The sequence below is a fragment of the Neopusillimonas maritima genome (assembly GCF_003576595.1).
Taxonomy (GTDB): domain Bacteria; phylum Pseudomonadota; class Gammaproteobacteria; order Burkholderiales; family Burkholderiaceae_B; genus Neopusillimonas; species Neopusillimonas maritima.
The window spans coordinates 126,337-184,007 of sequence record NZ_NQOU01000001.1; the positions used below are offsets into that span (position 1 = coordinate 126,337).

Consider the following 57,671-nt stretch of genomic DNA (forward strand, 5'->3'; position numbering starts at 1 on the left):
CACCTACACGAAAGACACAAACAACGACGCAGCCACTTCCGACAACCTGTTCGCCGCATTGGCAGACGGCGATACCGTTACCTACACAGGAACAGATACAGGGTTGGGCCTGAGTGCGTCAGGCGGCACGTATACTTACGATTCGGCGTCAGACTCTTTTAGTTTTAATGTCGATCATGCACTCGATCCCGATGTGGCAACTTATATTACACCGGCAACCGGCGAAACCACTGAAGCCACTGTCACTATCGGCGGCTCCAGCCAAGACATCCTTATCGACAGCAATGGCAACATTACTGCAGCAGACGATGGCGCCCAACTCTATCTTGATGCCACCGGTAATCTAACCAAAAACAACGCGGGCACAGATCCAGCAGCCACTGCCAGTGGTCTTGCTGCGGCCATGGCAAATGATAACGGCGACAAAATTGAAATTGGCGATGCCGCTTACGTAAGTGACGGCGTTGATTTTATGGTCAGCAACGTCTCCATAAGCCGTGAAGGCTTAAAGAATCTCGCTGACGCGGCTAACGGTGCGACTGCATACTCGGTCACTTTGAGTGGCACTGAATATGGCGTTCAAGTTGGCGGTACGGTAACAGACGACATGGGCGCTGTTCCTCAATACATTGATGCCAACGGCGCTCTAACTACCAACGCTATCACCACCACCACTTACTTCGCACAAGAAAGTGGTGTGGTCACAGACGATGCAGGTGCTCAGGTTTACGTTGACGGAGACGGTGAGTTCACCCTGGACTCCACAACAACCGGTGCCCGCACCGACAACCCACTCGACGTGCTCGACGCTGCGCTGGCTCAAGTTGATGCGCTTCGTTCCGACCTGGGTGCCATCCAGAACCGTTTCGAATCGGCCATTACCAACTTGCAAACCACGTCCAACAACCTGTCAGCCGCTCAGTCGCGTATTCAAGACGCCGACTACTCGGTTGAGGTGGCCAACATGACTCGTGCCCAGATCCTGCAACAAGCAGGTACCTCGGTACTGGCTCAGGCCAACCAGATTCCCCAGGGTGTACTCTCGCTCCTGCGTTAATCTTTCAACGTTGTCTCCCAACGTTCAAGCGGGGCTTCGGCCCCGCTTTTTTTATTACACTGGGGGTTTGTAGCCCTACCCAAAAGGCGCGCCCATGCAAGATAATGATTACCGTCGGCTTATTGCCCAATTGCAGGAAGTCATTAATGACACGGTTAAAACCATTGACGAGTTCGAAGCCAGAGGAATGAATGGCGAACTGCAAGCGGAATACGAACAACTGCATGCCATTTTGCAAAAAGCCACCGCCGATCAGCGTCGGTATCAGCATGCGTTGCTGGAATCGGTGCGCAATCAGAACAGTGAAGGCGAACAAGGCCGCACCGATCCGGAAATTTAAGGTAGATTACGCCAGCCCTTTTTCGGTTTCGGAAATATGACTGACATTATTTTCCCCTTTATTGGCGGCATTGGCCTTTTCCTGATCGGCATGATGCTGCTGTCGGAAGGCCTTATCGCCTTTGCCGGCCCGGCACTACGCCGTGGCCTTGTCCGGTTTACCGGTACGCCGCTGAAGGCGTTTACGTCGGGCGCATTGGCTACGGCACTGGTGCAGTCGTCAAGCGCGACCACGGTCACTCTAATTGGTTTCGTCAGTGCCGGCTTAGTTACCTTCGCGCAAGCCATCGGTTTCGTTATCGGCGCCAGTTTGGGCAACACCGCAACGGGGTGGATTGTGGCCGTGCTGGGGCTGAAGATTAACTTTGGCTTTTACACCTTGCCGTTAATTGGCCTGGGCGCCCTGTTAAAACTGTTAGCCCATGGACGCTGGCGTGATATGGGCGTGGCCATGGCCGGCTTCGGCATGATTTTTCTGGGCTTAAGCACCTTACAGGCCGGCATGCGGGATCTTTCCGCCATGGTGGACCTAGCCGCATTGCCCATGGGCGGTTTGGGCGCCCATACGCTGATTATGCTTATCGGCCTGATCATGACCATTATTCTGCAATCGTCCTCTGCCGCCATTGCCACCACACTAACCGCGCTTTACACACAAACCATTAATTTCGACCAGGCCGCGGCCTTGGTGGTGGGCGCTGCCATTGGCACCACAGTAACCGGCGCGCTGGTGGCGATTGGGGCCACGATTGCCGCCAAGCGCACGGCTTATGCCAATATTCTGTTTAATCTGGCCACCGGCATTATTGCTATTTTGTTGTTGCCGGGCTTTCTGGCCGTCACGCACTTCTTAAGCCAGAAAATAGAAGTGTCACCCGGCACCATTAGCCTGGTGTTGTTTCATACCTTATTTATAAGCTTGGGCGCCGCCCTGTTCCTGCCGTTTGCGAACCAATTCGCACGGCTTGTTGAGCGCTTCGTTCCCGCGCCTGCGGACGATATCGCCGGCAACCTGGATGACAGCTTATTGCAGGTTCCCGAAGTAGCGTTGGAGGCCTCTCAGCGCGCGTTGGAACGTATTGCCACTATTTTGTTCAACAGTTACCACCAGGCGTTGGACGAAACCCCGCATACTGTTCCAGGGAAATTGTTGCAAAAGACGCAAGAGGCACTGGACCACGCCTACGCTTTCATTAGCCGCATTCCGCTGGAAAGCGACGATACGTTGTTGGCACAACAACGTATTGCACAACTACACGCCACCGACCATTTAATTCGCTTGCGTCAGCGCTTGCTGGAACTGAATCAACTGGCGCTCGACCTGAACACCCCGCAATATGCCACCGCCCTTGCGCACCATCAGCGCCTGTTGGCGTTGGCCGGCCCTTTGCACCTGTTAGCCGCACCTGAAGACCGCAACACAAACAGCCCCGACCCCGACACAATCATGGCCGACATGAATAACGAGGCCGACGCGCTGCAGGCCCAGGCCAAACAAATGCGTCAAACGTTACTGCAAGGGTCCAGCCATCACCACACCGCCGTGGCGGAGGTATTGAAAACCACCGATACGGTACGCTGGCTGGATCGCACCGGCCACCATATTGCACGCATTTGCCATTACCTGCATCAGGCGCGCCGATTCATTCAATCTAAATCTTCCAAGTCTCCTGCCGTTAACCCATAAAGCAGTTTCAACTTTTTGGTGGCGGCATGAACCCCTCAACCCTTATTGGTATTTTGGCCAGCGTTGTCTTGCTTGGCGTTGTCTTGTTTTTCTCGGCGGAAAACCCAAGCCAGTTTATCGACTTGCCTGGCCTGGGCATTGTGTTAATTGGTACGCTAGCTGCCACCTTTATCAGTTACCCGCTGAAAGAAGTTATGCGCATTTTCGGGCTTATCGGCACCGTTATGCGCAACGAGCGCATGTACGCCCAAAAAGATATTGAAGAACTGGTCTCCATATCCAAAATCTGGATGTCGGGCGATATTCAGAAAGTGGAAAAAGCGCTGGAAAAAGTGTCGAACCCCTTCCTGAAGACTGGGGTGCAACTCATTATCGACATGACGCCGGAGCAAGATATTATCGACCTGTTGCAATGGCGTATTTCCAAGTTACGCGCCAAAGAACATGCCGAGGCGCAATTATTCCGAACCATGGCCGGTTATGCACCTGCCTTCGGCATGATTGGTACGTTGATTGGGCTGGTGAACCTGATGTTCATGCTGGGCGACGGCGACATGACAGCCATTGGTCAACAAATGTCCCTGGCCCTCATGACCACGTTTTACGGCATTTTGCTGGCTAACCTGGTTTTCAAGCCCATAGCCGTTAAACTGGAACGTCGCACGGAAGAGCGCGTGGCGTTAATGAATATGGTCATGCAAGGGCTTTCCATGATGAGCCAGAAGCGCCGCCCGGCTTTCATGCGCGAAACACTGAAAACCTTTATGGCCGACTACGAAGATGAACTGAACGACGGTAACAACGGTGAGGCAGTCTCGGAGTTGCGGCCATGACACCACGCCCCACCGGCCGTCGCACGCTACTTGAGGAAATTGAACAACGCAAACGCGAACACGCTCAACAACAAACGAATGGGCACGAAGCCCATGTCAATGGGCCGCGGCGGGGTATTCACAACAAGAAATGGTATTTTGAACCGCAATCACGCGAACACTCCGACGGCTGGTTACTGACCTACCTGGACACCATTACGCTATTGTTGGTGCTGTTATTGGTCATGTTAACCATGGCCGGAAAAAAAGACGATAACCAACAAGGCCAGGGCGTGCTGCCCGCACAAACGGGTTTACTGAACCAACAAGCAAGCGCCCTGCCTAATGGTATGACTTTACCCATCCCCTTACCCCCTGTGCGTGAAAACACGGCACAAACCCAAGACCTTACGCAAGGGTTGAATCTGGACAATCTGGGCGAGAACGTTGAGGTTGTGATGAACGACAAATCCGTCAGCTTCCGGATCAACAGCGAAATTCTGTTCAGATCAGGCGAGGCACAACTGAGCCTGGGTGGTCTGGAAGTATTGCAGCGCCTGGCTCACACACTGAAAGACAGCCCACACACCGTTACCATCGAAGGGCACACCGACGCCATCCCCATTCGCAGCGCACGCTTCCCATCGAACTGGGAGCTCTCAAGTGCCCGTGCCGGTAGTGTAGTGCGTTACCTTGAAGCCAACGGTATTGCCAGCCGGCGGCTGCGCGCAGTCGGTTATGCCGACACCCGCCCGCTGGCTCAAAACAACACAACGGCGAATCGGGCCCTGAACCGGCGTGTGGAATTAATGCTGGAAATGCCTGCTACACAAAACGGCCAGGCACATTAATGTTCAAACGCTGAATTAAATCTTTGCAATATTGGCGTGCATCACCAATTATTTTGTCGTGATCCACAAACTGCGCCTGACCCTGCTCATAGGCGATACGGCCGTCTACCATGGTTAAGCTGACGTCTCGGCCCGACGCGCAATAAACCAGGCTGGCCACAGGGTCGACACAGGGCGTCATGTGAGCTCCCTGCAACGAAACTACAGCAATGTCGGCCAACTTGCCGGGAATAAGGCAACCGGCATCGATACCCGCCATTTCCGCCCCACCCCGCGTCGCCAGTTCAAATGCTTCGGCAGCACGAGTCGACTCAGGGTTAAGCGTATGCAAGCGCTGAACATAAACCATTTGACGCATAATCTGGAACATGTCCATTAAATGGCCAGCCGCGCCATCGGCACCCATGCCAATAGACGCCCCCGCGCTGCGCAAATCGCGCAAACGCATCGCGCCCGAAGCCAGATACTCGTTCGACATCGGGTTGTGCGCAATGCCGCAAGCTGCCGAGCCGGTAATCTCCACCTCTTGGTCATCTAGCCAAATTGCATGGGCGAACGTGGCATCGCGCCCCAACAAGCCCTGTTGCTGCATCCAGACAAACGGTCGAAGTCCGTAAGCCTTTTGATAGATTTCAGGATCGCTTTGGGCTTCGGAACAATGGGTTTGCCACGGCACACCGAACTCACGCGCCATTTCCACCAGGCCATGCACCAAATCCTGATCGTTGTAAATAACATTCACCGGCGAAGGCCATATCGCCACGCGATCACTGCGCCACTCATTCAGGCAGGCACGCATGTTGTCCAATTCCTGGGACACAGTATTGCGAAACAGCATCGGGTTCAGGTGGTTGTCGCGAGCAACGTTGGTGAACGGGCCGAATACGCCGCGCGCAATAGCGCCGCGCAACCCCATATCGTGTAATACGCCGGCCACCTGCAAGCTGGTTTGCACATCGTTAGGCGCGTAATGGTTGTCGATAATGGTGGTGGTTCCCGAAGACAACGACTCCAGCGCCGCGACGCGAACAGCGGCCAGCGCTTCGCCCGGCGTAATACCACCGGCTAAAGGCAACATGAATTTTTCCAGCCACTCCCACAAAGCCATGCCGTCACCCAGCCCGCGCCCTGCCACCTGAAACAGGTGATTGTGCGTGTCGATCAGGCCTGGAATGACCACATGACCTTCACACGACACCACGCGCTGGGCTTTCCAGCCGACCATATCACGCACCCGGCCGACTGCGGCAATACGGTTCCCTTGAACCGCAACTGCGCCATTCTCAATAATGCGACGGTCATCATCCATGGTGACCACCACACCGCCGGTTAACAAAACATCACACGTTTGCACCACTGCTTACCCCCGTACCGACTCAAGATGCGGCTGCTCTTCAAGCAACTCCGGATTGTCGGTGACGCTTATGCCTTCTTTATTGCTGCCATTAAAATACAAATTCAGAATAACGGCTGAAATGACCGACAACAACACTCCGCTGTTCAGCAAAGGAGTCAGGTATTCCGGCGCAGCACCAAAAAATTTAGGCGACACCATGGGAATAAGACCTACACCCAGGCTAATGGCCAGAATAAACATATTGTGACGATTATTTTTGAAGTCGACTGCCTGCAAAATGCGAATGCCCGAAGCCGCCACCATACCGAACATAATTAAAGCTGCGCCGCCCAATACATAATGGGGAATGGCGGCCACAATGTGCGCCATTTTAGGGAACAAAGCCAGCGCCACCAAAATAGCCGCAGCCACCACACACACGAAACGACTGCGTACGCCGGTAATCCCCACCAGGCCGATATTCTGCGCATACGATGTATAGGGGAAAGTGTTGAAAATCCCACCAATTACTGCTCCCATGGCGTCAGTACGCAAACCACGGGCGAAATCCTCTTTCTCAAGCTTGCGATTGGTAATAATGGCCAGCGAATAGAACAGCCCAATAGACTCTATCATCGTAATGATGACCACTAGCGTCATGGTTAGAATCGAGCTCCATTCAAACACCGGAAAGCCAAACTGAAACGGGCGAACCATTTGCACCCAGGGCATATCATTCAGGCCTTGAAAACTGACATTGCCCATTGCCATGGCCAGCAACATGCCTGCAGCCAAACCGACCAGAATGGCGATACTACCCATAAATCCTTTGAAAAAACGCGCCACCAAAAGCGTAATCAACAACACAAAGCCGGCGGTGCCGATGTACTTGAACGAACCGAAATCCTCAACACCGTAGCCGCCGCCCGCCCACACAATCGCCACGCCGAACAAGCTCACGCCCAGTGACGTTAAGGTCGTCCCGGTGACAATAGGAGGAAACAGCCATAACAACCGTATTACCAAGGGCACAATCAACACCCCGATTATTCCCGCCCCAATAATGGCGCCATATAAGCCGGGAAGCCCCATTTCGGGGTTCAAACCGATGGCAATCATGGGTGCAATACCCGCATAGGAAATACCCATCATGACCGGAAGGCGAATACCCAGCCAGCGCCCGATACCGAACGCCTGTAAAAACGACACAATGCCGCAGCAAAGCAAGTCAGCCGTAATCAACAATGCAATGTGCTCTTGCGGCAAGCCCAGCGCACCGCCGACAATAAGCGGTACCGTAATAGCACCGGCGTACATCACTAGCACATGCTGCAGGCCCAATGTAAACATCCGGCCTGCGGGCAAGACCTCGTTGACCTCGTCCCTTGAGTTGTTATTTGTACTCATTTGTCTCTCTCCAGAATGCCGGGGTTGACCCGTTCTCGTTAATGTCTTTACTTATTTATGTCATTGCTGAACCAAGGCAATTTACTCATCAAAAAATGTTGCCAACAAACCTGCCAGCGTCGCCGGGGCTTCCAGCGGTGCAATATGCCCGCAGTCGGTCAAACGTTCAAACCGCGCATTGGGGATACGCTTAGCCATTTCCTGCATCACCTCAGCACGCACAAACGTACGATCACCATTAAGCAGCAGCACCGGCATCGATAACTTGGGTAACGCGTCCCAGTGGTTGTCGCGGCGAAACGGCCATTGCTTATAGAAAAAAGGGTCATGTTGCCGGCACCAGCCGCCCCGCGTGGCGTGCCGAACCGATTGGCGGGCCCAGAGTTCAAGCAAAGCATCGGGCGCGGCCGGGTTCGCCCCACGCTCCCATTTGCGCACTTGCTCCACCTTTTCAAAGTGTTGTGGGCGGTCGGGAACAGCGAACTCATCGACGCCAAAGCTGGGCTCCACTTCCACAATGGAAAAACGTCTTACGCGTTGCGGATGCACACCGGCATAAGCCATCCCCACCAGTGCCCCCCACGACAAACCGGCCATGTCCACCTGCTCAGCACCCAACTCACTGATCACAGCTTGCAAATCGGCCACATGGTCTTCCGTGGTGTAAGCATGATCAATAGACCAATCACTCTCGCCATGGCCACGCATGTCCAGCGCAATCACCGGGCGCGATGCGGCTAAGGTCTGCGCCACGTCATGCCATAACCAGGCTGACCCTGTCACCCCATGCAGCAGCAACAAAGGCGGTTGCTTGCCGTGCTCGCTAAAAACCAGGGCATGAATAGCGCCTTGCGCCCCCTTGAAATACCGATGGCGCACGGGTGCGCTTTCAATGACCCCCTGCCTCATACCGTCTCCTTTTTCATGCTTAGTTCTCCCAACCACCGACGGTATTCCATGGTGACCACATCGGCATCGCGCATGGGGCGTTCGCGCTCGCTTGGGTCGCGCGGGCGCAGACTAATCCACACCGGCTCTTGCGACTCAATAATGGGTTTGTCTTGCGCCAGCACCTCGGCCTCGAAGTCCATGAAGAAAGCGTCGTAAACAGGTTCTGTGCCAAAGTCGCGCGCCTGCCACCAGAAACTGCGGGTCGTGCGCTCATCCACCGGGCTGGCCGACATGAACAACACATAACGTTTACCGTTGGGAAAAGTCCGTTTCAAATGTACGGTGTGTGGCATGGTCACGTGGTACTCGTTCACGGGCTCTATCCACTCTTCCGTTAAGCCGAGCAGTTTTTTCTTCAAACCTACACCGGGTTCTTTTACCCCGCTGCGATCAAACCGCAACACGTGACCTTCACGCCACACATCCACCGCATCAACCCTCGGGTTCTTGCGGCTGCCAATGGTGCCGTCGTGCACATACGCGAAGTGGCTGAAATCCACAAAATTTTCCAGCCGACGCGGTGAGCTGGTTTTCCAGTCATACGTGGGGCCTTGCAACACACGGTAGCTAGGGTCGTTCAGTTCCGGAAACTCGGGTGCCGCAAACTCAGGTTCTTCCAGGCACACCCAAACCATGCCGGCTTGCTCGGCCACCGCATAGGTTTGCACCGACGCCCGAATGCTATCCACCAACTCTTCGCGTGCCGGTGTGCGTACACACTGGCCATTCAAATTGAAACGCCAGCCATGGTACGGGCATTCAATGGTGTTATCCACAATTTGCCCCAAGGCCAGGTTTGTGCCCTTGTGCGGGCATCGTGAGTCCATGGCACATACGTCCCCATCCAAACGCGCCACCACCAGCTTGTGCCCTAAAAGCGTAACTTCGACCGGCTTTTCGAGAACATCACTGCTGTAGGCCACTGGATGCCAGAACCGGCGCAATGACGCATACAACGGGTTTTCGTTTGTCGTATCGGTTGTCATGTTCGCCCTCCTACAGAAAATGCGCACCGCCGTTCACCAACAGGCTTTGACCCGTAATGAAATCGGAACCTTCGCTTAACAGAAACAAGGCGGCACCCACCATATCTTGCGGGGTTTGTGTGCGTTTCAGGCAGCGCCCGGCCACGGTACGGATATCCGCTTCTTCGCCTTGTTTTGCGGTGATATCGTCATCAGGAATCAGGTCGGGGCACAATGTATTCACCTGGATGTTGTGTTGGCCCATTTCGCGCGCCAGCGAACGTGACAACCCGACAATGGCCGCTTTCGACGAGACGTAATGCAGGAAGTTCGGAACGCCTTTGTAAGGCGTGTTAGATGAAATATTCACAATCTTTCCGCTGCCCTGGGCTTTCATTTGCGGAAACACGGCTTTACAGCATTGCCACAAGCCACGCACGTTGATTGCGTAGCAGCGATCCCACTCTTCGGCGGGAATATCCATGAAGGAACCGAAGGTACAGCCTTTGAAAAAGCCGGCATTATTAATAATGCCGTCGATGCGGCCAAAGGTATCCACCGCAGCCTTGGCCATCGCTTCGGTTGATGCGTTATCAGCAACATCAACCTGCACCGCAATCGCGCGCCCGCCCTTTTCTTCGTATTGTTTTGCCTGTTGCGAAAGGTCATTCAAATCGGCCATCACCAAATTGGCGCCTTCAGCCACCAAAGCATCGCAATACGCCATGCCAATGTTGCCGCCCGCGCCGGTCACAATAATGGTTTTGCCGGAAAAAACTTGAGCCATGAAACTCGCTCCTGATTATCGTTATGAGTTGGAATGCGTTGTCTGACAGATAACAGGAACAGATTTAACCACCGCTCGTTTCATCATACAATTCAATTTATTTTATTTTTTATTAAGAAAAACTTATGAATATAACGCTGCGTCAGCTACGTGCTTTTGTGGCGGTTGCCGAACATCAGCAATTCACGCGGGCAGCCCAACAGATTCACATTACACAAGCCGCGCTCAGCATGCTTGTGCGTGACCTGGAACAAGAAGTGGGCTTACGACTGTTCGACCGCCACACGCGCATGGTGAAACTTACCGACGCGGGCAGAGAACTGTTAGGCATGGCCAAGCGCATTTTGTCGGAGGTGGAAACCACGATTGAACACTCGCGCGATTTCACCACCTACCAACGCGGGCGCGTAACCGTCGCCAGCGGCACCGTATTGGCCGCCGTTTTATTAAGCCCTTTCATGCGGCTTTTTCACGATCAGTATCCAGGCATAAAACTACAACTGCGCGATATGGCCGAACAAGATCTGCAACGCCGTTTGCTGGAGGATGATATTGACATGGGCGTGGGAACACGACGCGAAGCGCACGATGAAATCGACAGCACGCCGCTATTTTCCGATACATACATTGCGGTGCTGCCACCCAAACACCCTTTGGGCGCACGTGACAGCATCAGTTGGAAGCAACTGTGCAATGAACCGTTTATTGCGTTGTCACGCTCCAGCCCCTTGCGGCGTGAAATCGACCAGCACCTGACGCGGCTTGGTCTTTCCCTAAAAGAGATGCACGAAGTTTCGTTCCACACAACGGTGCTGGCCATGGTACGTAACGGCTTGGGAGTTTCGGTATTACCGGCGAACTCGCAAGAAGTGCCGGAGGCGCAAGGATTGCAGTTCCGAAAACTCTCGGCTCACAGGCTAAAAAGAGAAACTGCCCTTTTTCAACTGCGCCACCGATCCCTCTCGCCGGCGGCGCAATTGTTCAAGGAAGCCCTGCTGAACTACGTGAAGACGGCAAAGATGCATGCCCATACCACACGGTAACGCTACCGCGCACGTACACGTTGGGGTCAAGCGGCCCTTCGCCGGGTACGGTATAGACAAGATAAACCGGCCGGTTTGCCGGCACACCGTAAAAGCGCGACGTGCTCGCCGACGCGCCGTTCACTTCCATGCACTGTTTGGCCTGAAGATCGACACACACACGGGTTTGAACGGGAACACGCGTTTGGCCTGAAAGCTGCACTTGAACGCGTAGCATTGCCGCGTTGTTCGGCAATGGCTGCGGCGGCGTGTAAGCCACCACCACAGGAACACCGCGCGTGTGAATGGGTGGGCTGGCCTGTTCAACGGTATACGCCGGTTGCGCGAGCGCCGGCCGGCCGGTTAACAAGACCGCCAATACGCCTAACGCCCACGCCCGGGCCAGTTTCAAACCTTATACCTCGTACATGGGCTTGTTATCGTTCAAACGCAGCCAACCCTTGGCCACGCGGTAAATCATCCAGATCACGTTGGCGAACATAATGGCGTAGCCAATGAGAATGAACGTTGTAATGAAACCCACAACAAACCAGAGCAGCGCAAACCAGAACGTACGCATTTGCCAGCGAAAATGCGACGCCAACCAAGTGCCCTGCGCTTCAGAAAGCTTGATGTAATTAATGACGATGCCCACGATGCTGGTTAAGCCCACAAAAAACGCAATGGCCTGCAAGGCATAAACAACCGTTACGATGGTGCGAAGCGAACGGATTTTTTCAGGATCGGAACCATTGGTGTTTTGCGAAACGGGGTTGGTGTAATCGACAGTCATGAATCATTCCTTGTGGTTTTTAACTTCGTACTTCCGGCTAAGGTTGACGGCGCCCTATGACAGGCCTATGCTAAGTCCAGACTGGTCGTTAAAAATGAACACTAACGCCCGGCCAAGGCATATTGTAAACAGCAATAGCGGCCTTTTTTCAGTATCGGCATCACGCCGGCCCTGTACAAGGAGTCGTACATGAAAAAGAACCCTTCATCCGCGCTGCCGCCCGGCAGTACCGCGCAGCATGAAGCGCTACAGGCAAAAGAAGAAATCTTCCTTGCCCAGGAACGCCAGAACCCGGAATCCCCTTACTACCAAGGCAACGCCGACCCTGCCAAACAGCGTCGGCGTTTTTTATTGGGCAGCGTTGCCGTCCTGGGTGCGGGAGCGTTGGCGCGGCCCGCCTTCGCCGAAGCGCCACCGGGCGCGATTGAACGCGAGGTATTCCCCGACCCCACAAAACACCAGGGCGTCGGGGTGGGCGTCGACGACGGCGGTTACGGGCGTCGATCCCAATTCGAAACGGAAGTACGCTGGCGCTACCCCACCAAAACCACAGAATCTTCCTGGAGCATGACGCCGCTGGCCAGTGGCATGGGGATCATCACTCCCTCGGGCCTGCACTATGAGCGGCATCACGGCGGCATCACCACAATCGACCCGGCCAAACATGTTTTGTATGTGCACGGCATGGTAAAAGAGCCGAAAAAATATCACATGGAGGCGATCAGGCGGTTCCCCATGATGTCGCGCATCTGTTTCCTTGAGTGCTCGGGCAATGGTTTAACTGAATGGATCAAACCCACACTGAAATCCGTTCAAGGTACCCATGGGCTCACGTCAACCTCGGAATGGACGGGCGTGCCGCTGTCGACCATTCTGGATGAGTCGGTGTTGAAGTCCGGGGCCAAATGGTTGCTGGCTGAAGGCGGCGACGCCGCCGTCATGACGCGCAGCATTCCCATTGAAAAAGCCATGGCCGATTGCTTTTTGGCCTACGGCCAAAACGGCGAGGCCATTCGCCCTGAGCAAGGCTACCCGCTGCGGCTCGTGGTGCCGGGATACGAAGGCAATATGTGCATTAAGTGGTTGCGTCGGCTGGAAGTATCCGACACACCCTTTATGACGCGCGAAGAAACCTCGAAGTACACCGACCTTATGCCCGACGGCACTGCTTTGCAGTTTTCATTCACGATGGAGGCCAAGTCGGTTATTACTTACCCCTCAGGTGAAATGCTGTTGCAAAAGCCCGGGTTTTACGAAATTACCGGGCTGGCCTGGTCAGGTCGCGGGCTGGTTAAAAAAGTTGAAGTTTCCGTTGACGGCGGCAAGAACTGGCGTGAAGCCAAATTGCACGGCCCCATTCTACCCATGTGTCACACGCGCTTTACCATCCCGTGGGAATGGGACGGCAAGAAAGCCATATTGCAAAGTCGTTGCATTGATGAAACCGGCTATGTTCAACCCACCATTGGCGAACTGATTGAAAAACGCGGCACTAACGGGCCGTTGGCGTCGGTGTATCACTTGAACGGCATCCAAAGCTGGAAAGTTGCTTCTACGGGGGAGGTTACAAATGTCCACCATTACTAAATATGCGAGCGCCGGGCGCGCGACTGCCGCCGTATTCGCTCTAGGTCTCGGTTTAGGCATGAACGCCTGGGCCGATAACCACGGCCCCGACAAAACTTATAACTTTGGTGAGCCGGCCACTGCCGAAGATTTAAAGCCGTTCTTTTCACCTTTGCCCGACGGACGGGGCCTGCCCAAAGGCTCCGGTACCGTCATGCAGGGCGAAAAGGTCTACCAACAACAATGCCTGGCTTGCCACGGCGTTAACCTTGAAGGCGGTATCGGCGACCGCTTGGCAGGCGGCCGGGGAACCCTGGTTAACAACAACCCGGAAAAAGCGCCGGTTAAAACTGTGGAAAGCTATTGGCCTTACGCCACCACGCTGTTCGATTACGTCAAACGGGCCATGCCCTTCGACCGACCCGGCAGCATGACAGACGACGAAGTCTATGCCGTATCGGCCTATATACTTTGGAAAGGCAATATTATTGAGAAAGACGCAACCTTGAACCAGGATAATCTTGCGAAAATTGAAATGCCCAACCGAAACGGCTTTAAGCCGGCCAATCGCTAACATAAAAAGCCTTTTGGCAAGCCGGCATCGCGCCCTCCTGGTACTGGGCGCGATGCTGTTTTACTGTATTTTTCTACCCGCCAATCATGCCGCTTTAGCACAAAGCAAAACCGCCGTAGACTTGGCAAATGGCCAGTCGATCACGATTGTGACTTTGCCGAACTGGCTGAATGACAGCGGCAAACCGGTTAACCAGGCTCTGGACGCACTGGAAACCCTAACCAACGCAAGCCACCAAGGTCTGGACCCCACCGATTACCACACCGCCGCTTTGTGGGGGCAATTTATCCGTTTGGCCGATGGCGAAAAGTTAACGCCCCTTGAACAGCAGGCATTTAACGAGCAACTGACGTCAAGTCTGGAAAAGTACCTGAACGATTTACGCAACGGCCGGGTGGACCCTCACGAAGTGCACCAAAAATTTAAGCCGCGGCCCCAACCCGTTTTCAACGCCCGGGCCTACATAGCCGAGGCTTTCCAACAAAACCGCGTGCGCGAAGCCTTGCGCGAGGCCCAACCCCAAGTGCCCATGTACGATGCCCTGGTCAATGCCATGGCGCAATACCGTTTATTAGCGCAACACCCGGCCTGGTCGACCCCCTTACCCATGCCCCAGGGCAAAAAGCTCGAGCCCGGTCAACCCTACACGGCCCTCGAAACGTTAACAAGCCGCCTGATTGCCTTGGGAGACCTGCCCATTGAAACTCAAGCACCCCATGAATACGACAAAACACTCGAAACCGGAGTGCGCGCATTTCAGTTGCGACACGGTCTGGAAACCGACGGCATTATCGGCCCGGCCACATTACGCCAATTGAACGTTTCCCCTGAACAGCGCTATGAGCAGATGACGCTGACCCTGGAGCGTTTGCGCTGGACACCCCTGCAATCACACCGACGCATGGTTGTGGTGAACGTACCGGAATTTGTCTTGCGTGCCTACGAAACCGACCAGCAAGGCAATATCGACCTGAAGCTGCGTATGAAAGTCATTGTGGGAAGGGCCCTGGATACCTCTACACCCGTGTTCGACGAAGACATGCGCTTTATCGAATTCAGCCCCTATTGGAATGTACCGCCTTCCATCGCACGAGGCGAAACCATTCCACGCCTTAAACGCGACCCCGCCTACTTCAACCGCCAGGGCTTTGAGTTTGTCAAAAGCGATGGTTCAGTGTCCTCACAACTATCCGAAACCAACCTGCAGGCTGTTCTGAGCGGCCAGGCGCGTATTCGCCAGCGCCCCGGCCCGCTAAATGCCTTAGGCGACATCAAGTTTATTTTTCCGAACAACACCAACATTTTTCTTCACCACACCCCGGCGCCCCAATTGTTTGAACGCTCGCGGCGCGACTTCAGCCACGGTTGTATTCGCGTGGAAGGGCCGGTGGCGCTGGCCCAATTTGTTCTGGAAAACGACCCGGCTTGGACGCGCGAGCGAATTGAGCAAGCCATGCAGGCAGGCAAATCACAAACCATTCGCCTGAATGAACCCATTCCAGTGGTACTGGCATACGGCACAGTCATCATACGGGAAGGTAAAGTCTATTTTTACGACGACCTCTACGGCCATGATGCCAGTTTAAGTAAAGCGTTGAAAAAAAAGCGATAATAGCCTGGAAATTGTCTTTCGGAGGCTTCCTTATGCCACCCCATCATCATCTGAAGTCGCACGCTCGCACGGTGTCGCGCCGCGCCTTTTTGCGCCGCGCCGGCGTACTATCACTGCTTGGCGTCGCACCCGCGATTTCAACCCCCGCCATCGCCGGAATTCGCGTTTTCCAACGCGACATTGCGCTTGACCACACCCACACACTTGAGAAAGTGCAACTGGTTTATGCGTTAAACGATGATTATCTTCCCCCCGCCCTGCAACGCCTGAACGTATTCTTGCGAGACCATTACTCAGGTGCCGTGGGCACCATGGACCCCGCTCTTTACGACCAGCTCAACCAAATCCGCACGCTCTTAAGCGTAAAAGATTCGTTCGAAGTGATCTCGGGCTACCGCGACCCCCAAACCAACGAGCGCCTGCGTAAAACCCGAGGCGGCGGGGTGGCCAAGCGCAGCCTGCACATGGAGGGCAAAGCAATCGACGTGCGGCTGCCCGGTGTGCCGCTGGTCGAACTACGCGACGCCGCCATTTCGCTGAAAGCGGGTGGTGTAGGCTATTACCCCAAAGACCAGTTCATTCACGTTGACAGCGGCAGGGTGCGCACCTGGTAAAACGCACCCTGAAAAATCGATTTTCGAAAAACAGGAAACCGGCGGCAAATGCCGGTTTTTTTTCGTCATTACGCACGAAATAGCCATAAAAGTATCGTATTATTGTGAGGCCAAAACCCAATAAATTATCACCCCACCCGAGGCTCGATGACCTTACTGCTGATCCTGGCTTTACCTTTTCTGGGAAGTATTATTGCGGCGTTTCTACCCAGTAACGCGCGTAACATCGAAGCATGGCTGGCCGGTTTCATCGCGCTGGGCTGCGCGGGTTTGTTGGCGGGGTTTTATCCACAAGTGGCGGCCGGCGAAGTTATTGAGCTCAAACTAGCCTGGATTCCTTCCGCGCTGGAAATCGACTTTGTTTTACGTTTAGACGGCTATGCATGGCTCTTTGCCATGCTGGTTTCCATCATGGGCGCACTGATTGTGCTGTACGCACGCTATTACATGTCGCCCAAAGATCCAGTGCCCAGGTTCTTTTCATTTTTCTTGCTGTTCATGGGCTCCATGCTGGGTGTGGTTTTATCCGGCAATCTCATTCAGTTGGTGGTGTTCTGGGAACTCACCAGTTTGTCGTCTTTCATGCTCATTGCCTATTGGAACCACCGGCTTGACGCCCGCCGGGGCGCCCGAATGGCCCTAACCATTACCGGTATGGGCGGGCTGTGCCTGCTGGCAGGCATGCTGATGCTGGGTCACGTAGCCGGCAGTTACGACCTCGATAAAGTGTTGGCGGCGGGTGAGCAAATCCGCGCCCACCCCTGGTATACGGCCATTATTATTTTGGTGGCGGTGGGCGCCCTGACCAAAAGTGCCCAATTTCCGTTTCATATCTGGCTGCCGAATGCCATGGCCGCCCCCACCCCAGTATCCGCTTATCTACATTCGGCCACTATGGTGAAAGCAGGTGTCTTCCTGCTCGCGCGTTTCTGGCCGGTCTTGGCCGGCACCGATGAATGGTTCTGGATTATTGGCGGCGCTGGGCTTATTACGCTGGTCATGGGTTCTTACGCCGCGATTTTCCAGAATGACATGAAAGGGGTGCTGGCCTACTCCACCATTGGGCATCTGGGCCTGATTACCCTGCTGCTGGGCATGAATAGTACCTTGGGCCTAATTGCTGCTGTCTTCCACATGATGAATCACGCCACATTCAAAGCGTCGCTGTTCATGGCTGCGGGCATTGTCGACCACGAAACAGGCACCCGGGACATGTCGAGGCTATCGGGTTTACGACACGCCATGCCGGTGACCACCACCCTGGCGATTGTTGCGGCGGCATCCATGGCCGGCGTCCCCCTGCTGAACGGCTTTCTGTCGAAAGAAATGTTTTTTGCAGAAACCGTATTCGTGGCGCAAGGTTCCATTATTGAACAAATTCTGCCGCTTTGCGCCGTGGTGGCCGGCGCCTTTGCGGTGACGTATTCCCTTCGCTTCATCTACACTGTTTTTTTCGGGCCCGTTGCCACCGACCTGCCCAAGGCCCCGCACGAACCCCCTTTCTGGATGCTGGTTCCCAGCGCCTTATTGGTTCTAACCTGCCTGGTCGTGGGGATCTTCCCCCGCTACACATTGGGCCCACTCCTCCTGTCGGCCTCTAATTCCATCCTGGGTGCCGACACACCACCCTACAGCCTCAAGGTTTGGCACGGATTCAATCTGCCCCTGGTCATGAGCCTGGTCGCCCTGGCCGGTGGTATCGCCCTATGGCTCATCATGCGGCGCCTCGACAAAATGCATACCGGTCGCTCGCCGCTTCTTTACCGCCTGAACGGGCGCCAAACGTTCGAAGCCTTGCTTGAGTTTATCGATCGTGGCGCCTCACATCTGCTAGACTGGGTTGCTTCAGTTCGTCTGCAAACACAACTGATGCTGGTGGTTGCAGTAACCGTCGTGGTTGCCGCCTTGCCCTTATTGGAAAATGGCTGGTGGCAGCCCGAACTGGCAACACCGGTTAACCTGTTTTTCCTGGTGTTGTGGATCGCCGGCGGAGCCTGTGCGGTAGGCGCTGCCGTTCAAGCCAAATACCACCGTCCCGCTGCATTGGCCATGGCCGGTGGCGCCGGGCTCACCACGGCGATGACGTTCGCGTGGTTCTCAGCCCCCGATCTGGCCCTGACCCAATTAGTTGTGGAGGTGGTGACTGTTGTGCTTATTTTGCTGGGGCTGCGCTGGCTGCCGCCCCGTGTACGTGCAGAAGAAACGTACGTACTGGATCGCGTTAAAGCACTCACCCGACGTTCCCGCGACATCATTCTGGCCGTAGCCGGCGGCGCAGGCATTGCCGTGATCTCCTATGCCATCATGACACGCCCCTTCGACAACGAAATTTCTCGCTTTTTTGTTGCCAATTCGGTTCCTGAAGGGCATGGATCGAATGTGGTGAATGTCATTTTGGTCGATTTCCGCAGCTTCGACACCTTAGGGGAAATTTGCGTACTGGGTATTGTGGCGCTGATTGTCTATGCGTTGCTGCGTCGCTTCCGTCCGCCACCGGAAACCATTAAAGACGGCCCGTTACGTCGGCAAAAAGGAACAGGCCCCAATATTCCCGCAGAAGTGGAAAAGCCGGAACCGAAAGACGTATTAACGCCCAGTGGCCCGCTTAAAATACCAGCCGTTCTGGCCCGCCTTCTGCTACCCATGGCGGCGTTGGTTTCATTGTTTTTCCTTTTGCGAGGCCATAACCTGCCCGGCGGCGGCTTTATTGCCGGCCTTATTTTTGCCACCGCCATCATTTTGCAATATGTTGTGGGCGGTGTGCTGTGGGTCGAGGCCAGGCAAAACCTGAAACCCCAGTACTGGATGGGAATCGGTCTTTTAGTTTCAGCCGGCGCCGCGCTATCGGCCTGGTGGAGCATGCGCCCCTTTCTTTCCGCCTTCAAGCTTGAAGTGGCCATCCCGGGGGTCGGCATCATGCCTATTTCAACCGTGCTGATTTTCGATATTGGCGTTTATATGCTGGTCATCGGTTCAACCGTGCTGATTTTAGTGGCGCTTGCTCACCAGTCGCTGCGCTTCCGGCGTAAACCTGCCCCGGCACGCCCGACCCCCAGCCCAGAGGAGGCCGGCTAATGGAAATTGTTCTGGCATTGGCCATCGGTGTATTAACCGGCTCCGGTATCTGGCTTATTTTGCGCCCTCGCACTTTTCAGGTCATCATGGGGCTCACGTTACTGTCCTACGCCGTCAATTTATTCATCTTTTCTATGGGGCGGCTTACGATCGGCGCGCCACCGGTTATCGATGAAGCAAAAGGGCTGGATCCGGCACTTTACGCCGACCCGGTTCCCCAGGCACTGGTGCTCACTGCCATTGTCATTAGTTTCGCCACCACGGCATTGTTCCTGGTCGTTCTGCTGGCATCGCGCGGCTTGGCCGGAAATGACCATGTCGATGGGCGGGAGGCGGATCTGTGAACGCCCTGCTGACCCACTTCCCTATTTTGCCGGTCGTTATTCCCCTGGTTGTAGGGGGATTGCTGATTGTTATTAAAGACACGCATCGCCATTTCCGACTGGCGCTGTCGTTCGCCTCGATTGCGTTGCAATTGGCGGTTGCCATTCAACTCTTGTTCATCACGTCGGGGTACCAGCCCGATCTCTGGCCTTACCAGGTTGCGGTGTACTTATTAGGCGACTGGCCGGCGCCATTCGGCATTGTTGCGGTTGCCGACCGCCTGGCCGCCGTCATGCTCACGCTCACGGCTTTCCTGGGGCTCACTGTTCTCATGTATTCCACGGCACGCTGGGATCGCGCGGGCGTGCACTTTCTGCCGCTCTTTCAATTTTTGTTAATGGGACTGAACGGTGCATTTTTAACCGGCGACCTTTTCAACCTGTTTGTATTTTTCGAAGTCATGCTGGCGGCCTCTTACGGCTTAATGTTGCATGGTTCCGGAGAAATGAGGGTGACGTCCGGCTTGCATTACATTGCGGTCAACCTGGTTGCCTCATTGCTATTACTCATCGCCATCGCCCTGATTTATGGTGTCACCGGCACCTTGAACATGGCCGATTTGGCCATTCGAGCCGGTGAGCTTCAGGCAGGCGACCGGCGTTTGTTTGAAACCGCCGCCGCCATACTTGGAGTGGCCTTTCTTATTAAAGCCGCCGCCTGGCCTTTGAATTTTTGGCTGGCACCCGCCTACGCAAACGCCTGCCCTCCTGTTGCAGCGGTATTCTGCATTATGACCAAAGTGGGCATTTACGCCCTGCTGCGCCTGGGCTCGTTATTGCAGCCCACCGGAGCCCCGGCCGCGTTTGGCGGCGAATGGATGTACCCGGTCGGTCTAGCCACCCTTATATTCGGCACCATCGGCATATTGGCTGCCTACCATGCAGAGCGCGTCGCCTCGTACTGCGTCATCATTTCAGCGGGTACCCTGCTATCGGCGTTGGGAATGCCCGGAGTCGCCATGACTGGGCCGGCGTTGTTCTATTTAATCAGCTCCGTCGTCGCAACAGCGGCATTCTTCCTGCTGCTTGAAATGGTTGAACGCACCCGTAGCGTCGGCGCCGATATTCTGGCGGTCAGTATGGAAGCATTCGACCTGGACGACCCCGACGCCAACCTGTCGGAACGTACCGACACCGTGGTGGGCGTCGCCATTCCCGCCGCCATGGCGTTTCTGGGTCTGAGCTTTATTGCCAGCGCCATTTTAATTGCCGGACTTCCGCCCTTGTCGGGTTTTGTGGCCAAATTTTCTTTGTTATCGGCAGCTTTTCAAACCTCTGAAACCATGCCCTCAATGGCGGCATGGTTCCTGGTTGGCGCTGTTCTGTTTGCCAGTCTGGCGGCCATTCTTGCTTTGGCGCGTACCGGCATTCGCCTTTTTTGGGCAAATGAAACGGTTACGCCACGTTTACGCGTCAGTGAGGCCACACCGGTGGCCGCGCTGGTATTTGCCGGCATTGCCCTGGCTATCTGGGCTGGGCCGGTACTGGACTTCATGAACGAAACAGCCATCTCACTGGACAATCCCGAGACCTATATTGATGCCGTCCTGTCGCATGACCCTGTACGTAAACTGGGGAACGGAGGCGGGTCATGAAAAAAGTGATTAACTGGTTAATGCTGCCGGCGCTGTTAACCGTGTTATGGCTACTGCTTAACCAAACATTGGCATGGTCCCAGGTTGTATTAGGTGCGGTGTTGTCGCTGCTACTTGCTTGGGCGGCCATGGCCTTGCGCCCATTGCGCTCGCATCCCAAAAAACCGCTTGTCATTATCAGTTTGTTTTTTAAAGTCGTCGTCGACATTACAAAGTCAAACATTGCCGTTTTCAAGATTATCTGGTTCAAGCCGGCCAATCACACGCCGGGATTTATCCGCATTCCACTTGAACTTAAAGACCCGCACGGCTTGGCGGCTTTGGCTTGCATCCTAACGTATACGCCGGGTACGGTCTGGTCGGGATATTCCGACGAAAGCGGCGTCATGACCCTGCATGTACTCGACCTGGAAGACACTCAAGTTTGGATTGACCTCGTTAAAAACCGTTATGAACGCCCACTGATGGAGATTTTCGAATGATGGATACCGTTCTGATCTGGGCCGGCACGTTCGCCCTGTTTTGTTTTGCCCTGGCCTTCACCTGCGCCACCATACGCCTGCTGCTGGGCCCCACGCCTCAAGATCGCGTATTGGCGGTGGACACCATGTATATCAATGGGATTTGCATCGTCCTGGTGCTAGGGGTGAATTTTGCCACCAGCGTTTACTTCGATATCGCCCTTGTTATGGCGCTGTTCGGCTTTATCAGCTCGTCGGTCATGGCTAAATTCCTGTTTAAAGGCGAGGTCATTCAGCCATGAACAGTCTGCCTCTATGGGCTTCGATCCCGGCCACACTTATGTTGATTGTCAGCGGCGTTCTAACCCTAACCGGGTCACTGGGCTTGTTGCGTTTCAAGCGGTTCTACTCGCGCATGCATGCCCCCACCCTGGGTAACACACTGGGTGTCACGTTAGTCTTGCTTTCCTCAGCACTTGTCTCCAGCGCCCTGTTGCAACGCGCGGTTATTCACGAACTTCTTATCACTTTCTTTCTGATTGTGACATCGCCGATTACCGCGATTTTGCTCATGCAAGCCGGGCTACGCCGCGACCCGCGCCAGCCTTTGTCGAATGACAGCCACGATGTCGTCGACTCTGACTGAAAACTTTTTTTACGTTTAGGGTAGTTAAGAATTAGGGTTTGTGCCAATATAAAAGCGTGTTATTCATCCTTAACGGAGGGAACAATGACAAGCACAAAACGAATTGGTATCTTAACTTTGGCCTTGGGCGGCGTTTTTGCCATGGCGAGCGCCAACGCTCAAACCCAAACACCCGAACAGCGTTACCAACAAGAACTACGTCAATGCGAGCAGCTTAGCCCAACCGTGGATATGCAGGCATGTAAACGCGAAGCCGGCGCTGCACTGCAAGCCTCCCGACGTGGCAACCTGCAAAACCACAACGGTATGAATTACGATCAAAACAGAACAGAACGGTGCGCGGCATTACCCGCCGGCCAGCGTGATGAATGCATGATGCAAATGTCGGGCCAAAACACCCGCACCATGGGGAGCGTTGAAGAAGGCGGCATTTTGCGGGAAACAACCATTACCGTTCCGGCAACCCAGTAACACTGCCTGGTATGCGGTTCGGGCTAAAGCTCGAGCTGCATTCCCATTTCCACCACCTTATTCGGTGGAATCTTGTAGAACCGTGTACTACGCGCCGCGTTACGGGCCATGAAGGCAAACAACACACGACGCCAACGCTGATGCCACGCAATTTTGCGTACCACAATAATGCTTTGACGCGATAAGAAGTAAGACATTTGCATCGGCTCAAGCTCGACTTCCGGATGTTCCTGAGCAACCTGCTCCAGCAGCTGCGGCACATTGGGCTCTTGCTTAAAACCCCAACGCGCCACGATTTGCCACGATGACCGACTGATGTGCTCCAACTGGTAGCGCTCGGTATACGAAACGTAAGGTACGTCGGCCACGTCAACCGTAACAAACAAAACGTGCTCATGCAGAACTTTGTTGTGTTTCAAATTGTGCAGCAATGCCGGCGGCACTGTGTTCACAATCATGCTCATGAAAACAGCGGTGCCGGGAACCCGATTGGGCGGATATTCCTCGAGGCCCTGCATAAACTGCTTTAGCGGCTGCTGGCCATCGGCCAACGTATGATGAATTTGATCGCGTCCGGTTTTCCAGGTCAACATTAATGTTAGCAACACGATCGCAATCGAAAACGGCAACCAACCCCCATCGACAATTTTTTGCGTATTCGACGTGAACAACAAAATGTCGATGAGCAAAAACAAAGTTAGCAGCACAAACCAACCCGCCCGACGCAAACCGGTACTACCGCGCGGAAGGACGGAAAATGCCAGCAGGGTTGTCATAAGCATGGTGGCCGTTACGGCAAAGCCATAAGCACTGGCCAAGTTCGCCGAAGATTGAAACCCCAGCACGAGGACCATGACCCCAACAAACAACGCCTGGTTCACCCGCGGAAGAAAAATTTGCCCTTCTTCTTTTGCGGATGTATGCAAAATTTCCATACGTGGCCAGAATCCAAGTTGTACCGCCTGGCGCGTAACCGAAAAAGCGCCTGAAATAACGGCCTGAGATGCAATAACGGTTGCCATCGTGGCCAAAACAACCAGAGGAATCAGCCCCCATGAGGGCGCCATAAGAAAGAAAGGGTTACGCAACGTGGAAGGGTCGGCAATTAAAAGCGCCCCTTGCCCGAAATAACACAACAACAAGCCTGGCAAAACAATGCCGAACCATGCGCGGCGGATGGCACTGCGGCCGTAATGCCCCATGTCGGCGTAAAGCGTTTCCGAACCCGTTAGCGCCAACACCACCGCACCCAGCAACAAATAAGTGCTGAAAGGTGCGTCATCCATAAGCCGAAGCGCCCATAGGGGATTCAGGGCCAAAAGAATATCCGGTGTCTGAAAAATACGCCAGGCCCCCAAAATACCGATTACGGTAAACCAGACCAGCATAATCGGACCGAAAAACTTGCCAATTGCACCGGTTCCGTGACGCTGCACCAGAAACAAGGCAATGATCAGGCCCGCGGCGATGGGCACAACCCAGTCGTCGAACGTGTGGGAAACAACACTGACCCCTTCTACCGCAGACAGCACCGAGATTGCGGGGGTAATTACGCTATCGCCATAAAACAAACAGGCCCCGATGAGCCCAAGTACCGTAATCACCCAGCGTTTGCGACCTGAACGACCCCGCCCGGCCAGCTCCATTAACGAAAGTGTGCCCCCCTCGCCTTTGTTATCGGCCCTTAACATTAAGGTGACGTACTTAAGCGACACCACAATCATTAACAGCCAAAACAAAAGAGACAGAACGCCCAGAACCTCTTCAGTACTATAGGTGCCAAAATGGGATAAAGCCGCGCGAACGGTATAAAGCGGGCTGGTGCCAATATCGCCGTAAACCACGCCAAGCGCACCCACAACCAACGCAGAACGAGCGGTTGAACCTGTATGGCCGCTTTCCGACACCGAATGATTTGACATAAAAAACCTTGTTGAACACCGGGTAAAGGATTAACCCCGGTTCAGCCCGGCACCGATGCGTGGGCCGGGAAACACAATATTAATACGGGTGCCGCTAAACTCGGGACGACTAACCAGTTTCCAACCGGCACCATGCGCCTGCGCAATTTCCTGCACAATAGCCAGGCCCAACCCCGACCCTTCGCTCTCTGCTTTGGGCGCACGATAAAACGCCTCAAAAGCGCGCAACTGCGCTTCGGGAGCAATGCCACTGCCATTGTCCTCAACCGACATAGACGGCGGCGTTTGCCCCACATGCAATACGATACGGGTTGCGCCTTTAGCGTAGCGCAAAGCGTTATCAATCAAATTGCTTAGCAATGCCTCAAGCAACAAAGGATCGGCATCCACCCACACCGGAAACTCCGGCGCGTGCAACTGTAAATCAATCTTGTGCGACCGCGCAACCGGTACCCATTCCAACGCGGTTTGACGCACCCAATCGGCCAAATCAAGCCGACGGAACGTTTCCTTGATTTGCGCCGACGAATCGGCGCGCGCCAACACCAGCAATTGTTGGCCTAAACGAATCATTCGATCGGTTACCGCTTTGATGCGTTCAGCCCGCGCACGCACATCATCGGGCAGAGGTTGCGCCAGCATGAGCTCGCATTCAAGACGCAGGCCGGTTAATGGCGTTCGTAACTGATGCGCGGCATGACCCACGAAACGACGTTGCCCTTGGGTTGCCTCGTTCAAACGCGCAAGCAAATCGTTAATATGGTTAACAACGGGCGCCGCTTCGGTTGTTACTCCTTCGATACTCAACGGAGACAGATCATCGGCAGAGCGCTGCTGTATTTCGTCGGCCAGTTTGTTTACCGAGCTGAGCCCCGACTTAACGCCCACCACCAGAACCCAAATGAACAGCAGCACCAGAATGGCCTGGCCGGCAAGCATAATCCAGAAAATATCGCGCAGCACCCAGACCGACAAATTAATTCGGCTGGTAATGATCCATGTAACAGCCAGGTCGACCGCCACCAGAAACATAACCGGTGGCAGTAAACGGAGAATTAAATGTCGCGCCAGCGACCCACGGGGAAAAAGCGTGCGCAAAGGTTTGAAATCAAGACGCACTGTCAAGATCAAGAAGATAGCCGAAACCACGAATGGTCTGGATGCCTACGCCCTTACCTTCCAGGCGCTTGCGCAGGCGGTAAATATAGACTTCGACCGCGTTCTCGCTGAAGTCGCCATCCCAGGCCGACAGCGAATTGACGATTTGCCGTTTGGTGACCACCCGACCGGCGCGCCCCATGAGCATTTCAAGCACTGAGAGCTCTCGTACCGACAAATTAAGGCGATCTCCGTTAATACGGACCTCCCGCCCCACGGTGTCGAACGACAGTTGGCCCACCTCAATGGTAGGCTGAGCCTGACCCGCCCGCCGTCTGGCAAACGCCCTTACACGGGCGGCAAGCTCAGCAAGTTCGAAGGGTTTGGTAACGTAATCGTCGGCGCCGGCATCCAGGCCGGCAACACGGTCGTCCAGCCCATCGCGCGCGGTAAGAATCAAAACGGACTCTTGGTGGCCGTTGGCACGAATCTGGTTAAGCAAATCCAACCCGCTGACATCAGGCAGGTTCAGATCCAGAATAAGTAAATCGTAATCTTGCGCTTTTAGCGCCTTAAGCGCCGGTGCACCGGCCTCAAGCCAATCGACGGCGTAACCCTGCGCGGTTAAAAACTCGCGCAGCGCATGGCCCAACGTGGTGTCGTCTTCAATTACCAGAACTCGCATGCGCAGATTCTAGCGCTTTTTCTCCAGGACGGGTAATGAATCCCACTTTCTGCATGCCCGCCTGCTTCGCACCGGCCATAATTTGAGCCAACACATCGTAACGTGTGTCACGATCGGCGCGAATGTGAAGATTTGGCTGCGGCTCGAGAACAGCCTGTTCCGCAAGCAACTGGGGTAAGGCGTCGAGCGTTACCGCCTGCTCGTTCCAGAAAATTTGACCCTGCGCATCGACGGCCAAATCGATGATATCGGGCTTCTGTGTAACGGGTTCAGACGAAGCCTGCGGCACATTGATTTGGATCGAATGCGTCAGCAACGGGGCCGTCACCATGAAAATAACCAACAGTACCAACATGACGTCAATCAGCGGCACCATGTTGATTTCCGATTGCGTCTGGCCACCGCCGTTGTTATTAAAGCTGCCGAATGCCATATTGAATCCTGCCCTGAAATTTACACATTAAGCCTGGGCGGCGCGAGTGGCCGGCCGTTTCGAGCTTACTTGCTGACCGGTCGTAAGGAAGGTGAACAGGTCGTGCGCAAAAGCATCGAGCCGTGCCAGATAAACCCGGTTGGTACGCACAAAAGCGTTATACGCCAATACAGCGGGAATGGCTACGGCCAAACCCAACCCGGTCATCACCAACGCCTCGCCCACAGGCCCGGCAATACGGCTGATTGAAACGCCGTCCGACAAGCCAATGCCGATCAGTGCATGATAAACACCCCACACCGTACCGAACAACCCCACAAACGGCGCGGTTGAGCCAATGGAAGCCAGCACGGTAAGACCGTTCTCAAGCTTGGCGGTTTCTTCATCGATGACCTTACGAATGGTGCGAGTGACAAACGCATTGGTAGAGCCTTTTTCCTCCAGCCGTACCGCACCGTATTTTTCATGGTGGTTGCGTGCATGAATGGCATGACTGGCCAAATGAGAAAAGGGTTCGTTGGCACCATGCGTGGCAATTTCATTCTCTACTTGTTCCAGCGAACTGGCCGCCCAAAACTGCTGCAGGAATCGTTCCGAGCGACGGCCGATACGCCAGTTCGTAATTGACTTCACAAAAATCAAATACCAGCTGGTCAGCGACATCAGCACCAGAATCACGAATAAGGCTTTGCCCACCATGTCGCTTTGCGCGATGAATTCGAGCATCCCGGGCTGTTCCTGCGTGATACCGGCCATTTCAGTTAATACCGGTGCCGCCGAATTCGTGGCTTCCTGCACCAATGTGGTCGTTGATTCGATACTTTCGCTTGCCGCCTGAGCAACGATTGTGATCAATGATTGCAATACTTCAGACATAGGTCTTCCTATAAGACAAATTCAAAAGGGATATCCGCCAGCGCCGGGTAAGCCACACCATTTTCTGTGTACGGACGGAAACGGGCCTTGCGTGCCGCGTCTAGGGCCGCATTATCCAAACGGGGATGACCCGACGAACGCTGTACCGACACTTTCTGAACATCTCCTTGCGGAGAAATCAGCACGCGAACCACGACGCGCCCGGTTTCACCACGCCGGATAGAGAGACGGGGATACTCGGGTACGGGGCGACGCCCCTGGTAATCAACCTGCCCCACCACGCGTGGGCGGTCGGGATCGACCGGCGCCTGCGGTGCTTTGGGCGGTGCTTTCTCGCTTGCCTGCCCACCCGCCTGAGCGGTTTTCTCGGCCTTGGTTACATCGGGCTTGGGCTGTGGCTTAGGTTTCGGCTTGGGCTTGGGTTTTGGCTCGGGTTTAGGCTTGGGCTGTGGCTCGGGTTTAGGTTCCGGTTCCGGCACAGGCTTCGGTTCAGGCTTTGGCTCAGGCTCAGGCTCCGGCAACAGCATCTCGGGTTCAGGCATTTCCGTTGGCGTCCATTCGGGTTCAGGAATGGGCTCGGGTTCCGGTTCGGGCATGATTTCCGGCTCGGGCATCTCGGTGGGTGTCCACTCAGGTTCCGGGATAGGTTCGATCTCGGGTTCAGGCTCCTCGACTGGTTCAACGGTTTCTTCGGCCGGTGCCGTATCGACCACCTCATCGGAAATTTCAACATACTGAATAGTCGTGGCTTCCGGCAAGGAAAGCTCGGATTGCTGCTCGGACGAGAACCAAATGGTGGCAGCCAATACTGCATGAACGCCGAGCATGCCCGCAAGGGCAAAAAGCTTGACGCCATAAGATGGCTGGCCGGGGCCGGAGGAATGAAACGACATGAACGAAACGACTTAAGTGAAAGTGGCAAGACCATGCTTGCCGCCCGTAGATAACGGAAAACGCAACAATAACAGAAATGCGAATTATTCGCAATATTAAAACATGTTTTCTATCATTCAGGCTTTTTTAACACTTGCACCAGCGTTCGCAATTGGGCATGCAACGACCAGAAAGAATCTTCGCCTAGTTCAGCAAGGATGTGTGACTCCACCTGCGCTACGGCCTTGTCGCAATCGTCCAGCAAAACCTGCCCTTTGCGCGTTAATACAATGGGAATAACCCTGCCCTGCGCCGCTTCCAATCGCCGTGAAATCAGGCCTTTACGCTCCATTAAATTCACCATTTCATTAGCCGATTGCGGTGAAATCAAAGAGCGTTCGGCCAATTTGGCGTTCGACATATGAGCATGGGTACGAAATACAGAAAGAAACGTATATTGGGCCACTGTTAGCCCGAACGGGGCCAGGCGCACACGCAGTTGTTTATTAAGCTTTCTGTCGAGCCTGCCAATAAGGTAAGCAAACCCGGTGGGATGATCAGGCAAGGCTTGACGTGAATCAATTTGCTTTTTTACTGAGCTCATAATGTAGTTGCCTGTCGTTTGAACTGGAGGTAGTATAAGCCTATGTCAGGTAATCTGATATACACGGAAAATAATCATTGGGTAAAAGTGTTGCCGTAAGTGTGCAATACGTTAGCCCGGCCAGCAACACATTCTGCTTGTTGTTGTGCATTACATCCTGGAGACACGCATGAAACGTTTATTCAAAACGACTATTCTCGCAGCCGCATTGGGCCTCACCGTTTCAACGGCTTCCGCTGAAGAGCTTGATATCGGTGTGGTATTGTCGTTAACCGGCCCCGCATCCGGTCTGGGCATTCCAACCAATACAGGCTTTAAATTATGGCCCGATACAGTCGGCGGCCTGAAGTACAACCTTATTGTGCTCGACGACGCCAGTAACCCTGCGCAGGCCCAGAAAAACGCACAAAAGCTGGTTACTGAAGACAAGGTCGACGTCATCCTGGGCTCCAGCACCACCACCCCGGCCATTGCCATGGGCGAAACCGCCGCTAGCAGCAAAACCGTTCAGCTCGCGATTTCCCCGGCCGAGTTTCCCGACGGTAAAGGCACCTGGACATTCCGTTTGCCACAATCGACCGGCGTGATGGCCGGCGGTATTATTAATCACATGAAGGCCAACGATATTAAAAGCTTTGCCTTCATCGGCTATAACGACGCTTATGGCGACAGCTGGTTTCGCGACCTTAAAGAGCAGGCCGAAGCAGCCGGCATCAAAATTACCACTGAAGAGCGCTACGCCCGTGCCGACACCAGCGTAACCGCGCAAGCACTCAAAGCCATTGCCAGCAAACCCGACGCTATCGTCATTGTGGCTTCCGGCTCAGGCTCGGCCATGCCCCACACTACTGTGGTCGATCGTGGCTTCAAGGGCACGATTTACCAAACCCACAGCGCAGCTTCACGCGACCTGATCCGTCTGGGCGGAAAAGCCGTTGAGGGCTCATTCGTTATCTCGGGTTTGGCGGTATTGCCTGAAGGCCTGCCGGAAGACCACCCCTCCAAGAAATTGGCAACTGACTTTGTCAATGCCTACGAGAAAGAATACGGAGCGGGTACCCGCAATCAGTTCGCCGCCCATGCCTTCGATGCCTGGCTAATTTTAGACAAGGTTGTTCCCGTCGCCTTGAAAAAAGGGAAGCCCGGTACGGAAGAGTTCCGCGTGGCCCTTAAAGACGCACTGGAAAATTACGGCAGCATTCCTATTACGCAGGGCGTCATCACTTACACGAAAGATGACCACTTCGGCTTCGACGACCAGGCACGCATGATGCTTACCATTGAAGACGGCGCATTCAAAGCGGCTAAATAACAGCCGTGCCCGGCAGTAGTAGCCTATAGAAGGCGCACAAAAAAACCACTTGGTTTACCAAGTGGTTTAATTTTTTCACGAAATTGAGTGGTGGGTGCTACAGGGGTCGAACCTGTGACCTACGCCTTGTAAGGGCGCCGCTCTACCAACTGAGCTAAGCACCCCTTGTTCCATTTTTATCAACAATAACAGTTGTTTTTTGTTGAACTGAAATGGGGTCACTTCACTTCGTGTAACGCGAGTCGAATTATAGACAACTATTTTTATTGTTGCAAGTTGGCTACCTTAACGACCCGCGTAACCAAAGCCGAATAACGGCCAAACAACGCCAGATTAGTTAACAGCGTCTTTCAGGGCCTTACCAGGACGGAACTTGGGCACTTTGGCTTTCTTGATTTTGATTGCTTCGCCAGTGCGCGGATTACGGCCTGTACGGGCGGCACGCTCGGAGACGGCAAATGTACCGAAACCCACAAGGGTCACGCTGCCTTTCTTTTTAAGCGTGGTTTTAACTGCACCAATGAATGCCTCTAGAGCGCGACCGGCGTCGGCTTTTGAAAGGTCTGCTTTGGTGGAAATGTGCTCGATAAGCTCAGTTTTATTCATTAAGGATTACCCCTAAAAATTATTATTGCCAAGCAAGAAAACCCCAGCTTACTTGGCACCCCATTAACAAACACAGCACTGTTTTGCGCTGCCGTGAACTGCTAAAAACTGTTTGCCTTTAAACCAGGTTGGTATTCGAAGGCCAAGGCATATTAAGCCTAGGAACCCCGGGTATGTCAAGCAAAAAAAGCTGAAAACCCGCATAACCATTATGTTCGGCGACACAGCCTGTGCCCCGTAATATAAAACTGCAAGTCAACAAATACAATACCCAGGAAACAATTCGTGCCAGAAAATTTTATCTGTTTGTTATGGATACAACGCTACAACGCCTATTAAGGTAACAACGCCTGGTCGAAATCACTAAGCAAATCCTGCGTATCCTCGATACCCACGGACACCCTGAGCATGTTGTCGCCAATGCCCATCAACGCGCGTTTTTCGGGCCCCATTTCATAGTAAATAGTATGGGCAACAGGCAACACCAAGGTTCGTGTATCGCCCAAGTGGGTCGCCAGTACAAGCACCTTCAAACGATTCAGGAAATCAAATACGTCGATTTCAGAAACCAGCTCAACTGAAAGCAACGCGCCAAAGCGCCCATTGAAATAGTCGGCGGCCCGCTGGTGTTGAGGGTGCGCCGGCAAGCCGGGATACATGACTTTCGACACCTTGTCGTGCGAATCCAGATATTGCGCCAGCGCCAACGCGTTGCCACACGCCCTATCCATACGCAACGATAAAGTTTCCGCCCCAACAGCCAGGCGATGAGCGGCGTCTGAGCCTAGCGTTGCCCCCATGTCGCGCAAGCCTTTCTTCTTGATTTGGGTGAGCCCCCACATGGTTGGCTTGCCTTTACGATAAGCATCAGCAATATTGGGATACACCGACCAGTCGAATAAACCGGTTTCGGTCACCATACCGCCCAAGGCATTACCATGCCCGCCAATATATTTAGACAACGAATTCACCACCAGCGACGCTTTGAAATCGATACCGCGGCACAACCAGGGAGACGACAACGTGTTGTCGACCACATACACCAACCCCTCTTGTTCGCACCATTGCCCCACACCTTTCAAGTCGGCGATTTGGGTGCCTGGGTTGGCAATGGTTTCCGTGAAAACCATACGTGTTTCTTTGCGGCGCGCAGCCTTCACCTGCTCAACATCCGTTGCGTCAACCAGCGTGACATCCACACCCAGTTCGGACAAAGTCCCGAACAGGCTGTTGGTGTTGCCGAAAATATACTGGCTGGAGATAAGGTGGTCGCCTTTTTTCAGCAGCGTAAAGAAAGTAGCGGTAAGCGCCGCCATGCCGGTGGAAAACGAAACCGAGCTGACGCCCCCTTCCATTTGCGTCACTTTCTGCTCCAGTGCCGCAGTGGTAGGCGTGCCTTGCCGCGCATAGGTAAACCCCGATTTGCCCTGAAAGACAGCAGCAAGTTCCCGTGCATCGGCAAACGCATATTCCGTTGATGGGTGCAACGGTTTATGAACCCCGCCATGTTCAACCCCACTGCGGCGGTCGGAATGCAGGATAGTGGTGGAAAATCCGTTGGTTTTCATTTGATTCTCAAGCTTTTTGTGCTGTGCGTTGGCGCACGGTTTCATATAAACAAACGGCGCCGGCCACGCTCACATTCAGGCTTTCAACAGAGCCCAGCATGGGAATGTGCACCAGTTCATCGCAGGTTTCACGCGTTAAGCGCCGCATCCCCTCACCTTCTGCACCCATGACCCACGCCATTGGTCGCGTTGCCTGAACAGTATGAAGCGAGCCGGAAGACTGATCGTCGGTTCCCACCAGCCAAACATTGCGCTCTTTAAGGCGGCGCATGGTGCGAGCCAGGTTTGTGACCATAAGATAAGGAACCGTTTCTGCGGCGCCACAGGCAACACGTTGAACCGTTGCATTCAACCCCACGGCGCGATCTTTCGGCGCAATCACTGCATGCACACCGGCCGCGTCAGCCGTACGCAAACAGGCACCCAGATTGTGCGGGTCGGTCACCCCGTCGAGCAGAAGCAACAAAGGGGTTTCACCCCGGTCTTCAAGCAGGTCAAGCACTTCGTCGATGTCTTGCGCCAAGACCTGTTTGTCGGCCATGGCCAGCACACCCTGATGTTTTAACCCCTTGGCAATGCCATCAAGCCGTTGGGCAGGCACTTGCAACACCTTAACCCCAGCCTGACCGGCTTGTTGCACCAACGCATGCATTCGTTTGTCGCGGCGCGAAGCATCGACATACACTTCCTTAACTGAAGACGGAGCATGGCGTAAACGGGCTACCACTGCGTGAAAGCCCGCCAAAACCTGATGGGACGACATAAATTTCCTTGAAAAACAGCGATTCGCTAACCGCTATTTTAAACGCCGTCGCCCCAAAACCCTACTTGCGCCCACGCCGCCCGGCTTTACGGCCTGAAGAACCTTGTTTTTGCGGCGATGTGCTGCGTTTTGCGGCAGCACGCCGCTGGCGCGCATTGGTACCCTTCAGAGCCGGCGGCTTGGAGGAAGCCGCCTTTTTCACGCGCTTGGGTGCGACACCGCCTGGATCCTCAACAGCCTTTTGCAGCGTCTTGAAACTGGTGTCCTTAACCAAACGAAACTCAATACGACGCGCCTCAAGGTCAACACGCGCGACCTGCACATGTACTGCATCGGTTAAGCGATAACGAATACCCGTGCGCTCACCGCGCAACTCGTGCATGGCTTCGTTGTACTGGAAATAATCGGAGCCCAACTCCGATACATGCACCATGCCTTCCACAAACAAGGTGTCCAACGTAATGAAAATGCCGAACGGCGCAACGCCCGTCACGCGGCCACTGAATACTTCACCCACATGTTCTTTCACAAACCAGCATTTAAGCCACGCCTCAACATCGCGCGAAGCATCGTCGGCACGGCGTTCACGCGCCGACAACAATAAACCCAGTTTTTCCCAAACCGCTTTTTCCTGATCTTTCTTGGGCAACGCTGAAATAGCGGGTGCATCGTCGATTTGGGGAATATAGCGACGCCCTTCGATCACTGACTTGATAACGCGATGCGTGAGTAAGTCGGGATAACGCCGGATGGGCGAGGTAAAGTGAGCGTAATGTTCGTACGCCAAACCAAAGTGACCCGACTCTTCAGGGCTGTAGATAGCCTGCTGCATCGATCGCAAACACATGGTTTGAATAACTTCGTAATCGGGGCGCCCACGCGCGGCCTTTATTAGCCGGGCGTAATCTTCGGTGGAAGGGTCATCCCCCCCTGTTAGGGAAAGACCGATATTGCGAAGGTAATCGCGCAGTTGTTGCAGCTTTTCGGGTGTTGGGCCCTCATGAACGCGATACAAGCCGATGCGCTTGTTGCGCTTCATGAAATCAGCCGCACAGGTGTTGGCGGCCAACATACATTCTTCAATTAAGCGATGGGCGTCATTACGTTCATAAGCCACAATTTTTTCAATGCGGCCCAAGGGGTTGCAAAGAATTTTCGTTTCAACCGTGTCGAAATCAATCGCTCCGCGCTTAGCACGGCTTTCAAACAACAGTTGGAACAAGTCATACAAATGACGAACATGGGGGTAAACCGCACTCATGCCTTTGGCTGCAGGGCCATCGGGTTGTTGCAGCGCCGACCACACTTCGGTGTAGGTTGTGCGGGCATGCGAATGGATAACCGCATTGTAAAACTGATAGGCTGACACGGTACCGGCCTTGGCGCCCGACGCAGAAATAACCATATCGCATACCAGCACCACGCGATCAACGTGCGGGTTCAGGGAGCAGATACCGTTAGACAAGGCCTCCGGCAACATGGGAATAACGCGCCGGGGAAAGTACACACTGGTACCCCGTTCAATCGCGTCGTCGTCAAGCGGATCACCCGGCTTCACATAATGGCTTACATCGGCAATGGCAACCAATAAGCGCCAGCCCGGGCGCCGACGCTTTTCCGTACCCAGATTCACCGGTTCGCAAAACACGGCGTCATCGAAGTCGCGGGCATCTTCACCGTCGATGGTTATAAAAGGCACATCGCGCAAATCGACACGCCCTTCAAGGTCCGGCTGCCTTACCGACGAGGGCGTACGCTCGGCCTGGCGCACCGCCGCGTCGGAAAACTCGTGGGGAACGTCGAACTTGCGCACCGCAATTTCAATTTCCATGCCCGGGTCATCAATTTCGCCCAATACCTCAACCACCCTGCCCAACGGCTGCGTGTGACGCGTGGGTTGTTGCACGATTTCCACCGTAACCACCTGCCCAGGTTGAGCAGCCCCCGTCTCACCGGCAGGAATGAGTACATCGTGCTTAATGCGCTGATCTTCCGGCACCACAATATGCGCACCGCGTTCGTACAAAAACCGGCCGACCAGACGGTTGGTTTTACGTTCAACCACTTCCACAATCGTAGCTTGCGGGCGCCCACGATAATCGCCGTCAACCTTCGCCAGGACGCGATCACCATGCAGCACTTTGAGCATTTCGCGTGGCAAGAGGAACACATCAGGACCGCCGTCTTCACGCACCAGGAACCCAAAACCATCGCGATGCCCCTGAACCCGGCCCGCGATGAAATCCATTTTCTTGTTGACCAATAACTTGCCGCCGGCGTTATAGAGCAGCTGGCCGTCGCGCTCCATGGCGCGCAGGCGGCGGTCGAAACCGGTGGATAAAGGGACTTGAGCCCCCAGACTGCGGGCGAGGTCTTCTACGCCAATGGGTTTGCCCACTTGCCGCAGTTGCGCAAGAATAGATTCGCGACTGGGCACTTCGGGGTCGAAATCGGCGGGCAGCAACGGCAGCCCGGCGTCGAGCTCGTCGCCATTTAAATCAGACTCATTAGGGGGGGGGGTTTTTGTTCGCTTAACCAAGTAGGGTACTTCCCATTAACTGAAAAACTGTTGTATAATTTTGTTCTTGTCGATTTGCGTAAGCACCGGCAAACCACGCAGGCTTACAAAGCTATGCGGGTGCAAAAATGTAGTGCTTTAACAGGGCTTACATTAGCATACTCTTAAGTTTTTAAGGGCCCAGGTGGCGGAATTGGTAGACGCGCATGGTTCAGGTCCATGTGCCGCAAGGTGTGGAGGTTCGAGTCCTCTCCTGGGCACCAGTGCCATATATAGAAAACCCAGCTAAGCAGCTTGTTTAGCTGGGTTTTTTGTTTTCCGATCCACAAAAATTTCTGGACGAACCGGCTTTCTGGTATCAGAATAATCATTAAAAATGTAACAAAAAATTCAACTAGGGGGGTGCTTGCATGTCTAGCCTTACCGACAGCCAGCTCGCCATGGCTGAGGCCCTGCCAAGCATGATCTGGACGGCCACGCCCGAGGGGGTGGTGGATTACGTTAACCATGTATTTGAGGATTACACAGGCGAAACAGCCGACCAGCCGGGGCAAATTGATTGGCTGTCTGTCGTTCACCCAGACGACAAAGCCCCCACGCTTGCCATTTGGGCGAAATGCATTGAGTCCAGTACGCCTTATCGAACTGAATTTCGCATTATCCATAAGGCCAGTCATGCTTACCGCTGGCATTATGTGGCTGCCAGCCCGCACTTCAACGAAAGCGGCAAAGTTGTGCGCTGGTACGGTATCACTACCGACATTCACGATTCTAAACTCGCTCATAAAGCCGTAGAACAGGCGCATCAAGAGTTACGACGCCTGCTGGCGTTACAGGAACTTGAAACCCGTCTGCTTGAACAAATTAGCGCAGAACATGGATTGCACGATATTCTCGACGAAATTACGCACACCGTCGACCAAATCATTCCTGATGTCTGCTCATCGATTTTGCTCGTGGAAAACGGGCACCTGCGGCATGGATCCGCCCCCAGCCTACCTAAAAAGTACAACGAAATGATCGATGGCTTTCCGGTCGGTGAAGGTGTCGGGTCATGCGGCACCGCAGCGGCACGAGGCCGGCCGGTTATTGTCTCGGATATCCTTGCCGATGCGTTGTGGAACCAATACCCCGACATCACCCGCGCACTAGGTATGCGTGCGTGCTGGTCAACACCCGTATTAAATACCGACAACAAGGTCCTGGCCACGTTCGGCATGTATTACGCTCGACCCATGACCCCTTCGCCTGAGGATCTGGCTTTAATAGAACGCATTTGCCAGTTTGTCAGAATCGTTATCGAGCGCACGCGCTACCGTGAACAAGCTCATGCGCACGAGGCCCGGTTTCGTGCCATAGCTCAAGCCAGCGGCGACATCATCTGGGAATACAACCTAAACACCTCCAGCATGTGGTACAGCGAGGGAATGCAGCATGTATTCGGCCATGACCCAGCCCACGATGCCGAGCTGGGCAAGGCACTTCTTGCCACGAAATACATACATGAAGATGACCGTGATGCCGCGCTTACCGCCCTGGAATCAGCCACGCAAAAAGGCGAACCCTGTGAAATTGAATATCGATGGCTGCGGGCGAACGGCCAATACGCCCATGTGGTAAATCGCACGGTCGTTATCCCCGGCAAAAATGGCAACCCAACGCGTGTGGTTGGCTCAATTGCCGACATCACCGAGAAAAAGCTGCTTGAAGAACAACTTCGTCACTCTCAACGTCTTGAGGCGGTAGGCCAACTAACCAGTGGTATCGCACACGATTTCAATAACCTGCTTACGATCGTTTTGGCTAATGCGGGTCAGCTTGCTGATGAACTGCCTTCGGGAAGCCAACAGCAATTTCTTGCGGCCATGATGAAAACGGCGGCAACCAAAGGTGCAGGGTTAATTCGCAACTTAATGGCATTTTCACGCCAGCAAGAACTTCATGCCCGGCCTGTGCATGTCAATAGCCTGATTATCGACATGCGAGATCTGATCAAACATACGCTAGGCACGCATTTCTCATTGCATGTACACCTGCAAGCCAATCCATGCATTGCCTTTATCGACCCCAGCCAGCTTGAAAGCGCGCTGCTCAATTTAACGGCGAACGCGCGCGATGCCATGAACGATGCGGGCGCCCTGACCATTCGCACGGCAAACGTCAGGTTTGATTCGTTGAAAACATCAACCAAATCGAACAACAAAGGTACATTCGTCATGGTTGAGGTCAGCGACACCGGTAGCGGTATTGATACACAAATCAAAGAAAGAATCTTCGACCCTTTCTTTACAACCAAGGAAGTGGGTAAAGGCAGTGGACTGGGCCTTAGCATGGTCTACGGGTTTGTAAAACAATCCCACGGGTTTGTTGATATCGACTCCCGTTTAGGCCACGGCACCACCCTGCGATTGTATTTCCCGCTTTACGAAAACGGTACTGATAACCCTCCTCCAAATGAGTCCCGATCCACCCCGGATAGCACGCCCACGATGATCGCCGAGACGACAACGATACTGCTTGTGGAAGATGAGCCCATGGTGCGGCAAATGCTCGTGCAACAGCTAACGCGAATGGGCTACACCGTTATAACGGCAAACGACGGCGAAGAAGGCCTGCATGAACTAAAAGAACACCCCGAAATTGGTCTGCTCTTCACCGACATGATGATGCCCGGCGGCCTAGACGGCTACGAGTTAGCCAAACTCGCCCAACAACATAACCCCGCAATTCGGGTTGTGCTTTCGTCTGGTTATTCCGGCAAACTGGCCGATGCACATAAGCGCACTTCTGAGGGTTATTGGGTTTTGCCCAAGCCCTACTTAAGGGCAGAGTTATCTGCTGTGTTGAAAAACGCGCTATCTCAGCCGGCATAAATACAAATAGTTCAACCCTAAGCCGAAATTTATCCGAGTTCGAAGCTGGTTACCCCGTAAATATTGTGAATGGCCAAATTCGGGGCCTGCCCTGTATACATGCGCGCCGTCTCAAAAACAGGTTGCATATTATTGCTTTCAACCAACGCCGGCGCGTGGGGATTCGTTTGCGGAATATCCAACTGTACTTGTGCCCCCGGTTCAACCTGGCTAACCAAGGTCTCGTAAAGCATTTGTGCAATATGTGGGTCTTGGGCGAACAAGGGGCCAATTTTGTATCCCATTTTGCATGGTCGAATAACGCCATAGCCTTGCATGACGCCGTCTTTAATGCAGGCTTTGGCAACCGTTCCGGGTCGCGTTATCCAACTCGAAAGAAATGGCGTTCTGGGTGCGGGAAATAAAACGCGATCGAACGCAACAAGCGCTGCCTCAGGCACTTTGACCAAATCGACAACAGAAGTGCTGAACGAATCCTTACGGCTCGTTGTTCCTTGATACCTAACGTTGTTATATGCAAACTCAAAGCCGCTTTTACGGTAATTTTCTTGTTGCGCAACCACACCATCCAAACCAATAAGGCGCCCTTCCAGGCGTTGCATGGCGGCATTCCACAGTTTCAACCCATATCCCTGCCGCCGATAACCTGGCGCCACAATATAAAAACCGATAAATCCGAAATGTTCGCCGTAACGCACCGCAGAAATGCACGCAATGGGTTCATCGTTGAGCAACCCCACCAGAAACCCTTCGGAGTCTGCGGCATAAAAAGCGTCGGCATCATGCAAACCCGGATTCCAGCCTTCGGCAGCAGCCCAGGATACACAAAGGTCGATTTCCGGCCTCGTCATGCAACGAATATGATAGTTAGCGTCGCTCATAACACTCCCATTTGATCTTGACCACTTTCAGTTTATTTGTTCTTGCCCATTATTTTTCCTTATGTCTATAATAGACACGTGCGACTCGAAGGCCAACCCGCTTCGGTTCGCAAATCACCTCCAGGAGGACGACCTCCCCCACACTTCGGGAACGCATATCGGGACGGCCCGACTCTTTGCAAAGGAGTCATCATGGCCTGGATATCCCTTTTCGTTGCCGGCATTCTTGAAGTGATTTGGGCATTTTCAATGAAGCTGTCCCACGGCTTTACCAAACCCATCCCCACAGTCATCACCCTTATCACCATGATTGCGAGCTTCGCCTTGCTGGCGTTTTCAATGCGTTCATTACCGCTGGGCACCGCATATACCATTTGGACGGGTATCGGAGCGATAGGTGCGTTTTTGGTAGGAATTTTGGTGCTGGGCGAACAACTCAGTGCCATGCGCGTTGCAGCTGCAGTATTAATTGTATCGGGGCTGGTGTTGATGAAGCTTTCCGCAAACTAGAAATGCACATTCGTAGCCTTCCAACCGGGACGCTTCTTACATTACTAACCCTCGCAACGTTCATGCTAAATTGACAAGGCCGGCTCATCACCGGCCTTGTTTTTTCAACAAAACGAACCACGAAGGAAAGCCGTGTCAGTTCAGCATAGCGAAAAAAGCAGCCAGGAGATCATTTCGGGGCTTACTGCAGACCCGCCACATATTTCTCCAAAATATCTATACGATGAGCTGGGTTCACGCTTGTTTACCGCGATCACCGAGCTTCCGGAGTATTATCCGACTCGCACGGAAGCGCAAATACTAAAACGACACAGCCTTGAGATTAAGCAGGCTGTTGGAGCAACCTCAACGTTGATCGATTTGGGTGCGGGCGATGGAGAAAAAGCCACGGCACTGTTCGAGCCCTTTCAAATCAAGCGCTATGTTGCGGTGGATATTTCAGCCGCTTTTCTGCAAACTTCGCTGGCGCGCCTACAAAGCCGCTATCCGCATGTAGAAATGGTTGCGGTGGAACAAGACTTTTCGCATTCTCTACATTTACCCAACGAAATCGGCAACGACCCGCGTTTATTCTTCTACCCCGGCTCGAGCATTGGTAATTTCAACCCAGCCGATGCTCTGGCTTTTTTGCAACGCGTTCGCGCGGCTTGCCCGAACGGCCGGCTGTTGATAGGTGTCGATCTGATCAAGCCCGCTGACATACTTGAACGCGCCTACGACGATGCTCTTCAAGTGACCGCCGCTTTCAATCGGAATATTTTGCGCCACATCAATCAATTGGCACAAACCAATTTCAATCTTCATGAATGGCGGCACATTGCCCTGTTCAATGCCGATGAATCACGCATCGAGATGCATCTGGAGGCAACCCGAGGCACAACCGTTACCTGGCCCAATGGACAACGTCAATTCGTTGCCGGTGAACGAATTCACACCGAAAACTCTTATAAATGGCAAACAGATGCCTTCGCCACTCTACTGAAACAGGCGGGATTCAATGACTGCCGACACTGGTCGGACGATAAAAACTGGTTTGCCGTGTTCGTCGCACAAGCTTAGCGCGCACTTTGACTCGCGGCGTTGTTTTTTAAAAACTCACAACGCACACGAACGAAACCCCGCGTGAATATCGCACCGTTCGGGCGGAAAGAAATTCCGGTAACGCGGATGCGCCATCCGGGCATCAGTTGCCCAACTGGCTCCTTTCAATACGTAGCGGTGCTCTTCAAACCCAAAGCGGGAATAGTCACGATAAGGGTGCGCAACAAAGCCATCGAATGGCACAAAGCGGCTGGAGGTCCACTCCCATACCTGGCCCCATTGAAAATCGGACGCGTGGTAAGCCGCATATTCCCATTCCGCCTCGGTCGGTAAGCGTCGACCCGCCCAACGACACCAGGCATCGGCCTGATCTTTGGAAATATGAACAGCGGGCGCATCAAGATTCAACTCAACCCACTGCCCGAAATGGCAGGCCTGCCAAACACCACCCTGCTTACGAACATAACGCGGCATCGTCACGGCGCCTGCGTCAACCGCGGGCAGAAAACGATGCCAACTGACGGGCCCGTTATCGATACTGAACGCAGGTAACCGAACAGAATGGGCCGGTAGTTCGTTATCGAAAGCAAAGAAACGATGAGTCTCTTGAGTCAGCTCAGCGTCATCGCCTGATGCAGGATCCGACCAACCCAACTGCCATGTGGTTGCCGGAATTGAAAGCGCTTTTAATTCCCCCGGTTTTAAGCCTCCCTTTTCCGACGTATTTTTAATAAGGGAGGCCGGCAACGGAATCTCCAGCGCCTGCGCCATATATATGCACGCTTCAGCATGCATGTCCTCATGAAACAAGGCCAAACGATAAAAATACAGGTCTTCACCGCGCTGGGCGTCGTGCTCAAGCAGACGCAGGGTTTCTTCAAAGGTAGACTGCATGTAGGCGCGTGTCAATTCAAGATCGGGCAACGGCAAATCCCAACGGGTTTTATGCGGCACATTGCTGGAGTCGTAAAATTTATCCTCGTCACGCATATGCCCCGCCGGGCGGATGTGATCGGGATCGCAGTGAGTGCCGGCTTGCCGCTGCAAGTTGCGCGCTGTCCAGAATGCCTGAAACCAGGCAACATGGCCAAACTCCCACCGGGGCGGGTTCAATTCGGTACTATAGGGAACCGGCAATTCAGGCCCCAGCGCGTCAACGTAGGCTTGCAGCAAGGTTAATGTCTTCTCGCGCGCAGCCTGTAATGCTGTTGAAAGCTCTTCCGCATTATTGCAACGCGCCGTTTGCGCAACTGAGAAATCCACTGCCATGGCACTCAACTCCAACCAAAAACCGAAGGTTACCATTGTCACCCCTTCTTTGGCCGCCGCCAATAACGGGAACTGGCAAACTGTGCGCCGCTGGGCCCGTGCGATAGCCCCCGTTGCGCAGGTAAGCATTGTGCAGCACTGGCCCGGTGACGATACCTCGGCCGAAGAAAGCGATGTTCTAATCGCGCTGCATGCGCGGCGCTCGGCGCCATCCATATCCAATTGGTATGCTCGCCATGGTTCGCGCGGTCTGGCCGTTATTATGGCTGGTACCGATTTATATCGCGACATAAACTACGACCCCGACGCGCAACGGTCACTGCAACAGGCGCACAGCCTGGTAGTGTTGCAAGAAAAAGCACCCGAGGCATTAGCTCCGGCCGAACGAAAAAAAACGCGCCTCATTTTTCAATCCACTTCCTTACGCAAACCCCTGGCCAAAACAACAAAACACTTAAGGGTCCTAATGGTGGGGCATTTGCGCCCGGAAAAAGCGCCGCATACCCTCTTCCAGGTGACACGCCTTTTGAAAACCCATCCGGATATCTATATTGATCACATCGGCAAAGTGTTGGACCCTGCGCTGGGTGAAGCTGCACAGCAAACCATGCTTGAGGCGCCAAACTACCGCTGGATAGCCGGTTTACCCCATGACACAGTGCGAAGCCGCATTCAACGTGCGCATTTACTGGTACACACCAGTGAGATGGAGGGCGGCGCACATGTCGTTATGGAGGCCGTGAACAGCGGGACACCCGTTTTAGCCTCGGATGTTGACGGCAATATCGGCATGCTGGGGAAGAACTATCAAGGCTACTTCCCATTCAACAACGCCAATGTGCTGGCTGAAAGCATTAAAGAATGCCGCGCAACGCAAAGCGATGAAAATGGCTTGTTGAATGTATTAAGCGAGCAATGTCGTGACCGGGCCAAACTGTTCGACCCGAAAGTTGAACAACACGCGATCCAAACACTGGTTAAAGACTTACTCGGAGTGTCCTGAATGCAGCAAGCGTCTTCCCCCGTGGTACGCGATATTGTTTTGGTGGGCGGTGGCCACAGCCATGTGATGGTGCTGCGTATGTTCGCCATGAGGCCCATGCCAGGTGTTCGCCTGACGGTCATTTGCACCGATACCGACACCCCTTATTCCGGCATGTTGCCTGGCTATGTAGCCGGCCATTACAGCTACGACGACGTGCACATCGACATACGAAAACTGGCCGAGTTTGCCGGCGCACGCTATTTCAAAGATGAAGTCACCGGCATTGAGCGCAATATGCAACGCGTATTATGTCGCAACCGGCCAGCGGTGCCGTACGATGTGTTGTCGATTAATGTGGGTGCAACACCCGCCGTTCATGCCGTACCTGGGGCGCCTGAATACAGCATTCCCGTTAAACCTATCCGGCATTTCAATGAACGCTGGCTGGCTTTGCTGGGCCGAATGCAGGAACGAACGCAACCCACAACTATCGCCGTGGTGGGTGCAGGCGCAGGTGGTGTCGAGCTCACACTAGCCATACAGCACCGTTTAAAGCATGAAATGGCGAAATGGGGGCAACCGGCCAATGCCGTGCAGTTCCACCTGTTTTCAGCCGACCCCGTTATTTTGCCTACCCACAACGCGCGTGTACGCGCCGCGTTTATGCGCACACTGCAAGCGCGGGATGTCAAAGTTCATACCTGCGCCAAAGTTACCCGCCTGGACAAAGATTGCTTGCATACAGAAAACGGCGACACATTCGCCACGCATGAAACGTTCTGGGTAACACAAGCCACGGGCCCTGCATGGTTAAAAGAGACCGGACTGGCGCTTGATGAGAGTAACTTCATCAAGGTGCGTGAAACGCTGCAAACAGAAACCGACCCACTGATTTTTGCAGCCGGCGATTGCGTGGCCTTTACCACCCGCCCGTTGGAAAAGGCCGGTGTTTTCGCAGTGCGCATGGGTAAACCGCTGAACCATAATTTACGCCGCTCCCTCGAGCAAAAGCCTTTGATACCCTATCGGCCACAACAAAAATGGCTGGCACTCATCAGCACAGGCGACCAACATGCGATTGCCTCGCGGGGCGCGCTCTATGCCAAAGGCAACTGGGTCTGGCGCTGGAAAGATCAAATCGACCGCCGCTTTATGCGCAAGTTCAATGAACTTGATCCGGCCATGTCGAGCCAGACAGAAGCTGCACAAACCCCTATTCCGTTAAAACAGGAAGAACAAACCCAGGCCATTTCGGCGATTGCCATGCGTTGTGGCGGCTGCGGTGCCAAAGTGGGCGCCGGCGTTTTATCCAGCGCACTGGCCAATATTGAACCCCTTAATCGGCTGGAGGTTCTTATAGGCCTGCATGCGCCCGACGACGCGGCGGTGGTGAAAGTGCCCCCCGGCAAAGCCATGGTGCACACCGTGGATTTTTTTCGTGCCTTCATCAACGACCCTTACTTGTTCGGCCGTATTGCGGCCAACCATGCCCTGGGTGATGTTTTTGCCATGGGGGGCGAGGCCTTGTCGGCTACCGCCGTGGCCACCGTTCCCCCGGGCCTTGAGTCTAAAGTGGAAGACACGGTTTTCCAAATGATGAAAGGCGCGGTGGAGGTACTGAATGAAGCCGGCTGTGCACTGGTAGGCGGCCACACCGGTGAAGGGCAAGAATTGGCCTTGGGGTTCGCGGTTAACGGTGTTGTGAACGAATCGCTTGAAGGCGTTTTAACCAAGGGCGCCATGCGCCCGGGTGATGTACTGGTTCTAACCAAGCCCATTGGCACCGGCACCTTGTTTGCCGCCCATGCCCAATTAAAAGCAAAAGGCCGCTGGATCGACAACGCCCTAACCTATATGCAGATGTCGAACCGATTGGCCGTGCCCTGCTTAATCGAGCACGGTGCCACCGCGTGCACCGACTTAACCGGCTTTGGCCTCTTGGGCCACCTGGTGGAAATGACGCGCCCCTCGGGGGTGGATGCAGAACTTAACCTGGACGCCCTGCCAATTTTGGAAGGCGCCGCAGAAACGGCCGCCCTGGGTATTCTAAGTTCGCTGCAACCAGCCAACGTACGCCTGCGCCGGGCGTTGCAAAACCAAGAAGCCGCCGTTTCGCACCCTAACTACCCACTTATTTTCGACCCGCAAACTGCAGGCGGATTATTAGCCAGTGTGCCGGCAGAACACGCCGATGCCGCCATCGCGGCGCTTCAAGCCTTGGGATATCCTGCCGTAAAAATTGGGCGCATTCTTGCGCAAGGAGAGGCACTGGCGCCGATTAAACTAATTCTTTAGTGATTTTGATGAGGCAGCGGGTAGCGTCAATTCAACACCTAAGCCACCATGCCCAGATGTGTAGGCACTAACCTGCCCGCCATAACTTTGCACTAAATCGTGCACAATTGATAAGCCTAGTCCCGACCCAGGCGTTTGTTCATCTAATCGAGTGCCTCGCTGGAATACACGCTTTTGATCTGATTGGGCGAGGCCTGAACCATCGTCCTCCACGTTAACAACCACCCATCGTTTATCTGCAAGCGACGTCTCGACGATACGAACCCACACCTGCTGCGTCGCCCATTTACAAGCGTTATCCAATACATTTCCCAGCACTTCCTGCAAATCATGTGCACTGCCTTGAAATGCAACCTTCGATGAGTCACCCGTTAAATTAAACTGAACACCCTTGTCTCGATACAACTGCTTAAGGGTACGAACCAACCCGTTCACAACCGGCGCAACCGGCGCACACATACCCGGCGTGCGCGCTATTGAAGCGGCCCGGGCACGCGCCAAATGATAATCAACGTGGCGCTGAGCCTGCGAAACCTGCTCGCCTACCAGCGTCGCCAATTCGCCATTATTTTGTTGCGCAGCATTCGCCAATACCGACAACGGCGTTTTAAGCGCGTGGGCCAAGTTTCCGGCTTGAGTTCGCGCGCGCTGGACAATCTCATCGCTGCTGTGCAACACTTGGTTGAACTCGTCTACAAGCGGTTGAATCTCAGAGGGGTAGCGGCCAAGAATTTGACGCTCAGCACCGGTACGCACTTTTGTCAGTTCGCGCCGCATACTTATCAAGGGTTTTAACCCCAACCACAATTGCATGATCGTTGCAGCAATCATACCCAAAACAAGTACTGCCAACGCCGCCATCAGTAAGCGCGTAAATTGCTTTAACGGCGCAATAAGTACTTGCTCGTTCACCGCCACGGTTAACTGATAACGCGCCTGCCCCTCCGCCGGCGTGACAACGCGCGACAGCCCATAAAGCTGCGCCCCTTCACCGGCATCAAAAAGCGCCAGGTTCGGGCTACTTCCTTGCGTTTGCAAATCCGACACCTTAAGCGTCTGATCCCACAAAGAGCGCGAATGCGCTACAACCGGAAGGTCAGCCACGTTGCCGGACAACTTATTTGCCTGCCAATACAAGCCTGAAAGCGGTTGCTCAAACCTGGGATCACTCGGCTCAATAATGAACGTCACGTTTTCATTTTCATCCACCGACAAGCCGGCTACCAATTGATTCATATAAACACGTAACTCTGAAGCCAACTGGCGTTCAAGGTGCTGGCGAAACATGCCATTTAAGCCCCAACCTGCCACAACAACAGTAACAATAATCCAAACAAGCGTTCCCACGAACAGGCGACCGCGCAAGGAATGGCTAACAGCAAGAAAGCTACGCCTCATTCAGGCGCCTCGTTAATGCGATATCCCAGCCCACGGACAGTCTCAATGGTATTTGGCGGCAACTTTTTTCTTAGGCGTCCTATAAAAACGTCAATCGTATTTGAGTCACGGTCGAAATCTTGCGCGTAAATATGCTCAATTAAACTTGACCGCGAAACAATCTCGCCCGCATGCTGCACTAAACTGGCCAGAACCCGATATTCGTGAGCCGTAAGACTTAATGGAACGCCGTTTACGGACACCCTTGCCGAACGCGTATCCAGCAAAATCGAGCCGCACTGCCATTGAGCGCTGGCATGTTTGCCGTTTCGGCGAATCAGGGCACGAATGCGGGCAAGCAACTCTTCCATGTGAAACGGCTTGGTCAAATAGTCATCGGCCCCTGCATCGATACCACTTACCTTTTCGTCCCAACCATCGCGCGCCGTTAGTACCAAAACCGGCATATTTTGCCCGTGAGCACGCCATTTTCGTAGGACGGTCAGGCCGTCCAGAACCGGCAAGCCCAAGTCCAAAACGACGGCATCATAAGATTCGGTGTCACCTTTGAAATGGGCATCCTCACCATCGCAGGCAACATCCACTGCATAACCTGCGCCGCACAACGCCTGCTCCAACTGACTTGCAAGCGCGGGATCATCTTCAACAACCAACAAACGCATAGTCATTCTTTCCCATACCGAATATTTCGACCTTTCGCTTTAAGCACCTCACCGTTTACTGCGTCAACTTCGAGTTTCAAAATAGTGCCCGCCGGCTGAAGCAACTTTATCTCATACAAATAAAGCCCGTCGTCTTCTTCAAATTCTATTTCAACCGGTTCTCCCGGAAAATCGCGACTGACCTTATCCAGCACATCGCGCAAAGAGAGTACTTTCCCGTCGAGCAATGCTTTCCGGGCGCGATCATGATCATCACGCTCACTATCCGCAAAGCTAAGCAACGGAAAGATCGATGTCGTTGCCGCAAACACCACGACAAGAAACGCTGTTTTAAAAGACCGCATTGTTCATGCCCTTGTAGTAACTATACGTACGGTTTTATTACATACAACATGAACAGAACATGAACGCCGGCTTCATGTTTTGTTCACAGCACCATAACCACAATAGCAACTGTTTTCGGATTGGCCGAATTCTTTATCAGGAGAAAGTTATGTTCAAAGGTTTACGTAAACTCGCTATTGTTACCACCCTTGGCAGTGCCGGCATAGTTGCTCTAGGCCTTCCCGCCTATGCGCAAAATAATGTAAATGCGTCACAAACATCAAGCGTTTCAGAACAAGCGCAAAAAAAATGGCTTGATATGCGCGATATTTTGTCCCGCGTGGAGTTGGCCGGATACACCGATATTAGTGAAGTTGAGAAAGAAAGCAGTGGTTACGAGGTAAAAGCCCGGAATCAACGTGGAGAAAGGGTAAAGCTATACGTCGAGCCCATTAGCGGAAACATTATCAACGAAAAGCGGCGCGATGAAGATCACGACTAATTCGCCGCTGACGCTCTGAAAACCTCACTTTGCCAAATCAAAAAGCCCCCGCTGAGACGGGGGCTTAAAGCAAAACATGAAAACCAAACCAGCCATTTTTCTCTTAATCGCGACATTAACCCTTGCATGGTCATGGAATGCTCTCTACTTGTCTCAGTTATCAGGAGACGGTTTATGGGTCATTCGTCAACTTGGAATGTATCTAACAGGGCAACTATCCATTGCCTTGATGTCTGTTTCCATGATTCTGGCAACGCGGCCTGTGTGGCTTGAATCACTGTTTAATGGCATGGACAAAATCTATGGTTTGCATAAATGGTTGGGCATTACCGGAGCGGGCTTTGCTATCGCGCACTGGCTCTTCAAGGAAGCAGGCGGACCTATTTCAGACCTGGTTGGTAAAACAGGCCGGCCTAAACTGGCTGTTTTACCTGCCATGCAATGGTTGCACTCTATTGCAAAAGATCTAGGTGAATGGGGCTTTTACATTCTACTTATCATGGTCGCGTTAAGCATGTGGAAACTCATCCCCTACCACTTCTGGCGCCGAATCCATAAACTTATTCCAGCGCTATATTTAGTGCTTGTAGTCCATTCCGTTGCTTTGATGCCCGCAAGTTACTGGGCCAGCGTGAACGGCATGGTTATGGCAGTGTTACTACTTTCAGGCGTCTCAGCTACCTTCATCATATTGGCCAAACGCATTGGCCATAAACGCACTCATGTGGGACGTGTTGTTATGATTCGCCCCCATGAAAATCAAACACTGGAGGTGGTTTGCGATCCCGGGCCCGACTGGCGTGGACACACCCCGGGACAATTCGTTTTCTTGACGTTTGATCAAGACGAAGGCGCACACCCTTTTACCATTGCGTCTGCACCAAAAGAGTCGGGCACTACGCAACTTACCTTCCATATTAAAGATCTCGGCGACTACACAGCAAAGCTGGCCCAAACACTAAAAATCGATCAGCCTGTTGCTATTGAGGGTCCGTACGGAAAATTTCAGTGCAATCAAGGCCGAAAAAATGCCTTGCAGGTATGGCTGGCCGCAGGCGTTGGTATCACCCCGTTCCTTGCATGGGTTGAGGCATTAGAAAACAAAACCCTTAACCGGCCAACCAGCTTGCATTACGTGGTAACGCGGCGGGACGGAAACCACTTTGTGTCGTTACTGGAACAAAAGTGCCGCGAGCTTACTAATTTGGAACTCCACGTACACGAAACAAAGACAAAAGGCCGTTTTAACGCCGACACTTTCTTATCTGCGCTATCTCAAGGTAAAGCGATAGACCTCTGGTTTTGCGGCCCATCAAAACTGGCGAACCATATCCACAAGGCGCTGAAAACACAGGGTTTGTCAAACGTTGACATACATCAGGAATTATTCAATTTTCGATAATTTAGTACCGAATTGATGTTTTTTTGATATTCATTTGACGATTTTTTGTTGCCCCGGGCGCTATCTTTACCGCACATATCATCACTTTATTGATTGGACTATGCCGGTGTTTAAAGAATTGCGCTCCCCTCTGAAAAAAAATAACGTCAACGAGAAACTACTGTTGTCCGTTGTCGTACCCGTTTACAACGAAAGACAGGCTCTGCCCGTTTTATACCAACGCGTCCAAGCCGTTTTGCAATCTATCCCCATAAAGAATGAGTTGATTCTTGTCGACGACGGCAGCAAAGACGGCAGTGACGACTGGATTGCAGACCTTGCATTACGTGTGCCCAATGTCCGAGCCGTTCGCTTGAGCCGAAACTTTGGCAAGGAAGCGGCTCTAACGGCGGGCATTGACCATGCCAATGGGGACGCAGTCATTATTCTGGATGCAGACCTGCAAGATCCACCTGAACTCATTCCACAGATGCTGCAGGCATGGCACGAGGGAGCCGATGTTGTCGCCATGAAACGACGTTCCAGAGCCGGGGAAAGCTTTACCAAAAAAACCAGTGCGCATTTTTTTTATCGGCTACTGAACCGCATTAGTGACACAGATATTCCGGAGGACACCGGTGATTTCCGGTTAATGAGCCGCAAAGCGGTGAATGCGCTGGCGGCCTTGCCCGAGCGTAACCGCTACATGAAAGGCTTATTCGCGTGGATCGGATTGCCGACAACCGTTATTGAGTATGATCGTGCTCCGCGCGCGGCAGGCCAAAGCCAGTGGAATTACTTGAATTTGTTCCATTTGGCTTTTGAGGGAATCACCTCATTTTCAATTGCTCCGCTTCGTCTGGCCACCCTGGCCGGCGTCACGACCGCGTTACTGGGTATTCTGTTCGCAGGTTGGATTGTCATTAAAACCCTGGTGCTAGGCGAACCCACACCCGGTTATCCCTCTCTAATCGCATTAATTACTTTCCTGGGCGGCGTGCAATTAATTTCCATCGGCCTGCTTGGCGAATACATGGGCAAAACCTACTTCGAGGCGAAACAACGCCCGGTTTATCTGGTGCGTGACGTATTGCAAACGAAGTCTGTCCGTCTGACTCAAACCCGTACACAAGGACATCAACGTGATGCGGCGTAACACTGGCTTTCTTGCTCTATTGGGCATTGCGCTGATCGTTCCGCTATTTGCGATGATGCTCATTCCGCTGGCCGATACGTCGGAACCCCGTTATGCGGAAATTGCCAGACTCATGTATGAATCGGGCGACTGGATTACCCCCTGGTTTGCGCCTGGCAATCCGTTTTGGGGCAAGCCGCCACTTTCGTTCTGGCTGCAAGCTATATCAATGCATATTTTCGGCCCCACTGAGTTTGCAGCACGGCTGCCTTCCTGGATTGCCACCCTTCTTACATTGGGTTTGCTTTATCGTTGTTGCGCAACCCTATTCAACGCCACAACCGCACGCCTTGCTGTTCTGATTTACGCTACATGTGCGCTTTCATTTGTTTCGTCGGGCGCCGTACTGACTGACCCGTTCCTAGCGTTGGGCACCACCCTTTGCATGACCGGATGGATCATGGCGGCAAACTCGTCTGGGTTATTCTGGCGTTATAGCTTTTTCATTGGGCTGGTTGTTGGCTTGCTGGCTAAAGGCCCTCTGATTCTTGTTCTGTCAGGCGGCGCAATTGTCTTATGGATGCTCTTTTACCCACAAGCCCGCAGAACGATCCGTTCCCTACCATGGTTAAAAGGGATCGCCCTCACGTTCGTTTTGAGTGCGCCCTGGTATCTTGCCGCGGAATTTAAAACCCCGGGTTTCCTGAACTATTTCTTCCTGGGAGAACACTTTCTGCGTTTTGTCGACCCAGGCTGGAAAGGCGACCTATATGGCACTGCCCACAAAGCGCCCTTCGGGACCATCTGGTACTACTGGCTCCAGGCATCCTTCCCGTGGGGCTTGGCAGGGTTGTTTATTTTGATGAAAGGTTTGCTCAAAACTAAGCAGCGAACCGCCATGCGTCAACGCCTGTCGGATCCTCGCTTGGGCTACTTTTTGGCCTGGAGCCTTTTTACACCCTTATTTTTCACATTGTCGGGCAATATTCTTTGGACATACATTCTTCCTTCACTGGGCGGTTTCAGCATCTGTCTGGCCTACGCGTGCCCACAGTCCAGCGCAGAAGAACACTCTGCCGGTCAAAAAACAAACTACCCTTGGCGAGCATCCGGCCCAGCCTTCCTGGCCATGATTGCACCCACCGCCGTCGTGGTACTCATCGCAATGGTTTCTTACACCCCCAACCTGATTAAAACCGAAAAGCTTTTGGTGCAGCACACCCGCACGACCAACCCTTCCGGCATTCCGCTTTATTACCTTGACGAAGTGCCGTTTTCTGCGCGATTCTATTCTTTTGAGTCGGCAAAGCCCCTTAAAGAGCAGGAAGTCACAAGCAAAATGAGTTCAGGTCAAAGTTTTTGGCTGGCGGTTCCAAAGAATCGATTGGAATCAGCGCGCGCCGACTTAAAAAATCCAGTTTTCGCCAGTAAACGCCACAATTTATATTTAATAAACAATCCAAAGCAGCACGCACTAACTGCACGGGCAAAACAAACTAATCTGAACGAACCCATCACCCAATGAGCGAAACGCAACTCAAAATTCTAATTGTTGAAGATCACAAAGCGTTAGCGGAAAACTTATATGAGTTTTTTGGGCAAAATCCCCGTTATATCCTCGACTTCGCGCCCGATGGGTTAACCGCTTTGCACCTGATTGCCGGTCACCACTACGACATCATTATTCTTGATGTGATGCTGCCGGGCGTGTCGGGCTTTGAAATTTGCAAGCGGATACGGCTTGACCTCAAACAAAGTACGCCCGTCATTCTGATGACGGCCAAAGACCTCTTAGAGGATAAGGAAACCGGCTTTGGTGTGGGTGCAGATGACTATTTGGTAAAACCTTTTAATTTGCGGGAGCTACAACTTCGTGTTGAGGCACTGGCGCGGCGCCACGACAAAAACAATGCAATATTAACCAGTATTCCGGGCATTTCTTACAACGCAGCAACACACTCTGTTTTAGTCAACGGATATAAGCCGCTTGAATTAACAGGTACGTCAGCCCGGATTTTCGAACAACTCGTTAACGCTTATCCGGACTTAGTTTCTTACGACCAAATTGCCGAGGCAGTATGGGGCGACCGCGAGGTTGACCGACACACCATTCGAACACATGCTTATGCACTTCGAAAATTGCTTCAACAACAATTTGGAAAGCCGCTGATAAAAACCCGGCATGGCCTTGGTTACCATTTGACTGCACCCGGTGAGCCAGAGTAATGCGATCTATTTCCCATCGGATTTATCGAACCTCGGCGCTGATTAGCCTGGTTTCACTTATTGTTATGTTTTTAGGCGTTACCTGGGTAAGCGAAGACCTCGAGTCGACTATGCTTCGAATGGAATTAACCCAAGAGCGCGAGTTTTTTATGGGAGACGATTTTGATCCAGAACAAACTATTTTGCGCGAAACCTCCGGCTTAACTCTGGCTTATATCCCAAACACCAAAACACACAATACGCCGCAAAGCTTTTACCAGCCCTCTGCTACACCCATTATATTTGAAGGGCTTGAGCCTGGTTTTTCCGGGGAAGTTTACCAAAACGATGAAACCTACCTAATATCAGTACAAGCACTGCAGCATGGCGTGCTTTATCTGGCCAGAAATATTACACACTTTGAAAAGCGCGAATGGCTTTTTCGGCTTGCACTACTCATTGTTATCTTGCTGGTGGCGGCTGTTACCGCCCTACTTTCAATTATCGAAGCAAAGCGCATTGTTAAACCATTAAAGTCGCTATCTAACGAAATTGAAAAACTGCCCGTTGGTGCCAATATGCCTCGGTTGCCAAAAAACTGGCAAGATGCAGAGCTACATAGTATTGCCCGCTCGTTCAACCTGTTTGTCACGCAACTTGAAGCCTACGTTAAACGGGAAAAGTCATTGCTTAACATGGCCAGCCATGAATTCCGAACGCCTTTAGCTGTGATATCCGGTGCGATCGATATTCTTGAAACGCGTGGCACACTGAACGCACAAGATCAGGCAACGCTTGCTCGCATTCGGCGCGCCACTGCCGAAATGCAAACCAATGTGAACGCCCTGCTAACCCTTGCCCGCAAGGAAACAGTAGACACAGCAACTGCCCAAACGGTTTCTCTCCCATCGCTGATTCACCAAACAATTGACGACTTATCGGTTAATTTTGCAGTCGATTCACGCTTAAGTTTCAGTGCCCATAAACCTGTGAGCGTTCACGCGGACCCCGCATTGGTGCAAATGCTTTTGCGTAACCTTCTTCAAAATGCACTTCAACACACCAGCGGCCGGGTCTATATTGAGTTAGACGAAAACACCCTGGAAATTCGCGATGAAGGCTCCGGTCTTCCCCAAGAGGCAAGGGTTTTGCTAACCTCTGCCGGTCCCGCCCGCTCGCCTGCCGCAGTGACTTCGGGTTTAGGCCTTTATTTGGTTACGCTAATCGCAGAGCGCCTGAATTGGCCACTCGAACTAGCGCAAGAAGGCAAAGGCACGCTAATACGCCTACATATCAACCACCATTAAAGCGATTGCGCTGCACGCTTACAGTTAAAGTTACGACACCAAATATGAAATTCCTGATCTTTCTAGGCTCCGCAAGACAAAGCTCGCCCCCGCACCCACCCCGTTTGGGCGAACGCGTTACCCAAGCCTGCAAGCGCTATTTTCAACGCGTTTTCCCAGAACACGAAATTGAAATCATAGACCCGCTTTTGATCGATACAGGTTCCGTGTTCAAGCCCCATTTTGCTTACGGCCCACGCACCGTTCCAGAAACACTGGGCACACTGGCGAACAAAATTCGACACGCCAACGGTTACCTTATGGTGAGCCCGGAATACAACCACAGCATGAGCCCCGCCTTAGCCCATTTGTTGAACCATTTTGGCAGCTCAAACTTTGCGTACAAGCCCAGCCTCATCGTGACCTACTCTGCGGGTCAATGGGGTGGCGTGCGCGCAGCGGTGGGAATGCGAAGCTTCTTGTCGGAGCTGGGCTGCCTGCCCGTTTCCGCCATGATTCACGTACCCAAAGCGGCTGAAATATTTGATAGTACGGGGCACTGCACCCAAACGGATACGGATGCGCAATGGGCGTCTTATTTCGAACGCGGCATCAGCCAACTGGTGTGGTGGGCACAAGCCGCGGCAACGCACGCTGAACAGGTAAACCCCCACGACCTGATCAAACACTTTCAGCGTGATCCTTCCCAACGCAATGCGCCTTGAAAACGGCGCGTTCTAAAAACGGAGAACGCGAAGCGCATCTTCGTTGAACAGCACAACAGCTAAACCTTTTAGTGGCCCATGAGCTTATCCATGGCGCCGGGTTTATCATGCACGGCAAAACGGTCGACCAAAGTTGAACTGGCCTCATCCAAACCAACAACCTCAACTTCGGTTCCCTCGCGACGAAACTTCAGAATGACGGCGTCCAGAGAACTAATCGCCGTGATGTCCCAAAAACGTGCGCGATTCAGGTCAATCACCACTTTTTCAATCACCTCTTTGAAGTCGAATGAAACGGTGAACTTCTCAGACGAGGCAAAGAAAACCTGGCCCACAATGGTGTACACCCGTTCACGCCCCTCGTTGCGTGTTTCAGATGTAATACGCAATACCCGCCCCACTTTATGCGCAAAGAAAATGCCACTTAACAAGACACCAACCAGAACACCTTTTGCCAAATCATGCGTAGCAACAACCACAATAACTGTAGAGACCATCACAATGCTTGACGTTTTCGGGTGACGCACCAAGTCGCGCAACGAACCCCAGCTAAATGTACCGATTGACACCATAATCATGACGGCCACCAATGCCGCCATTGGGATTTTCTCGACCCACGGGCCCAAAAAGACCACCAAAATCAACAAAAACAAGCCGGCGACGAAGGTCGACAAACGACCACGCCCACCCGATTTCACGTTAATAACCGATTGCCCGATCATGGCGCACCCGGCCATGCCGCCCAGGAAACCCGTTGCGATATTGGCAACCCCTTGCCCGGCACACTCACGATTCTTGTTGCTGCGTGTATCTGTCAGGTCGTCAACAATTTGTGCGGTTAGCAAAGATTCAAGCAAACCCACCACGGCTAATGTCGCCGCATAAGGAAAAATGATCTGCAAGGTTTCGAAGTTTAGGGGAATATCAGGCAACAAGAACACCGGCAAAGTATCCGGCAACTCACCCATATCGCCAACGGTACGGATATCCAGCCCCAGTGTTAATGAAATGGCCGTTAACACCACGATACAGACTAGGGGCGACGGAACCGACCGAGTGACGTACGGAAACAAATAAATAATTCCCAGGCCGCCGGCCACCATAACGTAAACCGCCCATGGAACATTAATCAACTCAGGCAATTGGGCCATAAAAATAAGGATGGCCAAGGCATTAACAAACCCCGTAATCACTGAACGAGAGACAAACCGCATTAATACACCCAGTCGTAGCAACCCAGCCAGAATTTGAAGCACTCCAGTAAGAATAGTGGCAGCCAGCAAATATTCCAGCCCATGCTCCTTGACCAGCGTAATCATCACCAACGCCATGGCCGCGGTAGCTGCGGAAATCATGCCCGGGCGCCCTCCGGTAAAAGAGATAACGACCGCAATACTGAACGAGGCGTATAACCCAATTTTGGGGTCGACCCCGGCAATAATGGAAAACGCGATGGCTTCTGGAATAAGGGCTAACGCAACTACGATACCCGCCAGGATATCGCCGCGAATGTTGGAAAACCACTCTTCTTGAATTTGTTTGAATTGCATGGAAGGAGTCTGTACGAAGCGAAAATTGTCACAGGAGAGCTGCCGCCTGTCCTTGTGCCCAGACACAACGCAGCGATCTTATTGCGCCAGGGGCGCAGAAAACTTGTATGAAATAAGGAATAACGCACCGGTGAGCAGGCATGGAAGCGTGCGGGCCAAGCACTAGGCCGCATTAAGCGCGCGAAACAGGCTGAATCAGCAAATACGCCGATTAGAAAAGACAAGCAAAATTCACATGGGTCTGAAGAAAGGTGTACTACATTAGTTATGCCTTGCAACGCGCCACAATGTGACGAGCCACAAGGCAATAAGGCTCATATTCTAACATGACGGTTTGGCTAAACTTTAACCAACTCACTCCCGCTACCGAACCGGAAATAAGCAACG

55 protein-coding genes and 2 tRNA genes (1 of these 57 running past the window's edge) are annotated in these 57,671 nt (G+C 53.3%); 31 read left to right on the forward strand and 26 right to left on the reverse strand.

What is annotated here, in order from left to right; all coding sequences use genetic code 11:
- From CJO09_RS15725 to CJO09_RS00635, 5 genes are all read left to right on the forward strand, one after another.
- On the forward strand, positions 1-1,057 hold a 1,057-nt coding region (locus tag CJO09_RS15725), incomplete at its 5' end, for a flagellin (protein ID WP_281270717.1).
- Between the two features lie 94 nt (positions 1,058-1,151).
- Complete coding sequence (locus tag CJO09_RS00620; protein WP_119440643.1) at positions 1,152-1,397, forward strand: hypothetical protein; 246 nt, start codon at positions 1,152-1,154, stop codon at positions 1,395-1,397.
- Positions 1,398-1,433: 36 nt separating this feature from the next.
- Positions 1,434-3,083, forward strand: coding sequence for a Na/Pi cotransporter family protein (locus CJO09_RS00625; RefSeq protein ID WP_119440644.1), 1,650 nt, complete (start codon positions 1,434-1,436; stop codon positions 3,081-3,083).
- 26 nt (positions 3,084-3,109) lie between these two features.
- Complete coding sequence (locus tag CJO09_RS00630) at positions 3,110-3,916, forward strand: motility protein A (protein WP_119440645.1); 807 nt, start codon at positions 3,110-3,112, stop codon at positions 3,914-3,916.
- Positions 3,913-4,746: an OmpA/MotB family protein gene (locus tag CJO09_RS00635; RefSeq protein ID WP_119440646.1), complete on the forward strand. Its 834-nt coding sequence runs from the start codon at positions 3,913-3,915 to the stop codon at positions 4,744-4,746. The genes CJO09_RS00630 and CJO09_RS00635 overlap by 4 nt, the downstream gene beginning before the upstream one ends.
- Here CJO09_RS00635 and CJO09_RS00640 read toward each other — a convergent pair.
- The 5 genes from CJO09_RS00640 to CJO09_RS00660 form a co-directional block, all read right to left on the reverse strand.
- Positions 4,721-6,103 (reverse strand): amidohydrolase family protein, encoded by a 1,383-nt coding sequence (locus CJO09_RS00640; protein ID WP_119440647.1) that lies wholly within the window; start codon positions 6,101-6,103, stop codon positions 4,721-4,723. The two genes, CJO09_RS00635 and CJO09_RS00640, sit on opposite strands and share 26 nt — an antisense overlap.
- Before the next feature lie 3 nt (positions 6,104-6,106).
- A complete protein-coding gene (locus CJO09_RS00645; protein WP_119440648.1) occupies positions 6,107-7,489 on the reverse strand; it encodes a nucleobase:cation symporter-2 family protein in 1,383 nt (460 codons plus the stop codon).
- Between the two features lie 81 nt (positions 7,490-7,570).
- Entirely contained in the window at positions 7,571-8,398 is an 828-nt protein-coding gene (locus CJO09_RS00650) for an alpha/beta fold hydrolase (protein ID WP_119440649.1), read from the reverse strand.
- Positions 8,395-9,426 carry an aromatic ring-hydroxylating dioxygenase subunit alpha gene (locus tag CJO09_RS00655; RefSeq protein WP_119440650.1) on the reverse strand — a complete coding sequence of 344 codons (1,032 nt, stop codon included), beginning with the start codon at positions 9,424-9,426 and terminating at the stop codon, positions 8,395-8,397. Before CJO09_RS00655 ends, CJO09_RS00650 begins: the two co-directional genes overlap by 4 nt.
- Before the next feature lie 10 nt (positions 9,427-9,436).
- A complete protein-coding gene (locus tag CJO09_RS00660) occupies positions 9,437-10,192 on the reverse strand; it encodes an SDR family NAD(P)-dependent oxidoreductase (RefSeq protein WP_119440651.1) in 756 nt (251 codons plus the stop codon).
- A 125-nt stretch (positions 10,193-10,317) separates the two neighbouring features.
- On the opposite strand from CJO09_RS00660, the gene CJO09_RS00665 reads away from it, so the two are divergent.
- Positions 10,318-11,235 carry a LysR family transcriptional regulator gene (locus tag CJO09_RS00665; protein ID WP_119440652.1) on the forward strand — a complete coding sequence of 306 codons (918 nt, stop codon included), beginning with the start codon at positions 10,318-10,320 and terminating at the stop codon, positions 11,233-11,235.
- Here the strand turns inward: CJO09_RS00665 and CJO09_RS00670 are convergent.
- Positions 11,174-11,626, reverse strand: a complete 453-nt coding sequence (locus CJO09_RS00670; protein WP_119440653.1) for a flagellar protein FlhE — start codon at positions 11,624-11,626, stop codon at positions 11,174-11,176. The genes CJO09_RS00665 and CJO09_RS00670 overlap by 62 nt on opposite strands.
- A 3-nt stretch (positions 11,627-11,629) precedes the next feature.
- On the reverse strand, positions 11,630-12,007 hold the full coding sequence (locus tag CJO09_RS00675) for a DUF4870 family protein (protein ID WP_119440654.1): 378 nt from the start codon (positions 12,005-12,007) through the stop codon (positions 11,630-11,632).
- Between the two features lie 189 nt (positions 12,008-12,196).
- On the opposite strand from CJO09_RS00675, the gene soxC reads away from it, so the two are divergent.
- The 11 genes from soxC to CJO09_RS00730 all read left to right on the forward strand — a co-directional run bounded on the left by soxC (position 12,197) and on the right by CJO09_RS00730 (position 23,004).
- Positions 12,197-13,594 (forward strand): sulfite dehydrogenase, encoded by a 1,398-nt coding sequence (soxC, locus tag CJO09_RS00680; protein ID WP_119440655.1) that lies wholly within the window; start codon positions 12,197-12,199, stop codon positions 13,592-13,594.
- Positions 13,578-14,147 carry a c-type cytochrome gene (locus CJO09_RS00685; RefSeq protein WP_218961003.1) on the forward strand — a complete coding sequence of 190 codons (570 nt, stop codon included), beginning with the start codon at positions 13,578-13,580 and terminating at the stop codon, positions 14,145-14,147. The genes soxC and CJO09_RS00685 overlap by 17 nt, the downstream gene beginning before the upstream one ends.
- Positions 14,095-15,759 carry a L,D-transpeptidase family protein gene (locus CJO09_RS00690; protein ID WP_158582689.1) on the forward strand — a complete coding sequence of 555 codons (1,665 nt, stop codon included), beginning with the start codon at positions 14,095-14,097 and terminating at the stop codon, positions 15,757-15,759. The genes CJO09_RS00685 and CJO09_RS00690 overlap by 53 nt, the downstream gene beginning before the upstream one ends.
- Before the next feature lie 32 nt (positions 15,760-15,791).
- Positions 15,792-16,373 carry a YcbK family protein gene (locus CJO09_RS00695; protein ID WP_119440657.1) on the forward strand — a complete coding sequence of 194 codons (582 nt, stop codon included), beginning with the start codon at positions 15,792-15,794 and terminating at the stop codon, positions 16,371-16,373.
- 147 nt (positions 16,374-16,520) lie between these two features.
- A complete protein-coding gene (locus CJO09_RS00700; RefSeq protein ID WP_119440658.1) occupies positions 16,521-19,448 on the forward strand; it encodes a monovalent cation/H+ antiporter subunit A in 2,928 nt (975 codons plus the stop codon).
- Positions 19,448-19,792: a Na+/H+ antiporter subunit C gene (locus CJO09_RS00705; protein ID WP_114420588.1), complete on the forward strand. Its 345-nt coding sequence runs from the start codon at positions 19,448-19,450 to the stop codon at positions 19,790-19,792. Before CJO09_RS00700 ends, CJO09_RS00705 begins: the two co-directional genes overlap by 1 nt.
- Positions 19,789-21,426, forward strand: coding sequence for a monovalent cation/H+ antiporter subunit D (locus tag CJO09_RS00710; protein ID WP_119440659.1), 1,638 nt, complete (start codon positions 19,789-19,791; stop codon positions 21,424-21,426). Before CJO09_RS00705 ends, CJO09_RS00710 begins: the two co-directional genes overlap by 4 nt.
- Positions 21,423-21,908 (forward strand): Na+/H+ antiporter subunit E, encoded by a 486-nt coding sequence (locus CJO09_RS00715; protein ID WP_119440660.1) that lies wholly within the window; start codon positions 21,423-21,425, stop codon positions 21,906-21,908. Before CJO09_RS00710 ends, CJO09_RS00715 begins: the two co-directional genes overlap by 4 nt.
- Positions 21,905-22,189, forward strand: coding sequence for a K+/H+ antiporter subunit F (locus CJO09_RS00720; protein ID WP_119440661.1), 285 nt, complete (start codon positions 21,905-21,907; stop codon positions 22,187-22,189). Before CJO09_RS00715 ends, CJO09_RS00720 begins: the two co-directional genes overlap by 4 nt.
- Positions 22,186-22,533 carry a monovalent cation/H(+) antiporter subunit G gene (mnhG, locus tag CJO09_RS00725; protein ID WP_119440662.1) on the forward strand — a complete coding sequence of 116 codons (348 nt, stop codon included), beginning with the start codon at positions 22,186-22,188 and terminating at the stop codon, positions 22,531-22,533. The genes CJO09_RS00720 and mnhG overlap by 4 nt, the downstream gene beginning before the upstream one ends.
- An 84-nt stretch (positions 22,534-22,617) precedes the next feature.
- Complete coding sequence (locus tag CJO09_RS00730; protein WP_119440663.1) at positions 22,618-23,004, forward strand: hypothetical protein; 387 nt, start codon at positions 22,618-22,620, stop codon at positions 23,002-23,004.
- 23 nt (positions 23,005-23,027) lie between these two features.
- Here the strand turns inward: CJO09_RS00730 and CJO09_RS00735 are convergent, their stop codons facing one another.
- The 7 genes from CJO09_RS00735 to CJO09_RS00765 form a co-directional block, all read right to left on the reverse strand.
- Complete coding sequence (locus tag CJO09_RS00735; RefSeq protein WP_119440664.1) at positions 23,028-24,926, reverse strand: potassium transporter Kup; 1,899 nt, start codon at positions 24,924-24,926, stop codon at positions 23,028-23,030.
- Between the two features lie 30 nt (positions 24,927-24,956).
- A complete protein-coding gene (locus CJO09_RS00740) occupies positions 24,957-26,057 on the reverse strand; it encodes an ATP-binding protein (protein ID WP_391523627.1) in 1,101 nt (366 codons plus the stop codon).
- The gene (locus tag CJO09_RS00745; RefSeq protein WP_119440665.1) at positions 26,035-26,709 is read right to left on the reverse strand and encodes a response regulator; all 675 of its coding nucleotides are present in this window, start codon (positions 26,707-26,709) and stop codon (positions 26,035-26,037) included. Before CJO09_RS00745 ends, CJO09_RS00740 begins: the two co-directional genes overlap by 23 nt.
- Positions 26,690-27,142 carry an ExbD/TolR family protein gene (locus CJO09_RS00750; protein WP_114420581.1) on the reverse strand — a complete coding sequence of 151 codons (453 nt, stop codon included), beginning with the start codon at positions 27,140-27,142 and terminating at the stop codon, positions 26,690-26,692. The genes CJO09_RS00745 and CJO09_RS00750 overlap by 20 nt, the downstream gene beginning before the upstream one ends.
- A 27-nt stretch (positions 27,143-27,169) precedes the next feature.
- Entirely contained in the window at positions 27,170-28,018 is an 849-nt protein-coding gene (locus tag CJO09_RS00755) for a MotA/TolQ/ExbB proton channel family protein (protein WP_114420580.1), read from the reverse strand.
- Between the two features lie 8 nt (positions 28,019-28,026).
- Positions 28,027-28,911, reverse strand: coding sequence for an energy transducer TonB (locus tag CJO09_RS00760; protein ID WP_119440666.1), 885 nt, complete (start codon positions 28,909-28,911; stop codon positions 28,027-28,029).
- 113 nt (positions 28,912-29,024) lie between these two features.
- Positions 29,025-29,495 (reverse strand): MarR family winged helix-turn-helix transcriptional regulator, encoded by a 471-nt coding sequence (locus CJO09_RS00765; protein ID WP_119440667.1) that lies wholly within the window; start codon positions 29,493-29,495, stop codon positions 29,025-29,027.
- A gap of 169 nt (positions 29,496-29,664) precedes the next feature.
- On the opposite strand from CJO09_RS00765, the gene CJO09_RS00770 reads away from it, so the two are divergent.
- Positions 29,665-30,807, forward strand: a complete 1,143-nt coding sequence (locus CJO09_RS00770; RefSeq protein WP_119440668.1) for an ABC transporter substrate-binding protein — start codon at positions 29,665-29,667, stop codon at positions 30,805-30,807.
- 88 nt (positions 30,808-30,895) lie between these two features.
- Here the strand turns inward: CJO09_RS00770 and CJO09_RS00775 are convergent.
- From CJO09_RS00775 to rnr, 5 genes are all read right to left on the reverse strand, one after another.
- Positions 30,896-30,971, reverse strand: a tRNA-Val gene (locus CJO09_RS00775).
- A gap of 169 nt (positions 30,972-31,140) precedes the next feature.
- The gene (locus CJO09_RS00780; RefSeq protein WP_113931454.1) at positions 31,141-31,413 is read right to left on the reverse strand and encodes an HU family DNA-binding protein; all 273 of its coding nucleotides are present in this window, start codon (positions 31,411-31,413) and stop codon (positions 31,141-31,143) included.
- Positions 31,414-31,748: 335 nt separating this feature from the next.
- Positions 31,749-32,981 (reverse strand): cystathionine gamma-synthase family protein, encoded by a 1,233-nt coding sequence (locus CJO09_RS00785; RefSeq protein WP_119441333.1) that lies wholly within the window; start codon positions 32,979-32,981, stop codon positions 31,749-31,751.
- Between the two features lie 7 nt (positions 32,982-32,988).
- Positions 32,989-33,744 carry a 23S rRNA (guanosine(2251)-2'-O)-methyltransferase RlmB gene (gene rlmB, locus CJO09_RS00790; protein ID WP_114420576.1) on the reverse strand — a complete coding sequence of 252 codons (756 nt, stop codon included), beginning with the start codon at positions 33,742-33,744 and terminating at the stop codon, positions 32,989-32,991.
- A gap of 61 nt (positions 33,745-33,805) precedes the next feature.
- A complete protein-coding gene (gene rnr / locus CJO09_RS00795) occupies positions 33,806-36,283 on the reverse strand; it encodes a ribonuclease R (protein WP_391523626.1) in 2,478 nt (825 codons plus the stop codon).
- Positions 36,284-36,440: 157 nt separating this feature from the next.
- Between rnr and CJO09_RS00800 the strand changes: the two genes are divergently transcribed.
- Positions 36,441-36,525, forward strand: a tRNA-Leu gene (locus CJO09_RS00800).
- A 147-nt stretch (positions 36,526-36,672) separates the two neighbouring features.
- A complete protein-coding gene (locus CJO09_RS00805) occupies positions 36,673-39,135 on the forward strand; it encodes a GAF domain-containing hybrid sensor histidine kinase/response regulator (RefSeq protein WP_119440669.1) in 2,463 nt (820 codons plus the stop codon).
- Between the two features lie 29 nt (positions 39,136-39,164).
- Here CJO09_RS00805 and CJO09_RS00810 read toward each other — a convergent pair whose 3' ends face one another.
- Positions 39,165-40,016, reverse strand: coding sequence for a GNAT family N-acetyltransferase (locus CJO09_RS00810; protein ID WP_119440670.1), 852 nt, complete (start codon positions 40,014-40,016; stop codon positions 39,165-39,167).
- Positions 40,017-40,208: 192 nt separating this feature from the next.
- Here CJO09_RS00810 and CJO09_RS00815 point away from each other — a divergent pair, with 192 nt between their 5' ends.
- A complete protein-coding gene (locus tag CJO09_RS00815) occupies positions 40,209-40,526 on the forward strand; it encodes a DMT family transporter (RefSeq protein ID WP_119440671.1) in 318 nt (105 codons plus the stop codon).
- 132 nt (positions 40,527-40,658) lie between these two features.
- On the forward strand, positions 40,659-41,585 hold the full coding sequence (egtD, locus tag CJO09_RS00820) for an L-histidine N(alpha)-methyltransferase (RefSeq protein WP_119440672.1): 927 nt from the start codon (positions 40,659-40,661) through the stop codon (positions 41,583-41,585).
- Between the two features lie 36 nt (positions 41,586-41,621).
- On the opposite strand, the gene senA is transcribed toward egtD, so the two are convergent.
- Positions 41,622-42,836: a selenoneine synthase SenA gene (gene senA, locus CJO09_RS00825; RefSeq protein WP_119440673.1), complete on the reverse strand. Its 1,215-nt coding sequence runs from the start codon at positions 42,834-42,836 to the stop codon at positions 41,622-41,624.
- On the opposite strand from senA, the gene senB reads away from it, so the two are divergent.
- Together senB and selD are read left to right on the forward strand one after the other, a co-directional pair.
- Positions 42,835-43,839: a selenoneine biosynthesis selenosugar synthase SenB gene (gene senB / locus CJO09_RS00830; RefSeq protein ID WP_119440674.1), complete on the forward strand. Its 1,005-nt coding sequence runs from the start codon at positions 42,835-42,837 to the stop codon at positions 43,837-43,839. The two genes, senA and senB, sit on opposite strands and share 2 nt — an antisense overlap.
- Positions 43,840-46,116: a selenide, water dikinase SelD gene (gene selD / locus CJO09_RS00835; protein WP_119440675.1), complete on the forward strand. Its 2,277-nt coding sequence runs from the start codon at positions 43,840-43,842 to the stop codon at positions 46,114-46,116. It abuts the gene before it with no gap.
- Here the strand turns inward: selD and CJO09_RS00840 are convergent.
- The 3 genes from CJO09_RS00840 to CJO09_RS00850 are packed head-to-tail and all read right to left on the reverse strand — an operon-like array spanning position 46,105 to position 48,520.
- The gene (locus CJO09_RS00840) at positions 46,105-47,514 is read right to left on the reverse strand and encodes a sensor histidine kinase (protein WP_119440676.1); all 1,410 of its coding nucleotides are present in this window, start codon (positions 47,512-47,514) and stop codon (positions 46,105-46,107) included. The two genes, selD and CJO09_RS00840, sit on opposite strands and share 12 nt — an antisense overlap.
- Positions 47,511-48,176 carry a response regulator transcription factor gene (locus CJO09_RS00845; RefSeq protein WP_119440677.1) on the reverse strand — a complete coding sequence of 222 codons (666 nt, stop codon included), beginning with the start codon at positions 48,174-48,176 and terminating at the stop codon, positions 47,511-47,513. Before CJO09_RS00845 ends, CJO09_RS00840 begins: the two co-directional genes overlap by 4 nt.
- Positions 48,177-48,178: 2 nt before the next feature.
- Positions 48,179-48,520, reverse strand: a complete 342-nt coding sequence (locus tag CJO09_RS00850) for a PepSY domain-containing protein (protein ID WP_119440678.1) — start codon at positions 48,518-48,520, stop codon at positions 48,179-48,181.
- A 149-nt stretch (positions 48,521-48,669) separates the two neighbouring features.
- On the opposite strand from CJO09_RS00850, the gene CJO09_RS00855 reads away from it, so the two are divergent.
- From CJO09_RS00855 to CJO09_RS00885, 7 genes are all read left to right on the forward strand, one after another.
- Positions 48,670-49,002 carry a PepSY domain-containing protein gene (locus tag CJO09_RS00855; RefSeq protein ID WP_158582690.1) on the forward strand — a complete coding sequence of 111 codons (333 nt, stop codon included), beginning with the start codon at positions 48,670-48,672 and terminating at the stop codon, positions 49,000-49,002.
- Positions 49,003-49,150: 148 nt separating this feature from the next.
- A complete protein-coding gene (locus CJO09_RS00860) occupies positions 49,151-50,404 on the forward strand; it encodes a ferredoxin reductase family protein (RefSeq protein ID WP_158582691.1) in 1,254 nt (417 codons plus the stop codon).
- Between the two features lie 100 nt (positions 50,405-50,504).
- Positions 50,505-51,539, forward strand: a complete 1,035-nt coding sequence (locus CJO09_RS00865; protein ID WP_119440681.1) for a glycosyltransferase family 2 protein — start codon at positions 50,505-50,507, stop codon at positions 51,537-51,539.
- Positions 51,529-53,043: an ArnT family glycosyltransferase gene (locus CJO09_RS00870; protein WP_119440682.1), complete on the forward strand. Its 1,515-nt coding sequence runs from the start codon at positions 51,529-51,531 to the stop codon at positions 53,041-53,043. Before CJO09_RS00865 ends, CJO09_RS00870 begins: the two co-directional genes overlap by 11 nt.
- The gene (locus CJO09_RS00875) at positions 53,040-53,744 is read left to right on the forward strand and encodes a response regulator transcription factor (protein WP_119440683.1); all 705 of its coding nucleotides are present in this window, start codon (positions 53,040-53,042) and stop codon (positions 53,742-53,744) included. The genes CJO09_RS00870 and CJO09_RS00875 overlap by 4 nt, the downstream gene beginning before the upstream one ends.
- The gene (locus tag CJO09_RS00880) at positions 53,744-55,030 is read left to right on the forward strand and encodes a sensor histidine kinase (protein WP_119440684.1); all 1,287 of its coding nucleotides are present in this window, start codon (positions 53,744-53,746) and stop codon (positions 55,028-55,030) included. Before CJO09_RS00875 ends, CJO09_RS00880 begins: the two co-directional genes overlap by 1 nt.
- Before the next feature lie 44 nt (positions 55,031-55,074).
- Positions 55,075-55,734, forward strand: a complete 660-nt coding sequence (locus tag CJO09_RS00885; protein ID WP_119440685.1) for an NADPH-dependent FMN reductase — start codon at positions 55,075-55,077, stop codon at positions 55,732-55,734.
- A gap of 68 nt (positions 55,735-55,802) precedes the next feature.
- Here CJO09_RS00885 and CJO09_RS00890 read toward each other — a convergent pair whose 3' ends face one another.
- Together CJO09_RS00890 and CJO09_RS00895 are read right to left on the reverse strand one after the other, a co-directional pair.
- Entirely contained in the window at positions 55,803-57,284 is a 1,482-nt protein-coding gene (locus tag CJO09_RS00890) for a SulP family inorganic anion transporter (RefSeq protein WP_119440686.1), read from the reverse strand.
- 338 nt (positions 57,285-57,622) lie between these two features.
- Positions 57,623-57,671: the 3' end of a methyl-accepting chemotaxis protein gene (locus CJO09_RS00895; protein ID WP_119440687.1), read on the reverse strand. The gene runs 1,649 nt beyond the window's last position; only the last 49 of its 1,698 coding nucleotides appear in the window; the start codon falls outside the window, past its right edge — the gene reads right to left on this strand; it ends in the stop codon at positions 57,623-57,625.

Bases quoted from the DNA above. Each gene is read 5' to 3' on its own strand.
- CJO09_RS00620 (WP_119440643.1), top strand. From the start codon at position 1,152: ATGCAAGATAATGATTACCGTCGGCTTATTGCCCAATTGCAGGAAGTC.
- CJO09_RS00625 (WP_119440644.1), top strand. From the start codon at position 1,434: ATGACTGACATTATTTTCCCCTTTATTGGCGGCATTGGCCTTTTCCTG.
- CJO09_RS00630 (WP_119440645.1), top strand. From the start codon at position 3,110: ATGAACCCCTCAACCCTTATTGGTATTTTGGCCAGCGTTGTCTTGCTT.
- CJO09_RS00635 (WP_119440646.1), top strand. From the start codon at position 3,913: ATGACACCACGCCCCACCGGCCGTCGCACGCTACTTGAGGAAATTGAA.
- CJO09_RS00645 (WP_119440648.1), bottom strand. From the start codon at position 7,489: ATGAGTACAAATAACAACTCAAGGGACGAGGTCAACGAGGTCTTGCCC.
- CJO09_RS00650 (WP_119440649.1), bottom strand. From the start codon at position 8,398: ATGAGGCAGGGGGTCATTGAAAGCGCACCCGTGCGCCATCGGTATTTC.
- CJO09_RS00655 (WP_119440650.1), bottom strand. From the start codon at position 9,426: ATGACAACCGATACGACAAACGAAAACCCGTTGTATGCGTCATTGCGC.
- CJO09_RS00660 (WP_119440651.1), bottom strand. From the start codon at position 10,192: ATGGCTCAAGTTTTTTCCGGCAAAACCATTATTGTGACCGGCGCGGGC.
- CJO09_RS00665 (WP_119440652.1), top strand. From the start codon at position 10,318: ATGAATATAACGCTGCGTCAGCTACGTGCTTTTGTGGCGGTTGCCGAA.
- CJO09_RS00675 (WP_119440654.1), bottom strand. From the start codon at position 12,007: ATGACTGTCGATTACACCAACCCCGTTTCGCAAAACACCAATGGTTCC.
- soxC (WP_119440655.1), top strand. From the start codon at position 12,197: ATGAAAAAGAACCCTTCATCCGCGCTGCCGCCCGGCAGTACCGCGCAG.
- CJO09_RS00685 (WP_218961003.1), top strand. From the start codon at position 13,578: ATGTCCACCATTACTAAATATGCGAGCGCCGGGCGCGCGACTGCCGCC.
- CJO09_RS00695 (WP_119440657.1), top strand. From the start codon at position 15,792: ATGCCACCCCATCATCATCTGAAGTCGCACGCTCGCACGGTGTCGCGC.
- CJO09_RS00700 (WP_119440658.1), top strand. From the start codon at position 16,521: ATGACCTTACTGCTGATCCTGGCTTTACCTTTTCTGGGAAGTATTATT.
- CJO09_RS00705 (WP_114420588.1), top strand. From the start codon at position 19,448: ATGGAAATTGTTCTGGCATTGGCCATCGGTGTATTAACCGGCTCCGGT.
- CJO09_RS00715 (WP_119440660.1), top strand. From the start codon at position 21,423: ATGAAAAAAGTGATTAACTGGTTAATGCTGCCGGCGCTGTTAACCGTG.
- CJO09_RS00720 (WP_119440661.1), top strand. From the start codon at position 21,905: ATGATGGATACCGTTCTGATCTGGGCCGGCACGTTCGCCCTGTTTTGT.
- mnhG (WP_119440662.1), top strand. From the start codon at position 22,186: ATGAACAGTCTGCCTCTATGGGCTTCGATCCCGGCCACACTTATGTTG.
- CJO09_RS00730 (WP_119440663.1), top strand. From the start codon at position 22,618: ATGACAAGCACAAAACGAATTGGTATCTTAACTTTGGCCTTGGGCGGC.
- CJO09_RS00735 (WP_119440664.1), bottom strand. From the start codon at position 24,926: ATGTCAAATCATTCGGTGTCGGAAAGCGGCCATACAGGTTCAACCGCT.
- CJO09_RS00745 (WP_119440665.1), bottom strand. From the start codon at position 26,709: ATGCGAGTTCTGGTAATTGAAGACGACACCACGTTGGGCCATGCGCTG.
- CJO09_RS00750 (WP_114420581.1), bottom strand. From the start codon at position 27,142: ATGGCATTCGGCAGCTTTAATAACAACGGCGGTGGCCAGACGCAATCG.
- CJO09_RS00755 (WP_114420580.1), bottom strand. From the start codon at position 28,018: ATGTCTGAAGTATTGCAATCATTGATCACAATCGTTGCTCAGGCGGCA.
- CJO09_RS00760 (WP_119440666.1), bottom strand. From the start codon at position 28,911: ATGTCGTTTCATTCCTCCGGCCCCGGCCAGCCATCTTATGGCGTCAAG.
- CJO09_RS00765 (WP_119440667.1), bottom strand. From the start codon at position 29,495: ATGAGCTCAGTAAAAAAGCAAATTGATTCACGTCAAGCCTTGCCTGAT.
- CJO09_RS00770 (WP_119440668.1), top strand. From the start codon at position 29,665: ATGAAACGTTTATTCAAAACGACTATTCTCGCAGCCGCATTGGGCCTC.
- CJO09_RS00780 (WP_113931454.1), bottom strand. From the start codon at position 31,413: ATGAATAAAACTGAGCTTATCGAGCACATTTCCACCAAAGCAGACCTT.
- CJO09_RS00785 (WP_119441333.1), bottom strand. From the start codon at position 32,981: ATGAAAACCAACGGATTTTCCACCACTATCCTGCATTCCGACCGCCGC.
- rlmB (WP_114420576.1), bottom strand. From the start codon at position 33,744: ATGTCGTCCCATCAGGTTTTGGCGGGCTTTCACGCAGTGGTAGCCCGT.
- CJO09_RS00805 (WP_119440669.1), top strand. From the start codon at position 36,673: ATGTCTAGCCTTACCGACAGCCAGCTCGCCATGGCTGAGGCCCTGCCA.
- CJO09_RS00810 (WP_119440670.1), bottom strand. From the start codon at position 40,016: ATGAGCGACGCTAACTATCATATTCGTTGCATGACGAGGCCGGAAATC.
- CJO09_RS00815 (WP_119440671.1), top strand. From the start codon at position 40,209: ATGGCCTGGATATCCCTTTTCGTTGCCGGCATTCTTGAAGTGATTTGG.
- senB (WP_119440674.1), top strand. From the start codon at position 42,835: ATGGCACTCAACTCCAACCAAAAACCGAAGGTTACCATTGTCACCCCT.
- senA (WP_119440673.1), bottom strand. From the start codon at position 42,836: ATGGCAGTGGATTTCTCAGTTGCGCAAACGGCGCGTTGCAATAATGCG.
- selD (WP_119440675.1), top strand. From the start codon at position 43,840: ATGCAGCAAGCGTCTTCCCCCGTGGTACGCGATATTGTTTTGGTGGGC.
- CJO09_RS00840 (WP_119440676.1), bottom strand. From the start codon at position 47,514: ATGAGGCGTAGCTTTCTTGCTGTTAGCCATTCCTTGCGCGGTCGCCTG.
- CJO09_RS00845 (WP_119440677.1), bottom strand. From the start codon at position 48,176: ATGCGTTTGTTGGTTGTTGAAGATGATCCCGCGCTTGCAAGTCAGTTG.
- CJO09_RS00850 (WP_119440678.1), bottom strand. From the start codon at position 48,520: ATGCGGTCTTTTAAAACAGCGTTTCTTGTCGTGGTGTTTGCGGCAACG.
- CJO09_RS00855 (WP_158582690.1), top strand. From the start codon at position 48,670: ATGTTCAAAGGTTTACGTAAACTCGCTATTGTTACCACCCTTGGCAGT.
- CJO09_RS00865 (WP_119440681.1), top strand. From the start codon at position 50,505: ATGCCGGTGTTTAAAGAATTGCGCTCCCCTCTGAAAAAAAATAACGTC.
- CJO09_RS00870 (WP_119440682.1), top strand. From the start codon at position 51,529: ATGCGGCGTAACACTGGCTTTCTTGCTCTATTGGGCATTGCGCTGATC.
- CJO09_RS00875 (WP_119440683.1), top strand. From the start codon at position 53,040: ATGAGCGAAACGCAACTCAAAATTCTAATTGTTGAAGATCACAAAGCG.
- CJO09_RS00880 (WP_119440684.1), top strand. From the start codon at position 53,744: ATGCGATCTATTTCCCATCGGATTTATCGAACCTCGGCGCTGATTAGC.
- CJO09_RS00885 (WP_119440685.1), top strand. From the start codon at position 55,075: ATGAAATTCCTGATCTTTCTAGGCTCCGCAAGACAAAGCTCGCCCCCG.
- CJO09_RS00890 (WP_119440686.1), bottom strand. From the start codon at position 57,284: ATGCAATTCAAACAAATTCAAGAAGAGTGGTTTTCCAACATTCGCGGC.